Here is a 55,442-nt window from a genome sequence, read left to right on the forward strand (position 1 = left end):
GTTCTGGCGACCTGCGCGGCATCCAGATCGGCGGCAGGGGTCAGTGGCGCATCGAGAACGACCAGCTCGAGGACTACATCGCCCGGCAATATGCTCGCGCCGAGGTCCCGGACGACGCCCACGCGCCGGCCGACGACGTCACGTCCGACCGCTGACCACCGCGATCGCGTCGAACGGCAGCACCTGATCGCGTCCTGACCCGGCCCTCAGTCTTACGAAGTCGCGGCCGGCCACGACCACCGAGCCGTCGCGCACGGTCCCGTCCACCAGCCGCACGCGGATCTCCTCACCCGCCTCGCGCAGAGCCCGGAACACGTGGCCCCATCCCAGCGCCTCGCCCACCGCCGTCGAGGTGTCGGCGCGCCGCTCGGTCTCGTGCACGGCCACCACCGCCGCGACGTTCACGACGTGGTCCATCGCGTCGCCGCGCAGGTGCACCAGCCGCTGGTTGACCAACGTCACCTCACCTTCGACCCGGTCCGCTCCGCGCACGGCCAGCACGACCCGGCCGCCGAGCAGGTCCCGCCACGACGTCTCGGCCCAGTCGCCGTCGCGCAGCTCGTCGACCAGAGCGTCGCGCTCGTCGAGCTCGAGATCGCGCGCCTGTGCCTCGAGGTCCTCGAACAGCCGCTCCCACCGCATGCCGACGACGCTATCCCAGCCGCGCCTCGCCACGACAGCGTGCACACCCCTGTGCACAGGTGTTGACAGTCGACCTCAAACGGTCTTGTCTGTAGTCAAACGTCATCAAACGTTGTTCACGACATCGATCGGGGGGTCGGATGCTGTCTCGGGCTGGGTGGGTGCTCACGACGCTCGCTGCTTTGAGCGCGGCGCTGCTGACGCCGAGCGCCGGTGCCACCGCCACCGACCTGCGCGGAGAGAGCTTTCCCGACGCACTGCTCGCGCTCGGCTGCGTCGTGCAGCTGGCGCTGTCGACCTGGGTGCTGCTCGTCGCCGGGCTGTCACTCGTACGGGCGCCGGCGCCGCTCCTGCGGGCGATCACCCCTCGCCTGTTGCGCCGCGCGCTGTTCGCCGGGACCGCCGGCGCCCTGGCACTGGCTCCCGTGCCCGCCGATCGTGGCGGCGCACCCGGCCGGCCCCAGCACGACCTCACCGGCCTCCAGCTTCCTGACCGACCGATCGGCGCTGCCACCGTCGGCCGCGCAGCCCCGCGGGTGAGCGCCTCCCCCGTCGTCGTACGTCCCGGCGACACGCTCTGGGCGATCGCCGCCCGCTCACTGCCACGCCACGCCACCGCCGCCGAGGTCGCCCGCGCCTGCGCCCAGTGGCACGCCGCCAACCGGGACGTCATCGGTGACGACCCCGACCTGATCTTCCCCACGCAACGTCTCGTTCCGCCGCTCGGGAAGGACCCCACATGAAGACCGCGACCGCCCTGCTCGTCCCCTCACTGCAACCGTCGTTCGCCGGCCCGGTCGAACCGGCGGCGGGCCAGATCCCGCTGCCGTTCCCCGGCCTGAGCCCGGTGCTGCCGGTGCCTGTCGAGCGCGGCGACGCGGCACCCATGCGCCAGCGCGCCGCCCGGTTCATGCAGGCTTTGGTCGAGGTCCTGTCAGGTGAGCGGGCCGTGCGGCAGATGGCGGCATGGATGGCGCCCGACGTCTACGACCAGCTGACGAGCCGCCTGTCGGCGCACGCTCGCGTGCCCATGAGGGCGCGCTCGGGCCGCGGCGCCCGGATCGTCTCGGTCCACGTGGCGATGGTCCACGACGGCGCAGCCGAGATCGCCGGCCGCATGGTGCACCGCGGCCGCTCGAGGGCGCTCGCCGTACGCCTCGAGCTGCAGACCACCCATCGCGGCGACCAGGTCTGGAAGTGCACCGCCCTGACCTGGGCCTGAGCCACAACCCGCAACATCTCGCCGCAAGCCGAGAACGTCGCCGCGGCAGGGCGCGCGAACCGACCTACGAACTCGCTCTATCTGTTGTTCTTGCGCGACTTCCGCTGCTGCTTGGCCTTCTGGCGTGCCTTGTTCTTGGCGTTGGCCTGGCGGCGCGCCTCGGTCTCCGGCGTGTCCTCTTCCGCGGTCTCGCCACGGACCTCGACGAGGCCGTCCTCGCTCGGCGCGGAGTAGGACAGCGCCTGCGGCTTCTTGTCGGCCGTCAGCCCCTTGGCGGTCAGCTGCGGCTCGGCCCTCTCATCGGACTCAGCGGCGGCCTGCTCGACCTGGACGTCGAGGTTGAACAAGAATCCGACGGACTCCTCCGCGATGCCCTCCATCATGGCGTTGAACAGGTCGAAGCCCTCACGCTGGTACTCCACGAGCGGATCGCGCTGTGAGTACGCCCGCAGGCCGATGCCCTCACGCAGGTAGTCCATCTCGTAGAGGTGCTCGCGCCACTTGCGGTCGAGGACGCTCAGGACGACCCGGCGCTCGAGCTCTCGCATGACCTCCGCACCGAGCTCCTCCTCGCGCTTGCCGTAGGCCGCCAGGGCGTCCTCGGCGACGACTTCCTGGAGGTACTCGCGGGACAGTCCCTCACGGCCACCGACCTCGGACTCGACGCCCTCGACGGTCACCCCGATCGGGTAGAGCGTGCCGAGCGCGGTCCACAGCTGGTCGAGCTCCCACTCTTCGGGGAATCCCTCGGTCGCGCCGTGGACGTAGGCGCCGGTGACCTCGCTGATCATCGAGGTGACCCACTCGTGCATGTCCTCGCCCTCGAGCACGCGACGGCGCTCGGCGTAGATGACCTCACGCTGGCGGCTCATGACGTCGTCGTACTTGAGGATGTTCTTGCGGGTGTCGAAGTTCTGCGCCTCGACCTGGGCCTGCGCCGACGCGATGGCGCCCGTGACGCGCTTGTTCTCGATCGGCACGTCGTCAGGGATCTTCATGGTCTGCAGGACCCAGTTGACCCAGTCGGCCTTGAACAGGCGCATGAGGTCGTCCTCGAGCGAGAGGTAGAACCGGGTCTCGCCCGGGTCACCCTGACGGCCGGAGCGACCGCGCAGCTGGTTGTCGATGCGGCGCGACTCGTGGCGCTCGGTGCCGATGACGGCCAGACCGCCGACCGAGGCGACCTCGTCGTGCTCGGCTGCGACCTGCTCCTCCATCGCCTTGAGCGTCTGGGGCCACGCGGCCTCGTACGCCTCGGAGTCCTCGAGCGGGTCGAGGCCCTTCTTGCGCAGCGCCTGGTCGGCGAGGAACTCGACGCTGCCGCCGAGCATGATGTCGGTGCCGCGGCCCGCCATGTTGGTGGCGACCGTGACGGCGCCCTTGTGGCCGGCCATCGCGACGATCGCGGCCTCGCGGTCGTGCTGCTTGGCGTTGAGCACCTCGTGCGGGACGCCGCGCTTCTTGAGCTGCTTCGAGAGCCGCTCGCTCTTCTCGACACTGGTCGTGCCGACCAGGATCGGCTGGCCGGCGGAGTGCCGCTCGACGATGTCCTCGACGACGGCGTCGAACTTGGCCTGCTCGGTGCGATAGACGAGGTCGGGCTGGTCGACGCGGGCGACCTCACGGTTGGTGGGGATTGGAACGACGCCGAGCTTGTAGATCTTGTCGAACTCCGACGCCTCGGTCAGCGCCGTGCCGGTCATGCCGCTGAGCTTGTCGTAGAGACGGAAGTAGTTCTGCAGCGTGATCGTGGCGAGGGTCTGGTACTCCTCGCGGATGCGCACGCCCTCCTTGGCCTCGATCGCCTGGTGCAGGCCCTCGTTGTAGCGGCGTCCGTCGAGGATGCGGCCGGTGTGCTCGTCGACGATCAGGACCTCGCCCTCCATGACGACGTAGTCCTTGTCGTTCTTGAACAGCTCCTTGGCCTTGATGGCGTTGTTGAGGAAGCTGATCAGCGGGGTGTTGACCGCGTCGTAAAGGTTGTCGATACCGAGCTGGTCCTCGACCCGGTCGATGCCCTCCTCGGTGACGGCGATCGTGCGCTTCTTCTCGTCGACCTCGTAGTGCTCGTCGATCGTCATGGCGCCGACGATCTTGGCGAACTCGGCGTACCACTTGACCTCTTCCTCGGTGGGACCCGAGATGATCAGCGGCGTGCGGGCCTCGTCGATGAGGATCGAGTCGACCTCGTCGACGACGGCGAAGTTGTGACCGCGCTGGACGCAGTCGGCGATGTCGTCGGCCATGTTGTCGCGCAGGTAGTCGAAGCCGAACTCGTTGTTGGTGCCGTAGGTGATGTCGGCGGCGTAGGCCTCGCGACGCTCGTTGGGCGTCATGGACGGCAGGATCATGCCGACGCTCAGGCCGAGGAAGTGGTGCACGCGGCCCATCCACTCGGCGTGGTACTTGGCCAGGTAGTCGTTGACCGTGACGACGTGGACACCGTTGCCGCTGAGCGCGTTGAGGTAGGCCGGCAGGGTCGAGACCAGGGTCTTGCCCTCGCCGGTCTTCATCTCGGCGATGTTGCCGAGGTGCAGCGCGGCACCGCCCATGATCTGGACGTCGAAGTGCCGCTGGCCGAGCACACGCTGCGCCGCCTCACGGACGGTCGCGAATGCCTCGGGCATGAGGTCGTCGAGCGTCGAGCCCTCCTCGAGGCGGGTGCGGAACTCCTCGGTCATGCCGCGGAGCTCGTCATCGCTCATGGCGTGGAACTCGTCCTCGAGGGCGTTGACCTGCTTGGCGACCGCCTGGAGCTGCTTGAGGATCTTGCCTTCGCCCATGCGAAGGATCTTGTCGATGACCTTGGGCACGAATGTACTTCCTGCAGAAAGAATTGAGAGCCTGTTCAGTCTAGGTGACGAGCAAGCGACTGCGTGAGTTCCCCGGCCAGATCGCCCTTGGCCGGAGGCGTGACGGTCTCGAGGCCGAGCCAGCCTGCCATGAGCCGCAGCTCTGCGGCCAGCTCGTCGGCCGTCTCGTCGGGTGCGTGCGACTCGGCCCAGGCCCCGTGCACGACGAGCGCACCCGCCTGCCGGTCGGCCTTGAGGTCGACTCGAGCGACCAGCCGGTCGCCCAGGAGGAACGGCAGCACGTAGTAGCCGTGCACCCGCTTCTCGGCGGGAACGTAGATCTCGATGCGATAGCGGAAGTCGAAGAGCTGCTCGGTGCGGGTGCGCTCGAACACGAGCGGGTCGAACGGGCTCAGCAGTGCCCGGGCCGCGACCTTGCGGGGCCGTGTGGCGTCGCGGTGCAGGTAGGCCGGGCGCTTCCAGCCCGTGATCGTGGTCGGGACGAGCTCGCCGGTCGCGACCAGGTCGTCGATGGCCTCCTTGGCCGGCTCGGGCGCCATGCGGAAGTAGTCGCGCAGGCACTGCGCGGTGCCGACGCCCAGCGCCCGCGCCGCGTGGCTGACCAGCATCCGGTGCGCCGCGCGGCTGTCGAGCGGCTCGGCGCCGAGCTGCGCCTGCGGGATGACGCGCTCAGGCAGGTCGTAGACCCGTTCGAACGCCGAGTTGCGCCGCGCCGCGGTGACCTGCCCCTTGTAGAACAGATATTCCAGCGCCATCTTGACCTCGGACCAGTTCCAGCCCCAGTTGTCCTTGTCGCGCGGCGCATCGTGCTCCACCTCGCGGGCGGTCAACGGGCCCTTGGCGCGTACCTCCTCCAGCACCCACGCCACGAACTCCGGCTTGTCCTGCATGATCCGGCCCATGCTGCCCCACATGCGCGCACCGGACTCCATGCGGAACTGGAACGCCTGCCAGAGGTTGACGTCGACGAGCGCGGCCTCGTGCGCCCAGTACTCGAACAGGCGCCGCGGACGACGGGACGCGGCCCGGTGCAGGAGCTCACGGTCGTAGGGGCCGAGGCGGGAGAACAGCGGCATGTAGTGCGCACGGACCAGCACGTTGACCGAGTCGATCTGGAAGAAGCCGAGGCGCTCGGCGACGCGGTTGAGGTGCCGCGCGGCGACCTCGCCGTCGAGGCCGGGCCGGGGACGCGTGAAACCCTGCGCGCCCAAGGCGATCCGGCGGGCCTGCGTCGTCGTCAGGTTCATGCAGCCTGATGCTGGTCTAAGCGTGTGACATTAAGGGATGTCGTCGACGAGCTTGCTGCGCACGGCGTACATCGCCGCTTCCATGCGCGACTTCATCTGCAGCTTCTCGAGGATGTTGCGGATGTGGTTCTTGACCGTGTTCTCGCTGATGAACAGCTCTTCGGCGATCTCACGGTTGCTGCGGCCGCGGGCGACATGGCGCAGCACGCCGAGCTCGCGCGGCGTGAGATTGGTCGTCGGGGCGGGGCTCTTGGACATGTGGACGAACTCGTCGAGCAGCTTGGTCGCCATGCTGGGGCTGATCAGCGACTGGCCCGAGGCCACGAGGCGTACGGCCTCGGCAACCTGCTCGTAGGTCGATCCGTCCTTGAGCAGGTAGCCGGAGGCTCCACTGCGGATCGACTCGTAGAGATCGGACTCGTCATCGCTCGCGGTGAGCATGATGATGCCCGTCGTCGGCGAGATCTCCTTGATCGCGGCGCACACCTCGACACCGCTGCGACCCGGCATGCGGACATCGAGCAGGACGATGTCGTAGGGGTTCTCGGCGACCATCTCGAGCGCCTTGTCACCGTCGTCGACCTCTTCGAGCTCGAGCGCATCGTCGGCACTGAGCACCATCTTGACGCCACGTCGGAACAGCTCCTGGTCGTCAACCAGGAGCACCCGAATGCTGTCGCCCCGAGAGGTCACATTCTGATCATGCCACGTGTCGAGCCAACTGGCCCACTATGACTACTCGGACACGTCGAGGTGGATGACTCCGTAGTCGTATCCCTTGCGCAGGTAGACCACGCTCGGGCGCATCGAGTCCTTCTCGAGGAACAGGTAGAAGTCGTGTCCCACGAGCTCCATCTCGTACATCGCCTGGTCGAGCGTCATGGGCGACGCCTGATGGGTCTTCTCGCGCACGACGATCGGGCAGTCGCCCTCGGAGTCGATGGGCGAGGCCTGGCCGGTGGGGACATCGTCGGGCTCGTCGGCCCGCAGACCCTCGAGCGGGAGCTCGGCGGTGGCCGTCGACAACGACGTGGGGGCGTGCCGGCCGTGGTGGATGCGGCTGCGGTCGACGGAGCGACGCAGGCGCGACTCGAGCTTGTCGATCGCGGCGTCAAGGGCCGAGTGCTGGTCGGTGGAGGCGGCCTCGGCGCGCACGGCCGGGCCTCGGGACCGCAGGGTCATCTCGACCTTGGCGGCGGTGTCCTGCTGACGGGGGTTCTTCTCGTGCGTGACCTCGACCTCGACGCGACTGATCTTCTGGCGGGAGTCGTACTTCTCGAGCCGGTGAAGTTTTTCCTCGACATGCTCGCGGAAACGCTCGGAGATCTCGCTGTTGCGACCGTTGACGACAATTTCCATGGGAACTCCCTTGCCTCGGTGTCGCGCCCTAACCATCAGCGCTCTTCATGCCATACCTGTGACGTTAGACCGCCCTCCAAGGAATCACCAGAGCAGCCGAGAAGTTCATTCGTGATGCTCAGGGACGGGCGTTGGAATGCGAGGGGTTGCGGCGACGACGGCGATGCCGACCGGCCGGTGACCGGCTGCCGTCAACACCCTGACGGCCTCCGACACGGTGGCGCCGGTCGTCAAGATGTCGTCGACGACGATGACATCGCGACCCGGCAACGCCCGGTCGGTGCGCAGCCGATAGGCACCGCGCAGGTTGCGGGCCCGGGCGGCCGCATCGAGCCCGACCTGGTCGGCCGTCGCCCGTGCCGGGGTCAGTGCCTGGGACACCCGCGCGTCGATCCCGACCCGGCGCAGCAGCCGTGCAGCGGACCGGGCGAGCTCGTCGACGAGGTCACAGCCGCGCTCCCGCCTGCTGCGGCGCGACGTCGGGACGGGGACGAGGACGATCGGCCAGCGCGATCGGGCGTGCTCGACGACCGAGGCCGCCAGCAGGTGGTCGAGCACCGACGTCAGCCGGGTGTTGCCCGACTCCTTCCACGCCACGAGGACGCGCCGGAGGACGTCGGCGTTGGCGCCGGCGGCGACCGGCGTCACCCGCGTGGGGCGGCGCAGCGCAGGCGGGCACGGTTGTGGCCACGCGACGTCGGGCTCGGGTCTGATCGCGACGCCGCACGTACGACACAAGGTCAGGGCTGGCCGGCCACACCCGGCGCACCGGGCACCGAGCAGCAGGTCGGCGGCGGGGACCAGCAGCTCACGCATCCACCGAGCATCGCGCGTACGCCCGCCCGCCGGTGTCCGGTCGCGTGAGCGCTGTGGACGGTCAGCGACCGTACGTCAGGCCTGTGGCCCTGATGCCCGACAGGAGCCGCCACGATCCTCCGGGAGCGAGGAACCACAGCCGGTTGCGCGCGTCCGTCGCGTAACGGTTGGCTGCGTCGCCGGACCCGAGCGCGAGGGCTCCCGCACCGACGTCGGGGAGCAGCACGCCACCGCGTGACAGTCCCCCCGTGGTCGACGACCCGTCGATCGCCGTGGTGTAGACCTGACGACCGGACTGGCTCTCGGCGAGATAGCTCAGCTCCGTCCCGGATGACCAGGACACCGATCGCGGAGACGGTGCAGGCGTGTAGACCTCCGACGGGCCACCGAGGCCGAGGATCCGGTCCTTGGCGTCGCGTCTGACCGCGCCGACCTCGATCGAGGACCCCGCGGCACCGCGCGCCGTGACGGCGTAGCGCGAGCCGTCGGGCGACAGCGCGAACGTCGTCACGTCGAGTCCGGCCAGCCCGCCGATGGTGAGGGTGCGGATCCGGTTGCCGGTCACCAGCCGCACCCGGGTGCCGGAGCCCTGGTTGTCGACCACCCACACGTTGCCGTCGCCGTCCCACTGGGGCGTGAGGAGCCGGGAGCCGGCGAACGTACGCGCGTTGGTGCCCTTGCGGTTGGTGATCCGCACGAGGTTGCGTCCGGCCAGCACGCCGGCGACGCCGTCGTCGGACACTCCGATCGCCACGGCACCCCGCGCATCGCTGCCCCAGGCCCCACTGAGCCGCTGGACCGCGTCGTCATCGATCTGAACCACGTGGTCGTCGCTGATCGCGTACGCCCGGCCGCGGGAGATGCTCGGGCCGTAGCCACCCCACGAGCCGATGTCCTGGGTCGTGCCACCGTTGTTGGACAGCACCGTCGCGTCCCCGGCGAGCCGGACCGACGTGATGCCGCGAACCTGACGCAGCGTCCACACGATCTGCGCCGAGAGATGGTCCTGGACGGACTCGCTCAGCACCGAGAAGTCGGCGCTGAAGGACACGTCGGCGACCCCGTCGTCAGACACCGGCACCGACGGCCGCAGCACGTCGAGGGGCGGGACGTACGTCCGCGCGACATCGGCGATCGATACAGCAGGACCGCGGGCGAGGTTGGTGACCAGTCCGGTGGCGAGCTGGTCGCCGACCACGAGATGCACCGGGTCGGGCACCAGCCGGCGCCCGGGCCGGTCGAAGTTGTAGAGGTTGAACGGCCGGTAGTAGTCGTCGAAGTACTTCTGGCTGATGAGCAGACCCACCTGCGGGTTGGCGATGCGCCACTCGCTGTCGACCCGCTCCAGACGGTAGGACAGCACGAGGGGGCTCGCGCGTCGCGTGTAGTGCCCCTGCTGGTCGAGCCTGGCGTCCTCGAACAGGCGCGCACTGACGTCGACCGGGTTGCGGGTCTTGTCGGTCGTCTCCCCGTCCTCCCCCGCGACGAGCGTCGGACCGGAGATCGTGGCGGACGAGTAGACGCGCACGCTCGCCGACGGGCTCCACCGCTTGGCTCCGGCGGGCGTGAGGAACGCCGTCGCGGTGCCGGAGGAGGCCGGGTAGGCGAGCATCGCGTCGAGATAGCCGCGGACGATCTGCTGAGGTGAGGCACCCGCGGCGGGCCGCGCCGGGGAGTAGCGCACGGTGCTCTCGCCCAGCCCACCGTCATCGGCGACCTTGGTCACCGGGCCCGACGACGGGATGCCGGCACACGCGGAGACCGCCAGCAGCGCGCCCACCGCGACAGCGGCCCTCAGGCGTACGCGCGTCATGCGAACACCGAGGTGATCGCGGGGAACTTGGCGGTGCCCTCGGGCTTGGGGATCGTCAGGACGAACTCGCTGCCCTCGCCGGGCCGGCCCCACGCCTGCAGCGTGCCGCCGTGCAGCGCGGCGTCCTCGCGGGAGATCGCCAGGCCCAGGCCGGTGCCGCCCTGCGTACGTGCAGGATCGGCGCGCCAGAACCGGTCGAACACCCGGAGGTTCTCGTCGCCCGACAGGCCGACGCCGAAGTCGCGCACGGCCAGCGAGACACACCCGTCATTCTGAGCGACCTCGATCTCGATGCGCGGAGAGCCGCTGTACTTCGCGGCATTGGTCAGCAGGTTGCGGACGATGCGGTCGATGCGCCGGATGTCGGCCTCGACGATCGCCGGCTCGTCCACCCCGATCAGCGCGACGTCTATGCCCTTGCGGGCCAGCATCGGGTCGTCCGCCCCACTGCGAGCGACCTGGCTGAGGTCGATCGTGTCGAGCTCGAGCTTGGCCGCGCCGGCGTCGAACCGGCTCAGGTCGAGCAGGTCGGACAGCAGCGACTCGAAGCGATCGAGCTCGCCCTTGAGCAGCTCGGCCGACCGCGCGGTCTGGGGGTCGAACCGCTCGCGGGCGTCGTAGAGCACTTCGCTGGCCATCTGCACCGTCGTGAGCGGGGTGCGGAGCTCGTGCGACACGTCGGAGACGAAGCGTTGCTGCAGGCGCGAGAGGTTCTCGAGGCGGCGGATCTGGCTCTGCAGGCTCGCCGCCATCTGGTTGAACGAGGAGCTGAGTCGGGCGATGTCGTCCTCGCCGCTCACGTGCATGCGCTGCTCGAGATTGCCGCTGGCGTAGCGCTCGGCGATGCGGCGCGCGAGGCGTACGGGATCGAGCACCTGCCGGGACACCAGCCAAGCCACGCCACCCACCATCAGCACCATGGCCAGCCCACCGAGCAGGAGCGCCCGGCGCACGAGGTCGAGGGTCTCCTGCTGGTCCTCCATCGAGAACAGGTAGAACAGCGCGTACGTGTCGCCCGTCCCCGGCGCCCGTAGCTGGCTGCCCACCACGACCGAGGGATGGGTGTCCGACGAGCCGAGCAGTGCGAGGTCGGAGTAGCGCCAGTAGGTCCCGGGCTTGGATCGCACGGCCCTGTCGAGGTCGGCCGGCAGCGAACCTGCCTCGATCGCGGCCGACGAGCGTATGGGCACCTCACCCGTGCCGGTCAGCAGCGGACCCTCGAGCACCAGCTCGTACGTACGCTTGGCGCCCCGCGAGCTCGTGAGCGAGTCGACCATCTGGGTCAGCGCCTGCGACTGGGTCGCCGGCTCGGTCTCGACCGACGCGTCGAGCTGGGTCTGGGCATAGTCGAAGCCCGACTTGGCCTCGGAGATCGCCGCGACCCGGCGACTGTCGGCGAGCCCGCCGGCCACGTCGCGCAGGAGCGCCCAGCCGGTCAGAGCGATCACGAGCGCGCTGAGCACGATCGTGCTCGTGACGACCCGGGCTTGGATCGACCGGCGCCACAGGCGGGTCAAGCGCCGCATCAGGCACCGCCGGACGGGCGTCGCGGCGTCATGCGGGCGGCGTGATCGCCTGGTAGCCGACGCCGCGCACGGTGCGGATGATCTGCGGGTTCTCGGCGTCGTCCTCGATCTTGGACCGGAGGCGCGTCATGTGGACGTTGACGAGTTTGGTGTCGCCCGGGTGGTGGTAACCCCAGACCTTCTGCAGCAGCGTCTCGCGCGTGAAGACCTGTGCCGGATCGCTCAGCAGGCAGGCCAGCAGGTCGAACTCCAGCGGGGTCAGCTCGAGTGGCTCACCCTTGCGGGTCACGGTGTGGCCGGCCGGGTCGAGCACGATGTCGCCGAACACGAGCGGTTCGGCGAGCTGGTCGGAGCGGCGCAGGCGGGCCCGGACGCGGGCCACGAGCTCGGTGTTCTTGAACGGCTTGGTGATGTAGTCGTCCGCGCCCGCCTCGAGCCCGGCGACGACGTCGGGCGTGTCGGACTTGGCGGTCAGCATGATGATCGGGACCGCCGACTTCTCGCGGATCTGCCGGCACACGCTCATGCCGTCGAGGCCCGGCAGCATCAGGTCGAGCAGCACGACATCGGGCTTGAACTGGGTGAACGCCGCCATGACCCGGTCGCCCGAGCGGCACACCGCGGCGGTCAGGCCCTCGCCCTCGAGGACGATCGTGAGCATCTCGGCGAGCGAGGCGTCATCGTCGACGACGAGCACGCGATCACGCTTCGTACGTCGATAGCTCATGGATCAATACTACGGAGACCGGGACAGCGACGGGCGCCAGATGCGAACACCTGGCGCCCGGAGCTGTTGTGGTGCGGTGACTCAGTAGCGGTAGTGGTCCGACTTGTAGGGACCCGCGACGTCGACGCCGAGGTAGGCGGCCTGCTCCTTGGTGAGCTCGGTGAGCTCGACACCGAGGGCGTCGAGGTGCAGGCGGGCGACCTCTTCGTCGAGGTGCTTGGGCAGGACGTGGACGCCCAGCTCGTACTGGCTGGCCTTGCTGTAGAGCTCGATCTGGGCCAGGACCTGGTTGGTGAACGAGTTCGACATGACGAACGACGGGTGGCCCGTCGCGTTGCCGAGGTTGAGCAGACGACCCTCCGACAGCACGATGAGCTTCTTGCCGTCGGGGAAGATCCACTGGTGGACCTGCGGCTTGATCTCGTCCTTGACGATGCCGGGGATCTTGGCCAGGCCGGCCATGTTGATCTCGTTGTCGAAGTGGCCGATGTTGCCGACGATCGCCTGGTGCTTCATCTTCTCGAAGTGCTCGACCCGGATGATGTCGAAGTTGCCCGTCGTGGTGATGAAGATGTCAGCCGTCTCGACGACCGACTCGAGGCGCTTGACCTCGTAACCGTCCATCGCCGCCTGGAGGGCGCAGATCGGGTCGATCTCGGTGATGATGACGCGCGCACCCTGGCCGCGCAGCGACTCGGCGGAGCCCTTGCCGACATCGCCGTAGCCACAGACGACGGCGACCTTGCCGCCGATCATGACGTCGGTCGCGCGGTTGAGACCGTCGATCAGCGAGTGGCGGCAGCCGTACTTGTTGTCGAACTTGCTCTTGGTGACCGAGTCGTTGACGTTGATCGCCGGGAAGAGCAGCGTGCCCTCGCGGAAGCGGTCGTAGAGGCGCAGGACGCCGGTGGTGGTCTCCTCGGAGACGCCCTTGATGTCCTTGGAGATGTTGGTCCAGTGCTGCGGCTTCTCGGCGACGGAACGGGCCAGCACGCGCAGCACCTCCTTGAACTCCTCGTTGTCGGTGCTGTCCTGCGACGGCACGGAGCCGGTCTTCTCGTACTCGACACCGAGGTGCAGCAGCATCGTGATGTCACCACCGTCGTCGAGGAGCACGTTGGGGCCGCCCTCGGGGAAGTCGAAGACCTTCTCGGCCTCGTCCCAGTACTCGGCCAGCGTCTCGCCCTTCCACGCGAACACCGGGGTGCCCTGCGGGTTGTCGACGGTGCCGTCCCGGCCGACGACGACAGCCGCTGCGGCGTGGTCCTGGGTCGAGAAGATGTTGCACGTCGCCCAGCGGACGTCGGCGCCGAGGTCCACGAGGGTCTCGATCAGCACCGCGGTCTGGATCGTCATGTGCAGGGAGCCGGCGATGCGGGCTCCGGCGAGCGGCTTGTCCTTGCCATAGCGCTCGCGCATGGCCATGAGTCCCGGCATCTCGTGCTCGGCGAGGTCGATTTCCTTGCGACCGTACTCCGCGAGGGACAGGTCTGCGACGTTGTAATCCATGACCGACAGCGTACCGGCGGGTAGTCGTCCGCACCGAATCGGCGGGCACATGTGAGGCACCCGACAAACGCGGGGCCCCGACTTTCGCTCCCTCCAGGTCGGGCGTACGGTGTCGGAGGACTGTGACGGGGGTCACGGCCGGACTGACTGGGGGGTCATGTCAATGCCAGAGCACACACCGCCGGGCAAGGGTCCGCTGATCGGGGCGGGGGTGGCACTGACGGTTGCCATCGTCGTGCCGCTGCTCGTCTGGACGTACGCCAAGGCCGACCCTGAGCTGTGGGGCATCCCGTTCTTCTTCTGGTACCAGTTCCTGCTGGTCGTGGGCTCCGTCGTCCTGACGTCGATCGCCTACCGGCTCGTCATCGGGCATGAGCGGCAGCGCCGCCTCGCCGAAGGACGTACGAACGGGGAGGCACGATGAACGACGTCGACCCGGTCGCCCTCAGCATCTTCCTGTTCTTCTTCCTGCTCGTCACGATCCTCGGCTTCCTGGCCGCGCGGTGGCGCAAGGCCGAGACGCTCGACAACCTCGACGAGTGGGGACTGGGCGGACGCAGCTTCGGCACGTTCGTCGCCTGGTTCCTGATCGGCGGCGACATCTACACGGCCTACACGTTCATCGCCGTCCCCGCGCTGCTGTATGCCGGCAACGCCACGGGCTTCTTCGCGGTGCCCTACACGATCATCCTCTACCCGATCATCTTCATCTTCCTGCCGCGCCTGTGGTCGGTCTCGCACCGCCGCTCGTACGTCACGCCGGCCGACTTCGTGCAGGGTCGCTTCGACTCCCGCGGCCTGTCGCTGGCGATCGCGTTCACCGGCATCCTGGCGACACTGCCCTACATCGCGCTGCAGCTCGTCGGCATCCAGGCAGTGCTCGATGTCATGGGACTCGGCGGCGGCGAGGACGCCAGCTGGTTCCGCAAGGACGTCCCGCTGTTCGTCGCGTTCGCGCTGCTGGCGGCCTACACCTACTCCTCGGGGCTGCGGGCGCCGGCGCTGATCGCATTCGTCAAGGACACACTGATCTACCTCGTCATCATCGTCGCGGTGATCTATCTGCCGACCCAGCTCGGCGGCTGGAGCGGCATCTTCGACTCGGCAGGCAAGGCGTTCGACTCGTTCAACAAGGACAGCGCCGACGCGATAGCCAGCGGTGAGGCGCGACCCAAGGGCCTGATCCCGGGGCTGGGAGTCTCCCAGTGGGCGTACGCCACACTGTCGCTCGGCTCGGCGCTCGCGCTGTTCATGTATCCGCACTCCGTCACCGCGGTGCTGTCGACCAAGAACCGCAACATCATCCGGCGCAACGCGGCGCTGCTCCCGGCGTACTCGTTCCTGCTGGGCCTCCTGGCGCTGCTGGGCATCGCCGCAGTCGCCGCGGGCATCCAGGTCAAGAACCCGCAGCTGGCGATCCCCCAGCTTTTCGAGCAGGAGTTCTCGCCGTGGTTCGCGGGTGTCGCGTTCGCCGCGATCGTCATCGGTGCCTTCGTGCCGGCCGCGATCATGTCGATCGCCGCCGCCAACCTGTGGACCCGCAACATCTACAAGGCGTTCCTCAACCCAGGGGCGACCGACGCGCAGGAGGCCAAGCAGAGCAAGCTCGCGAGCCTGCTCGTGAAGTTCGGCGCGCTCCTGTTCGTGCTGGCGCTGCCCAAGGACTTCGCGATCAACCTGCAGCTGCTCGGCGGCATCTGGATCCTGCAGACGCTGCCGGCGATCGTCATCGGCCTCTACACGCGCTGGTTCCACCGCTACGCCCTGATCGCCGGCTGGGCGGTCGGCATGGCGTGGGGCACGATCGCGGCCTACAACACCGAGGTCGTCGGAGACCCGGGGTCGCACTTCGGCGGCTCGGTCGCTCCGCTCGAGGTGCTCGGCATCCACATCAGCGACAACCTCATCTACTTCGGGTTGACCGCGCTCGTGCTCAACCTGATCGTCGCGGCCGTCGGCACGGTGATCTGCCGGGTGCTCGACGTGGACGCCGGCACGGACGACACGCATCCGACCGACTACCTGGCCGACGCCGGGGACCCCGAGGTCGTCGACCGCCTCGACCCGCTGTCCACCCCGCCGGTGGACTAGGACCGCCTAGTGGCTCGGGGCTGCCGGGGCCTCGGGTCTGGCGTCGGGGACGTGGTCGGCGCGGTAGACATCGGGCTCGATGTAGACCTGCTGCGCCATCGGCTCCGCCGCGCGTACGTTGCGCTCGGCGGCGTCGATGACCTCGGCGATGCCGGCACCGGTCGCATCGGCCTCGATGCCGATCTTGACCGCGACGAGCAGCTCCTCGGGCGCGATGTGCAGCGTCTTCATGTGGATGATCTGCGTGACGCCGGGCGTGGACTCGATCGCCGAGCGGATCCGGCCGATCGCGTCCTTGCTGGCCGACTCGCCGATCAGCAGGCTCTTGACCTCGATCGCCAGGATGATCGCGACGACGATCAGCAGCACACCGATGAAGCCGGTGCCGATGACGTCGAAGTAGGCGTTGTCGGTGATCAGCGACAGGCTCACCGCCAGGAACGCGGCGATGAGGCCGACCAGCGCGGCGAAGTCCTCGAGCAGGATGACCGGGAGCTCGGGCGACTTGGCCTTGCGGATGAACGACCACCAGCTCTGCGCACCGCGCACCTTGTTGCTCTCGATGATCGCGGTGCGGAACGACAGCGACTCGAGCACGATCGCGACGCCGAGCACGACGAGCGGGACGAGGCGCCACGTGCTGTCGAGCCCGCCGTCGTGGCCGTCGTGGATCTCGTGCCACTTGTGATAGGCCTCGTAGAGCGCGAACAGGCCGCCGACGCTGAACAGCACGATCGACACGACGAACGCGTAGATGTAGCGCTCGCGGCCGAAGCCGAACGGATGCTCTTCGGTCGCCTCACGCTGGGACCGCTTGCCGCCGACCAGCAGCAGCACCTGGTTGCCCGCATCGGCCAGCGAGTGGATCGACTCGGCCAGCATCGACGAGAACCCCGTCAGCAGGAACGCGATGAACTTCGTGATGGCGATCCCGGTGTTGGCCAGGAGCGCAGCGATGACTGCCTTGTTGCCGCCTTCGGTGGCCATCCTCAGATCGCCCGGGCTTCGTCGACGAGCATCACGGGGATGTCGCGGCGGACCGGATAGGCCAGGGCGCAGGCGGTGCAGACGAGCTCACTCGCCTCGTCGTCGACCGCGAGGGTGGCCCGGCACTGCGGGCACACCAGGATCTCGAGCAGGGCGGGGTCAAGATTCATGTGGAGCAGCCTACCGACGGATCACCGCGAGGACCTCATCGCGCACACGTGCCATGGTCTCCTCGTCGTCGCCCTCGACGTTGAGCCGCAGCAGGGGCTCGGTGTTGGAGGCACGCACGTTGAACCACCAGCGGTCGCCCGTGATGGTCAGGCCGTCGAGGGTGTCCTGCGGCAGGTCGGCGTACGTCGTCGAGAGCTCCTCGAGGATCGCCGGACCGTCGTCGACGGTGCTGTTGATCTCGCCCGAGGCGACGTAGCGCTCGTATTGAGCCATGAGCTCCGACACCGTGCCGTCGGTCTCGGCGAGTGCCGCCATGACGTGCAGCGCCGCGATCATGCCGGAGTCGGCGAGGAAGAAGTCCTTGAAGTAGAAGTGCCCGGAGTGCTCGCCGCCGAACACCGCGCCGGTGCGCGCCATCTCGGCCTTGATCAGGGAGTGCCCGACCGGCGTGCGTACGGCGGTGCCGCCGTTCTCGGTGATGATCTCCGGCACGGCCTTGGACGTGATGACGTTGTGCAGGATCGTCGCGCCGGGCGTCGTCAGCAGCGCCCGCGAGGCGATGAGCGCCGTGATCGCCGACGGCGAGACGACGTCGCCGAGCTCGTCGACGACGAAGCACCGGTCCGCGTCGCCGTCGAACGCGAGGCCGACGTCGGCGCCGGTGTCGCGCACCGTGGCCTGCAGGTCGACCAGCGTGCTGTGGTCGAGCGGGTTGGCGTCGTGGTTGGGGAACGTGCCGTCGAGCTCGAAGTACATCGGCGTCAGCTCGACGTTGAGCGTCGCGAACACCGAGGGCACGGTGTGTCCGGCCATGCCGTTGCCGGCGTCGGCGACGACCTTGAGGCGGCGCCGGCCGGGGATCGGCACGATCTCGTGGAGGTAGGCGGCATAACGGCTGAGCGCGTCGAGCTCCTCGTACGTCCCCGTCGGCTCGGGCAGCTCGGTGCGGGCCAGGAACGCCGTGGCCTGCTCGGCGATCGCCGAGAGCCCGGTGTCGTAGCCGATCGGCTTGGCCCCGGCGCGGCACAGCTTGATGCCGTTGTACTCCGCGGGGTTGTGGCTCGCGGTGATCATGGCACCGGGCAGGTCGAGGTCGCCTGAGGCGAAGTAGAGCAGGTCGGTCGATGCCAGGCCGATGCCGATGACGTTGCCACCCTGGGCGCGTACGCCGTCGGAGAACGCCTCGACGAGCAGCGGCGACGTGTCGCGCATGTCGTGGCCGATCACGGCGGTGCCGCCCCCGGCCACGCCGGTCTCGAGGGCGAACGCCTCGCCGAGGGCACGGGTCAGGGCAGGGTCGAGCTGTTCGGGCGAGCGGCCGCGTACGTCGTACGCCTTGACCACCTCCGCCAGACGGGGGTCGATCAAGAGTCGGGCCTCACGAGTCGAAGGGCGGGTGGTCCATCAGGTTGTGGAGCGGGCGGGCGGCCGGCCTCACGTACGGCATCGGCCAGGGCCAGCAGGTCGTCGCGCGTGGGCTCGGCAGCAGCGGGGTCGGGCGCGAGGCGCAGGACGTTCCAGCCCTGCGGCGCCGACATGCGCTGCGAGTGCTCGGCGCACAGGTCGTAGGTGTGCGGTTCGGCGTAGGTCGCGAGAGGACCCAGCACCGCTGTCTGGTCCGCATAGACATAGGTCAGCGTCGCCACTGCCGTCTGGGAGCACGCAGAACGCGTGCATCGTCTCACCGCACCCACGAGGTGAGGTTATCCCTGACTCCGAAGCGCGCGCGTTAGGCTCACCGCATGGATCACTTCGGCGGCGCCGTCAGCGGCCCCCGACCCGGCCGGATGCGCGATCGACGTGGCCGTGGGCCGCGCGGACCGATGGCCCTGCCGGGGCCGCTCTCGCCACGCAGCGTGCCGGTGCACCGTCCTGCCAGGGCGTCGTTCGACCTGCTGGTCGGTGACGTGCTGGCCGCCCTCGAGCCCCACTTCGCGGTCGAGCCGGACCACGTCGACGTCGTCGTCGAGGAAGCTCCGATGCTGCCACCGGAATGGACCGACGACGTGCCGTTGAGCATCGTCGCGCCCGGACCCGCGGGTGCGCGCGTCGTGCTGTTCCGCATCCCGATCGCCCAGCGGTGCTCGGGCAACGAGGATCTCGAGGACCTCGTCTGGACGGTCGTCCTCGACCGGCTCGCCGAGGTCTGGCACATGTCGCCCGACGACCTCGACCCGCGACCGCGCTAGCTGACTGGACGGACCTGCGGGCTCAGCACCGTGACGGGTGCCGGGGTCAGGGCCAGCGAGCTGATGCCGTCGCCCTTGACGTACGTCGCAGCCGCGACGACCTTGCCGTGCGGCGTCACCACGAAGTAGGCCGCCTCCGGTGTCTCGAGCCTGGTCCAGGTCGTGGTGCCGGCCTTGATCTTGACGGTCGTCGCGGCCAGACGCCGCATCGACGAGTCGTAGGCCTGCACGTCGACTGTCGCCGCGGCACCCGGTGCGGTCAGCAGCAGGCGCGGCGCACCGATCTTGGGACCTACCTCGACGGGCACGACGGACGGACCCGTCAGCGCCGGGACCGCCTCGGCGTACGCGTAGTCCTTGGCACTCGGCGCCATGCGGACCGTCGCGGAGACCGGCTGGTCCGACGTGAGCTGAAGCGCCTGGGCGCCGGAGCCCGCGGACTTGGGCACCGTGATCGAACGCGTGGCACCTGCCCGCACCTTGATCTGGTCCAAGCCGGACGGCGCGAACGTGTTCTTCGCGCCGATGACCTTGACCGAGACCCGCGCGGTGTCGGCGCCGGGGTTGAGCACCATCAGCGTCCGGCCCTGAGCACCCTGGACGAGTCCACCGATGACCTGTTTGCGTCGCGGCGACAGCGTCGCGGACACCGGCTCGGTGCCGCTGAAGACGGTCGTCGCGCTGTCGTTGACGACCGCTGAGAGCGAGCCGCGCCGACGGTGCACGTGCATCGCCAGCTCGGACTCCCCCGCTGCCAGCTCGTCGAGCCGGATGCGGCGCACCGACGACGGGCCGACCACGATGCCTTCGGACCCCACGGCGTCGATCTTGCCCTTGGGGCCCCACAGCGACAGGTCGACGGCGGCCGGGGTGTCGGCGAGGTTCGTCAGGATCAGCGTCGAGAAGTGCTTGCCACCCGAGCCGAGGCCCAGCAGCCAGGCGTCGTCGACGACACCCGGGCACGAGCCGACCACGAGTCCGCCGCCACCCTTCTTGGGCGCGGTGCCGGCAAAGAATCCCACAGGGCCCGATGCCCGGCCGGCCTGCTGGACCATCACGCCGGAGCCGTCGACCACGGACGTACGCCATGAGGACGGCTTCTCGAGCTCGGCGTCACGCGCGCGGCCCGGGAAGATGTTGGCCTTCGCGCCCGTGCCCGCGCGCACCTGGCCGGACGCCACCGTGATGACCGAGCCGGCCGGGCAGGCGTACGACGCCTCGCCGACGATCACGCGCGACGGGGGACGCCCCGACTCCGAGCTCGACGGGGCGACGAGGGCGAGCAGGACGAGGGCCACAGCGGCAAACGGCAGCACCAGAATGCGCAGATCCTTCATGTTCGCTCGCTGGCGCTGGCTCATGCCGTCACCTCCGCGTCTTCCTGGTCGTCGAGCGGCTCGGGGGCGGCGCGACGGCGTACGGGCGCGGTCAGGACGATCGCCACGAACCAGGCCAGAGCCTGCAGCACGCCGATCCCGCGGTGCCACCACGGCACGTCGGCGGCGTCGTTCGTGGGCTGTGGCGCGAGGGTCCAGACCCGTGAACCGGGCTGGTCGCTGCCGGCCGGCGAGAGCCGGGGCGCGGCGTCGATCCTGCGGCTGACCTCCGGGTCGGCGCTCGGCGCGTAGATCGAGTCGATGCCCAGCTCCCCGAGCGAGTCGATGTCAGCGGTCGTCGCCTGCGCGAGGACGCGCCGCACGATGGCAGTGAGCCGGCTCGCCTCCGCGGACGACGCCGTCACGGCCTCCTGCCCGAGGAACGGCCCGTCACCGGCGACGACGCGATAGTCGACTCCGCCGCGGATGCTGCCCGTCAGGATCAGGGTGTCGCCGGGACGTTCGGCGAGGAAGACCGGCACGACGTTGTCGCGGCCGTCGTCGAGCGGATCGGCGTCACCGCGGACGACCCACCAGCCCAGCGTGCCGACCGGGAGCACCAGCGCGACGACCACGGCAGCCGTGAGCGCAGGACGTGGCCAGGACAGTGCCGCGGGCACCGCCAGCAGGACCGCGGTCAGCAGGCCGCCGATCCACACGACGGTCGGGATGCCGACCCACGGCGTGATGTCCGCGGGTCCGGCATGGGTCGAGTACGTCACGAGTGTCCCGGCCAGCGCCGCACCCTGGCCGAGCAGGGCGACGAGCCACGAGAGCAGCACACCGGTGCGCGTACGCCGGGGCACCAGAGCCACCAACGCCAGCACGAGCACGCCGACCGTCAGCCATTCCGGTGCCGCGCCGGGTCCTCCCGCTCGGCCGAGGACGACCTCACGGACGGTGGCCGAACCGGGCAGCGGAGAGCCGGCCTCCCACCACGTGCGCCAGGGACGCAGGGCGCGCTGGGCGAGCCACGGCCCGAGCAGCACGAGCGGCACGACGGCCGCGACCACGAGCTGGCCACGGACCCAGCGCCCTTCGGCGTACCAGAGGATCAGCAGGCCACCGAGACTCATGGGCAGGACGATCGGGGCGAACGCTGACGCGAAGGCGATCCAGATGCCGAGCCGCAGCGCGAGCTGCCAACCCGGCTTCTCGGCGAGCTGCCACGCCGTGTTGGCGATGATCGGCAGCACCACGAGCGCGACGACCGTGCCGAGCCGGCCCTGGCTGACGGCGCCGGTCGCGACGACGCACAAGGCGTACGAGACCGCCCAGACCATGCGGGGCACCCGGTGCGAGCTGATCTGCCGGCCGAAGCGATGCGCCGTCAGGGCGGCGAGCGGGACGGCGAACACCATGGCGACCGTGATGACGAGCCCGGGGTGGAACCACACCGGCGTCGCGAGCACGGCGAGCGGAAGGGCGAAGACCGGGGCCAACGTCTCGCTCGGCAGGCCGACGTCGTGGCGGGCACCGAGGAGCAGGTCCCACCAGCCTCCGGCCGAGCCGGGTGCCGGCAGCAGGGCTCCGCCGTGCAGGCCGCCCCCGAACAGCCCGCGACCCGCGATCACCGAGAGCACGATGAGCACCAGGACCGTGGCGAGCCACGGCCGGCGCTGCAGGAGCGACGGTCCGTCATCGAGGTCTTCGGTCTCGTCAGGCGCCTGGTCGAGCGTCGTGGAACGCCGACCGACCGACTCGACGGCCTCGGGCTTGATGAGCGCGGTGGCGGTGTCCCGCACCATGTCGAAGCCGTGCTGGTAGGGCAGCCAGAACGGGGCGAGCAGATGCCGGATCGCCCGGTGTGAACGCTTGGCAGTGGCGCGCCGGCGACGCCGCGCCTTGATGAGCTTGAACGGGTGCGTGTAGGCCGAGCGCAGCGCCAGCAGCTCGTCGCTCGCTGCCTCGGGATCCTTGCCGATCAGCAGGCCGACGACCCGCAGCAGCGATCCGAAGAACAGCCGGACGTACTGCCACAGGAATCGCGGCATCGGGGAGTTGGCCAGCAACGTGTAGATCGCCGCGCGGCGCTCCTCCCAGTGCGGCAGGTCCCCGGCGGTGCGCGTGCGGGTGCCTCGACGGCTCGACTCGGCGTGGAACAGCACGGCGGCCGGTGCCGTCATCGTGCGGTAGCCAGCACGGGCGACGCGCCAGCCGAAGTCGATGTCGTCGAAGTACAGGCGCAGGTTGGGGTCGAGGCCGTTGAGCTCGTCCCACACGTCGCGGCGGATCAGCATGCCCGCGGTGTTGACCGCCAGGACGTCGCGGGGCCGGTCGTGCTGTCCCGCATCGGGCTCGCCGGTCTCGAGGCCGGTCTCGCGTGACCCCGTCGCCGTGATCGTCAGGCCGACCTCGAGCAGGCGGCGCAGGGAGGGCCACTCGCGGATCTTGGGGCCGACGGCCGCGATGTCGGGTGCCGACGTCGCGGTGTCGAGCAGGCCCGAGAGCGTCCCCGGCAGCACCGACGAGTCATCGTGCAGGAGCCAGATCCAGTCCGTATGGGGCATGGACTCCAGCCCCAGACGTACGGCCTCGCCGAAGCCCGTGCCGGACGCGGCGTACGTGATGCGCTCGGCCCCGAACGAGTCGCGGAGCAGATCAGCGCTGCCGTCGGTCGAGCTGACGTCGACGACGCGCCACGTCGTGGGTGCGTAGAACATGTGCGCGAACGAGGCGAGGACCTTGGGGAGCCAGGTGGCGCCGTTGTGGGACACGAGAATGGCACCCACGGTGGGCGGATCATCGAGCCAATGGCGCGTCGTGCTGGTCTCGTCCACGTAGAGCGACTCTAGTGGACGAGGAAAGCGTGCTCTTCTAAGCCCGCTTCTTCAGCTTGCGACGTTCACGCTCGGACAGACCGCCCCAGATGCCGAACCGCTCATCATGTGCCAGGGCGTACTCGAGGCACTCTCCACGGACGTCGCACGTCAGGCACACTCGCTTGGCCTCACGTGTGGATCCGCCCTTCTCAGGGAAGAATGCCTCGGGGTCCGTCTGAGCGCACAGCGCGCGCTCTTGCCACATGAGTTCCTCATCGAGCTCTTGCGGCAGACCCAGATCGAATGACATACATGGAATTACAGTCCTGTCACCTGTCACAAGTCAAGCCGAATGGCAAGATTCACGAAATCCCCGGCGTGTCGCCCCCGTGCCGGACGCCTGAACAGGCAAGACAGAATGGCCGGCATGCGCATCCTGCTGGTCGTCGGCGCCGACGGCGCCCCCTTCGCCCACGAGCTCGGAGAGCTCCTCGGACCTGACGACGAGCTCACGGTCGTCGCCCCTACGGTTCGCGGGCACGTCTCCGCAGGGCTGCAGGCGAGCCCCGACCTCGACGGACTCCTGACTCCCCCACTCACGACGTACGCCGTCGCCGATGCGCTCGAGGCAGTCGGCTACACGCCACCGTGGCAACGAGCCAGCGACCAGGCCGTGGCGGCGCGGCTCGTCCGCACCGAGCTCGTCATGACCGGGACGTCCCTCACGGATGCGACGATCGCCGCCGGCATCCGTGCCGCGCTGCCCTACCGCCTGCTGCCCACGTGCGAGGAGCGCGCCGAGTTCAGGGTCGTGGTCGGCTCGGACGAGCCCCGTGCGATCCCGGTCGACGAATACCTCGCCGATCCGTCCGCCCACGAACCGTCCCAGCTGCTCCTCATCGCCGACCAGATCTCGGTCTCCTCCGCCGTCTCGTCGGCACTGCTCGACTGCGACGTGCTCGTGCTCGGCCCGTCGAGCCGGACGCTGGCGCTCGATCCGGTGCTGCGTACGCCGGGCTTCCGCGACCTGGTCAGTGACGAGCTGCCCGTCCTGGTCGTCGACCACGACGACACCGCGCCGGCCGAGCTCGTGCGTGTTGCCGGTCTGCGCGAGGCCGATCCAGGCCGGCCGGAGCCCGTGCCGGCAGACGCGGGTGCCGTGCTCGCGGCGGTCCGCAAGGTGGTGGCGGCGTGAACACCCTCGACCAGCTGCTTCGAACCTCGGCAGATCCGTCGCAGCCCCTCGTGACCTACTACGACATGGCGACCGGCGAACGCGTCGAGCTCAGCACGACAACGACGGCCAACTGGGTCGCCAAGACCAGCAACTTCCTCGTCGACGACCTGGACGCCGGTCCCGGCACCCGCATCCGCATCGGCCTGCCGAGCCACTGGCTCACGACGGTCTGGATCCTCTCGGCCTGGAACGTCGGCGCATCGGTCGTCGACCACGCTGCCGACATCGGGCTGAGCGGCCCCGATCTCGTAGCCGACGAACCCCATCGGGTCGCCGCCTCGCTGCGCCCCCTCGGCGGCCGCTTCCCGCAGCCCCCCGAGGGCTTCCTCGACCTCGGCGCAGAGGTGCCGGGCCACGGCGACCACTTCATGGCTCTCGATCTCCCCGAGCCGTCCACGGCCGCGCTCGACCTCGACGGGACGACGAGCACGCACGCCGAGCTGCTCGCCTCGGTCGTCCCGGATGCCGCTCGGCGGCTGGTCGTGCCGGGCAGCATCCGGCGAGACGCCGAGCTCATCACAGCCGCCTGCCTCGGTGGCGGCTCCCTCGTGATCGTGGCGTCCGCCACACCCGAACAGATCTCACGCGTGGCCGCGCAGGAGGGCGCCGAGGACCAGTAGGTCGATCCATTACACTCGACGATGCCTCGACGGCAGGTCGTCAGGCACCTCCGAATGCCTGAACAGTAGGGACATCACACGGATGACAACCGCCGAGGACGCGGCGCGCCTGGGCCTCCACAAGGTCGGCGGTCGCCCACCACTGCGCGACTACGTCGCGGATGTCTGGAGGCGACGGACCTTCATCTACTCGATGGCCCGGTTCAAGATCGAGTCGGAGAACCAGCAGAACTCGCTCGGCATGCTGTGGGTCATCCTCAAGCCTCTGCTCAACGCCTTGGTCTACGGCCTGATCTTCGGCCTGCTGCTCCCCAGCAACACCCGGCCCCCGCACTTCGTCGAGTTCCTGCTCATCGGCGTCTTCGTGTTCGAGTTCTTCGCGCAGTCGTGGACCGCGGGCGGCAAGTCGATCACCAACAACGCCTCGTTGGTGCAGAGCCTGGCGTTCCCGCGCATGGTGCTGCCGCTGGCGGCCGTGACGCAGCGCTTCCTGCAGTTCCTGCCGACCGTGGGCATCATGCTGGTGTTCCTGCTCGCCAGCGGCAACCGGCCGCAGCTGCACTGGCTGCTGATCATCCCGATCTTCGCGCTCTACTTCGTGTTCAGCTGCGGGCTCGCACTTGTCACCGCCCGGCTCGCCGCGCACTGGCGCGACCTCAACAACTTCCTGCCGTTCCTGACCCGGTTCTTCTTCTACACGACGGGGATCTTCTTCAGCGTCGAGGAGCGCTTCGGCGCTCGTGACGGGCACAAGGGTCACCCGACGATCATCAAGATCAGCGACTTCCAGCCGATTCACGAGTTCCTCAGCCTGGCGCGCTCGGCGCTCCTCGCCGGCGACTCCTACACGATCGACGAGCGCTACTGGCTGTTCGCCGGCACCTGGTCGATCGGCCTGTTCGTGTTCGGCGTCTGGTTCTTCTGGCGCGCTGAGGAGAGGTACGGCCGTGTCGACTGACCAGACCCCGGTCCAGGCTCCCCAGCCGCCCAAGGACCGCAAGCCCGTCGTGATCGTCGACGACGTGCACGTCGAGTACAAGGTGTTCGCCACCGGCAAGCGCCCCACCGCCGCCGACCGCCGCTCCAAGGTGCTGCGCGGCCGCGGCAAGCAGATGCGCACGGTCCACGCGCTCAAGGGCGTGTCGTTCACGGCGTACGAGCAGGACAGCATCGGCGTCATCGGCACCAACGGTTCGGGCAAGTCGACGCTCATGCGGGCGATCGTCGGGCTCACGCCGGCCAGCCGCGGCGCGATCTATGCCTCGTCGCGACCCAGCCTGCTCGGCGTCGGCGCGGCGCTGATGAAGGACCTGTCCGGCGAGCGCAACATCATCCTCGGCGGTCTGGCCATGGGCTTCTCGATGGACGAGATCGAGGCCAGCTTCGACGACATCGTCGCGTTTTCGGGCCTCGAGAAGTTCATCGACCTGCCGATGCGGGCCTACTCCTCGGGCATGACGGCGCGCCTCAAGTTCGCCCTCGCCAGCGTCCAGACCCACGACATCCTGATCGTCGACGAGGCGCTCGCGGTCGGCGACCGCAAGTTCCGGGCCCGCAGCGAGGCGCGCATCCGCGAGATCCGCGACAACGCCGGCACGGTGTTCCTCGTCAGCCACTCGATGCAGTCGATCCTCGACACCTGCAGCCGGGTCATCTGGCTCGACCAGGGCACGCTCGTGATGGACGGCGACCCCGAAGAGGTCATCGACGCCTACAACGAGGCACAGGACAAGTAGCGCGCACGCCTCTCCCAGCCATGGGCCGGGCGAGCGAAGGCAGGCGCCCGGGCGAAGCCCGGCAGCGGTGAGGAACGAACCGCTGGTGCGGCGAGGTACGCCCTAGCAGACGGCTTGGAGGTCGTCGGTCTGGTTGGCCGCGTTGCCCGAGTCGTCCTTGGGCTTCTTGGTCGGCGCGACGGTCGACTCCGACTTGTCGATCGCCTTCTGGATCGCGGCCTGGATCGCCGGGAAGTCAGGCGTCACGGTGCTGAAGGCCGGCGGGACGACCGACACCGTGCGAATCTTCTGTCCGCGTGCCTTGAGCGCGAGGTCCGCGAACTGACCGAGCTCCTTGGCCGGGATGTTGGTGCTGAGCAGCTGCTTGCCGGACTTGGCGATCTTGGTGGCGTTGAGCAGCACCGTCTGGGGGCTGAGCTGGCTGACCATCGCGGCCATCAGGCACTTCTGCCGGCCCATGCGGGTGTAGTCGTCGGACTGCACGCGACTGCGGGCGTACCAGAGGGCCTGCTGGCCGTCGAGCTTCTGCTTGCCGGGCTCGATGTAGGTGTTCTTCCAGGCGTCGTCGTGGCCGAACATCGCGATGCGGGACTTGACGTCGATCGTGACGCCGCCGACGGCGTTGACCAGGCCCTTGAAGCCGTTGAGGTTGATCATGACGTAGTAGTTGATCTTGAGGTTCGTGACGCCCTGGATCGCGTCGATCGTCGCGTCGAGCCCCGGGTCCTTGGCGTGCGGATAGAGGTCCGTGCGGTTCTGGGCGGCGGTGTGCACGGCGTTGAGCAGGCACGTCGGTCCGCAGTTGTAGCCGTTGGGATAGACCTTGAGCATCGGCGAGCCCTTGGAGAACGGCACGTTCTGCAGGTTGCGGGGCAGCGAGACGAGCACGACCTTGCCGGTGTTGGCGTCGATGCTGGCGACGGTCATCGAGTCGGGCCGGATGCCGGTGCGGTCGGCGCGGGCGTCCGAGCCCAGCAGCAGGATGTTGTAGCGGCCCTTGAGCGGTTCGGACGTCTTGGTCGCCTTGAACACGACCTTGACGGTGTCGCGCGAGACCTTGATGAGCTGTGAGGCGTACGCCGTGGAGCCCGCGACGCCGCCGATGATCGCGAGGTTGAGGACCGTGATGAGAGCGGCCCGCATGAAGTTGAGCCGGAACGGCGAGGCGAGACGCCAGGCATCGATGAACAGGATGACCCACAGCACCGCGACGGCGACGATGCCCGCTCGGGCCAGCAGCAGGACGTCGGTGTCGGTGAACCAGCTGAGCACCGTCGCGCGATCGGTGCGGTACTTCCAGAGCAGGTAGCCACCGCCGCCGAGAGCGCCGAGCCACATCGTCACGGCGAACCAGCCGACCGCGCGCTTGCCGACCGCGATGTGTCCGGAGCCGGGGACGAGGACCGTCATGAAGCACAGCAACAGGGCGCGGCGGAAGCGGACGCGCGGCGAGTCCAGGTGATTGTCCTGGTAGCCGCGGCCCAAGAGACTCGCGCGATGCGACATGAGATCCCTTACGGTGTGGCCGACGAAGCATCCATTATCACTGACACCCCGTCCTTCCGTGACATCGCGTCGGTGATCTCAGCGACAACTCAGGTGGTCTCGAGGCTCGGTCAGCAGGCTGCGCCGAGGTCCGAGCTCTGGTTGGCCTCGCGCGGATCCTTGGTGCCGTCGCTGACCTTGGGGATCGAGAGCTTCGCCTTGGTGATGCCGCTCGGCACCGTCGAGCGGCCCTCGGCCTTGTCGATCGCCCGGTCGATCAGGCGGCGCACCTTCGCGAAGTCGGGGTTGCCGGTGTAGATCACCGGCGGCACCAGCGAGACGGTCGAGACCTTCTGGGTCTTGGCCTTGAGCGCCAGGTCGACGAACACGTCGAGGTCGGACTTCGGGATGTTGGTCGTGAGCAGCGCCTTGCTGGAGCTGGCGATCTTCTCGACGTTGAACAGCACCTTCTGCGGGCTGAGCTGGTGCAGCATCGCGTTCATGACGCACTTCTGCCGGCCCATGCGCGAGAAGTCGTCGTTCTGCACGCGACTGCGGGAGTACCAGAGCGCCTGGTCGCCGGTCAGCTTCTGCTCGCCGGCCTCGATCCAGCCGCGAATCGGTGAGCCGATCCCGCCGATCGCGGTGCGCTGCTGGACGTTGACGCGTACGCCGCCGACGGCGTTGACGAGCTTGGAGAACCCGTGCATGTTGACCATCGCGTAGTAGTTGAGCTTCAGCCCCGTGATCTCCTCGACGGCGCCCATCGTGGCCTTGAGCCCGGGGTTCTTCTCCTTGAACAGCGACGCGTGGTCGTTGGCCCAGGTGTTGATCGCGTTGAGGTACTGACCCTCGCCGTTGAAGCCGTGCGGGAACGCCTTGGCCATGACCGACCCCTTGGGGAACGGCACGTTCTGCAGGTTGCGGGGCAGGCCGATCAGGACCGTGCGTCCGGTGTTCTTGTCGATGCTCGCAACGGTCAAGGAGTCAGGGCGCAGGCCGCTGCGCTCGGGACCGGAGTCGCCGCCGAGGAGCAGCACGTTGTAGCGTCCGTCCTTCGGCTTGGAGACGGTGTCCGCGACGAAGACACTGTTGACGAACGACGTCTGCACCGCGACGAGGTGGGCCGCGAAGAACAGGGCGCCCGCGGTCACGAAGCAGAGGACGCCGTTGATGCCGGTCATCCAGAGCCGGTGCTTGCGGCGCAGCTCGAGGGGACGCCCCAGGCGCCACGCGTCGACGATCAAGGCGACCCAGGCGATCGCGCCGGCAATCAGGATCCAGCGGCCGACCGGCAGCAGTGGCGACTCGATCGCCAGGGAGAACAGCTGCTTGCGGGAGTTCATCGCCAGGAACAGGATCACCGCCCCGACGGCGAGGAAGCCGAGCCACACGCGTACGGCGATGCGGCCGATCCGCTTGTTGCCCATCACGAGCTGGGCGGAGCCGGGCATGACGAGGGTCATCGCCGTGAGCGTCAGGGCGCGGCGGAACTGGATGCGAGCAGAGGTGTCGGCCGGGCGGGCGTACGAGCCACCCATCACGCTCGAGCGAACGTCAGACATGGTGTCCTCACGTTGGGGAAGAGGCTGAGGCGATTCTCAGTATCCACACAAACTCTCGAGTGGAGGTTGAGGGCGCGCCGGAGACGGCCGGGAATTTCGGTGGCGGCGCTCGAGCGGCTGCCGGGCGCATGAGCCGAGGTCAGGTACGGTCGTGCTCATGTCAGATCAGCGCCCCGACGGCGAGTACGGGTGGTTGTACGGCGAGGACAAGCCGACCCGCCCGGTGCCCCGCGAGGCCGCCTCCGACCTTCCCCCACCCAACCTGCCGCCGCCCGGACGCCGCGTCGGCGACGAGCCACCCAGCGGGCCGCGGAAGCCCAAGAAGCACCACAACGGACGCCGGATCTTCGGCATCATCGTGCTCGCATGGGTCGTGTTCCTGGTCGCCGTGCCGTGGTGGGCCTGGGGCCAGATCGAGAAGGTCGACGCCTCCCCCGCTTCCGGCCGTCCCGCCGAGCAGCCCGGCACGACCTACCTGCTGGTCGGCTCCGACAGCCGCCGAGGGCTGACCAAGGCGGAGCAGAAGGAGCTCGCGACCGGTGGCGACACCGGTGGTCGCGGCCGCACCGACACGATCATGTTGCTCCACACCGGCAGCGGGCCGAGCATCCTGATGTCGCTCCCCCGCGACTCGCTCGTCGACATCCCGGGCTACGGCCGCACCAAGATCAATGCCGCGTACGCCTACGGCGGTCCCAAGCTGCTCGTGCGCACGATCGAGAAGAACACCGGGATCCGCGTCGACGACTACATCGAGGTCGGCTTCGGCGGCCTCGTCAAGGTCGTCGACTCCCTCGGCGGGATCACGATCTGCCCCAAGGAACGCATCAAGGACAAGGACTCCGGCCTCGACGTCCAGAAGGGCTGCCAGACCGCCAACGGCCGGGTCGCCCTCGCCTACTCGCGCAACCGGCACTCGTACGCGACGCAGGACATCCAGCGGGTGCAGAGTCAGCGCGAGGTGCTCGGCTCGATCGCTGACAAGGCCAAGTCGCCGTGGACCGTGCTCAACCCGTTCCGTTATGTCAGCGTCGCCAAGGGCGCCTCGGGCTCCCTGCGCATCGGCGACGACGTCAGTCCCCTGGCGCTCTTCAAGTTCGCACTCGCCCTGTCGGCCTCGATGGGCGGCGGCGGGCTCAACTGCACCGTGCCGCTGAAGGACTTCGCGGTCACCTGGGATCCCGAGCGGGCGCCCAAGATGTTCGACTACATCAAGCGGGATCGCACCGACCAGATCGGCAGCCTGTGCACCAAGGACGGCCTGCCCAAGTCCTAGTGCGGCCCCGATAGGTTTGTCGGCATGACTTCTGCGGATCATCCCGGCGCGTACGCCTATGGCGTCGCCACGTTGACCTTGGACGGCACGGTCCTCGACGTCTGGTATCCCGAGCCCCGGCTCGGCACGGCACCTGACGCCGATCCCGAGCCGAGCGAGCTGACCGCGCTGACCGGGGAAGACGCGATCCGCGCCGTGCACAAGGTCGTCGTGCACACCACGATCGACGACCTGCAGGCGCCACCCACCGACGCGTACGACGTCTACCTGCGTCTGCACCTGCTGTCGCACCGGCTCGTCGCGCCCCACGGCCAGAACCTCGACGGCATCTTCGGGCTGCTGACCAACGTCGTCTGGACGTCGCTCGGCCCCTGCCCCGTCGACGGCTTCGAGGCGATCCGCGCCCGGGCCCGCGGCGCCGGCCTGCACGTCCAGGTGACGAGCATCGACAAGTTCCCTCGCATGACCGACTACGTCATCCCGTCCGGAGTCCGCATCGGCGACGCCGACCGCGTACGCCTCGGTGCCCACCTGGCCGAGGGCACGACGGTGATGCACGAGGGCTTCGTCAACTACAACGCCGGGACGCTCGGCACCGCGATGGTCGAGGGCCGCATCTCGGCCGGCGTCACGGTCGGCAACGGCTCGGACGTCGGCGGCGGCGCGTCGATCATGGGCACCCTGTCCGGTGGCGGCAAGGCCGTCATCACGGTCGGCGAGAACAGCCTGATCGGCGCCAACGCCGGCATCGGCATCTCGCTCGGCAACGACTGCGTCGTCGCCGCCGGCACCTATGTCACGGCGGGCTCCAAGGTGACGATGCCCGACGGGTCCGTCATCAAGGCGTCGGAGCTGTCCGGGCAGGACGGCATCTTGTTCCTGACCAACAGCCAGAGCGGCGCGATCGAGGCGCGGCCGCGCGGCGAGCGTACGGGCATCGAGCTCAACGCCGATCTGCACGCGAACTGAAAGTGCGGTTTCGCTGGTTCGTCGTTCTCGGGCTCGTCGTCGCGACGATCCTGGTGGCCACGGTGCTGCGCGACCGCAAGCCGCTGCGGACCGAGTTCTGCGTCGCCGAGGTCGGCAAGGTCAGGGCCGAGATCGACCTCGAGCAGGCCCGGTGGGCGTCGTTGATGGCGGCGATCTCACAGCACCGCGGCCTGCCTCCGCGCGCCACCTCGATCGCGATCGCCACGGCGTTCCAGGAGTCCAAGATCCACAACATCGACTACGGCGACCGCGACTCCGTGGGACTGTTCCAGCAGCGGACCTCGCAGGGCTGGGGCACGGTCAAGCAGATCAGCGACCCGCACTACTCGATCGGCCGGTTCTACGACGCCCTCGTCAAGGTCAGGGGCTATCAGTCGATGCCGATCACCGAGGCCGCACAGAAGGTGCAGCGCTCTGCGTTCCCCGGTGCGTACGCCAAGCACGAGGACTACGCTCGCGCGCTCGCCTCGGCGCTCCGCGGCTACAGCCCGGCGCGGTTCACCTGCCAGATCAACCCCAGGGGCAGCGGGACGATCACCCGGGTCACGGCGGACGTCAAGACGGCCTTCGGCGCCATCCCGTTCAGCACGAACGGTGACGACGCGTCCTACCCGCTCACCGGCAAGGCCTCGGACGTCAAAGCCCGGGGCTGGGCGCTCGCGCACTACCTCGTCGGCAACGCGTCGCGCCTGCGGATCACCGACATCTCGTTCGGCAACCGCGAGTGGAGCGCCGAGGACTCCGACCGGGGCTGGACCGCCCGCTCCGGCACCGACTCCGACACCGTGCGCGTCTCGACGAACTGAGCGTCAGGCGGTCAGGCGGGAGACGGCCTGGGCGACGCGCTCGTCGGTCGCGGTGAACGCCGCGCGTACGTGCTGGGAGCCCGCGGCGCCGTAGAAGTCGCCCGGTGCCGCCAGGATGCCGCGCTCGGCGAGCCAGTCGATCGTGTCGCGGCACGGCTCACCGCGGGTCATCCAGAGGTAGAGCGCACCTTCGGAGTGCTCGACGCTGAACCCGACCGACTCGAACGCCTGGCGCAGGTCGTGGCGCCGTGCGGCGTAGGTCTTGCGTTGCACGTTGACGTGCTCGTCGTCGGCGAGGGCCGCCGCCATCGCCGCCTGGACAGGCGTGGGCACCATGAAGCCGAGGTGCTTGCGGACCTCGAGCAGCTCGCTGACGACGGCCTGGTCACCAGTGACGAACGCGTCGCGGTAGCCAGCAAGGTTGGACCGCTTGGACAACGAGTGCACCGCGAGGATGCCGTCAGTCGAGCCGCCACTGATGTCCGGGTGGAGGACCGAGTAGGGCGTGCCCTCCCAGGCGAACTCCAGGTAGCACTCGTCGGAGACCACGAGCGTGCCACGCTCGCGGGCCCAGTCGACGACCTTGCGGAGGTGGTCGGGCGGCAGGATGCGGCCGGACGGGTTGGCCGGCGAGTTGAGGTAGATGATCGCCGGCACGCGCGGGCCGAGCGACAGCGTCGAGTCGGTCGCCACGACCTCGCAACCGGCATAGCGGGCGCCCACCTCGTACGTCGGATAGGCCAGCTCCGGGACGACGATCAGGTCGTCGGCGCCGAGGCCGAGCTGCATCGGCAAGTTGGCGATGAGCTCCTTGGAGCCGACCGTCGGGAGCACCTGGGAAGCGCTGAGCCCACTCACCTCGAAGCGGCGTTCGATCCAGTCGACCGCAGCCTGGCGCAACGACTCAGGCCCGAACACCGTCGGATAGCCCGGAGCGTCGGCCCACGCGATGAGCGCCTCACGGGCGACGTCGGGCGTGGGGTCGACCGGCGTGCCGATCGAGAGGTCGACCAGGCCACCGGGATGTGCGGTGCCGCGGGCCTTGGCGGCCGCCAGGGTGTCCCACGGGAAGTCCGGGAACTTCGCCGAGACGTTGCCTCGCTGTCCCATCAGGTGGCGTCTAGTCCTGGGGCTGCGGGGGCAGTGCCGCGATCAGCGGGTGGTCCTTGTCGATCACGCCGAGCTTGGCCGCACCACCGGGCGAACCGATGTCGTCGAAGAAGTCGACGTTGGCGGTGTAGTAGTCCTTCCACTCCGGCGGCGTGTCGTCCTCGTAGAAGATCGCCTCGACGGGGCACACCGGCTCGCACGCACCGCAGTCGACGCACTCGTCGGGGTGGATGTAGAGCATCCGCTTGCCCTCGTAGATGCAGTCCACGGGACATTCGTCCACACAAGCGCGGTCCTTGAGGTCCACACACGGCTGGGCGATCACGTACGTCACGAGCATTTCTCCTTCAAGGGACTGGGCTCTAGTATCACGCCTCCACCCCGGCTCCCGCACATGAGGTCCACCTCATGACATGGAAGGCTTGGGACATGACTCTGGACGCCGCCTCGATCGGGCAACGTATCGTCGTCCGCCACGTCGTGGGCGGCACCGGACCGTCGGGCGGACCCGCCATGAGCGACGTCATCGGGCGGGTGCGCGCCGTCGACGAGAACAGCGTGACGTTGGAGCGCAGGGACGGGCGTACGCAGGTCGTCGTGCTCTCGGACGTCGTGACGTGGAAGCCGGTCCCCGATCGCCCGCTGAGGCGCCGTCGCGCCGCGGACGTCAGCGCCGACGAGCTGACCCGCATCACGTCGCTGGGCTGGCCCGCGATCGAGTCGGTCCAGCTCGGCGAGTGGGAGCTGCGCACGTCACGGCGGTTCACCGGCCGGGCCAACTCGGTCGCGGTGCACGGCGACCCCGGTGTCGGTCTCGACGTCGCGCTCGACCGGGTGCTGGAGTTCTATGGCTCGCACGACGTCCCGGCGCTCGCCCAGGTCGTCGTCGGTTCGGCGGCCGAGCGCGACTTCCTCGACGCCCGCTGGACGCCGATGGCGGGCTATCACGGTGGTGCCGTCGTGCAGGTCGCCGACCTCGACCCCGCGTACGACACCGATGGTGCCGCCCGCATCGCCCCGACCGCCGACGACGACTGGCTGGCCAACTACGGCCGCGTCAACGATCCGGCGGCCGCTCGTGCCGTGCTGGAGGGCCCGGCCACGGTCGGCTTCGTCTCGATCGGCTCCCCCGCCGTCGCGATCGGTCGGGTCGTCGTCACCGGCGAGTGGGCGGGGATCGCGTGCGTCGAGGTCGCTCCGGACCAGCGCCGGCGGGGCCTGGCCCGACGGGTCGTCGAGACGTCGCTCGCCTGGGCCGTCGAGCGCGGTGCCGACAAGGCGTATCTGCAGACGATGCGCACCAACCACGCGGCGCTCGCGCTCTACGAGCCGTACGGATTCGTCGACCACCACGACTACCGCTACCTCGAGCCCGGGACCACAGCGCCCGCACAGTGAAGGCACGGCGGGCGCCCAGCCGCCGCCCGTACGGTGAAGGCATGACCCACGATCACGACGGCCCTCACGAGCACGACCTCGGCCTGTCCCACGACCTGCCGACCCTGCTGAACCGCCGGCGCGCCCTCGGCCTGCTGACCGGTGCGGGCCTGGCGGCCGCGCTGGCGGCGTGCAGCGGCAGCGACTCGTCGGGATCCCCGGCCACGACGTCGACCCCCTCCACGTCCGCCTCGACGTCCGCGGGAAGCACCTCGACCGTCACGGACGAGGTGCCCGAGGAGACCGGTGGACCGTTCCCCGGCGACGGGTCGAACGGGGTCAACGTGCTGACCGAGAGCGGGGTCGTGCGCAGCGACATCCGGTCGAGCTTCGGCGGCACCAGCACGACCGCCGAAGGAGTCACCGCGAAGCTCGAGATGACAATCTTCGACCTGAGCGGCAGCGCCGTCACACCGTACGAGGGTGCGGCCGTCTACGTCTGGCACTGCGACCGTGAAGGCCGCTACTCGATGTACGACTCGGAGATCGCCGACGAGAACTACCTGCGCGGTGTGCAGGCCGCCGACACCGACGGCAAGCTGGTGTTCACGACGACCTTTCCCGGTGCCTACAGCGGGCGTTGGCCGCACATCCACTTCGAGGTCTACAAGACCGCCGCCGACGCCCAGAAGACGACCGGCAAGCTCCGCACCTCGCAGATCGCCCTGCCGGAGGATGTCTGCAAGCAGGTCTACGCGACCTCGGGCTACGAGCAGAGCGTCACGAACCTGTCGCAGACGTCCCTGGACAGCGACATGGTCTTCAGCGACGGCTACTCGTTGCAGATGGCGACCGTGACCGGTACACCCGACGACGGCCTGACGATCCAGCTCAACGTCGCGGTCTGAGTTGCGGTGATCAGTTACTCGTCCTTGGGCTTCTTGCCGCAGATGACGTGATCGGCGGCCTGGTAGGTCGCCGTGTCGGTCTCGGTCTTGACCTTCTTGCCGCCCTTGTAGAAGTAGCGGTAGATGTCGATGTCGAAGCCCGGGATCGGGTCCTGCGGCACGCACCGGTCGGTGTCGTCGTACTGCTTGCCCGGCGTGCGGCCGTTGCGGCGGGCCGACTCGCCGGCCTTGATGTCCCACACCTTGGTGCTCCACAGCTCGACGTGCATCGTGCCGGGCGTCGACGGCGTGCTCTTGATGACGTACGCCCGGACCAGGACGCCGTACTTGGTCGGGTTCCTGAAGCGCAGGTCGAGGCTGCCGAAGTAGACCGTCGCCTCGCGGCCCACCGGGTAGCGGTTGATGTAGAACGCGTGCGGGTGGTGCTCCACGTCGTCCATGCCGCCGAAGAAGCCGGCGTTGTAGGTCGTGGTGGCGACCTGCGAGACCCCACCGCCGAGCTCCTCGCGGAACACGCCGCCGTTGATGACGGTGCCGGTCACGAAGCCGTTGGCGGCGGTGCGCTCGCCGACGATGTTGTTGAAGCTGAACGTCTCACCGGGCTTGAGGATCGTGCCGTTGATCAGCTCGGCGGCACGGCTCTGGTTGGTGTTGCGGTACTCGGCGTAGGGGAAGTGCGTCTCGAAGCTGCTGATCTTCTGCTTGATCTTGAGCGCCTTGGCGTCGGCGGTCGTGAACAGGGGCTCGACGACCTTGGCCTCCACCTCGACGGCGCGCTTCGAGCCCGACTGGGTCAGCGCCGGGAGCAGCTTGACCGCCATCTCCTTGGGCTGCAGGCCGACGCCCTCCTTGCCCGGCATGACAACGGGCTTGCCGTCCTCGATCTTCACGGTCGCGTCGACGGCCTTCTTGCCGATCCCCGTCGTGGAGTCGGTCAGCGGGCCCGCGAGCTTCTTGGGATCGAGGTAAGGCCGCAACGTGTTGTCCTTGACCCGCACCACGAGCGCCGGGGCGTAGGCCGTCACGGGCAACGAGACCTTCTTGTCGCCGACCCGGATCGTGACCGGTCCGCTCACAGCCGGCTTCGCGATGGTCTTCATCGCGTCGGCCAGCCCCGCTGAGTCGACGGCCGGCTCGACCACCGCCGTCGGGACCGTCACAGGCTTGTCGCTGACGAGGTACGCCTTGCGGATGGCCTCGGCCGCGTCGGAGCGGGCGATGACGCGCCCGGCCCGTGGCTCGCGGGCCTTGGGCTTGCCGTCAGGGAAGGTGATCTGCGCCTCGACGACCTCGCGGTTGACGGCCTCGCCGATCGTGCCGACCGAGCTCTGCAGCTTGGCGTCGTCGACGTCGAGCGCCGGATCGGTCTGGTGCTCGCCGAAGAACAGGCCGGCGATGTCGGCCGGCTTCCAGCTGCGTTCACCTCCGGCCTCGCTGATCGTGCGGTCGAGGTCGAACGCGAGTCCGGCGGCCTTGGGCTTGACGCGGAACTCGGTCTTGCCGTGGGTCAGCACGATCTCGCGGTCGACGTTGGGCGTCAACGCCTTGTCGACCGCTGCGCGCGCATCTGCGGGCGACATCCCGCTGACGTCGACGCCACCGATCGTCGCGTTGGCGGGCATGCGGCTGCCGGTCAGGAAGTAGCCGGCGACGTAGAGGACGCCGGCCACGAGCACCAGGCCGAGGAGGATGCGCCGGCCCCAGTGGGCGGAGCCGCCGTCGCCGGCATCGGTCGCGGGCGGCTGGAGATCGCGGCTGTCGTCGCCGGCATCGTCGGCCGCCGGCTCGTCCTCCATCGGTGGCGCCACGATGTCGTCGAAGTCGTCGTCGGGCGCGTCCTCGTGGTCGTACGTCGTGGCCGCCTCAGCGAGCACCGTGTCCTCGCCGGGCTGCAGCTCGTAGGCGGGCTCGACGTCGGGCACCTCGTCGAGCTCGATCTCCTCGTCGTGCTCGACGACCAGGCCCGGCTCGACGGCGCCATCGCCCTCGTCGGCGAGGCTCGGCTCGGCCGGCTCGTCGTGGACCGAGGCGGTGTCCGGTGCCGAATCCGCCGCGGTCGGCTCGTCAACGGACGGCTCGTCCGGTGTGAGGTCCTCGTCAGGCTTGTCGGTCATGTGGTGCTCCCGTAGACGGTCTTCTCCGAGTCAGGCAGACGCACGATCGTGCCGTAGTGCGAGCGGTAGTAGAGCAACGGATCGTCGATGACGTCGTTGATCGCCGCTCCGGTGACTGCGCCGACCAAGATCGTATGGTCACCACCGTCCGTGACGGAAACCGTGTCGCATTCCAGCCAGGCCAGCGACTCGTCGAGGAGTGCGGCCCCGGACTCGCCGCGGTGGAAGGCGATTCCCTGCATCTGGTCGTCCAGCGGCCGGCCCCGATGCGCGAACCACGCGGAGGCCGCGATGCCCTCCTCGGCGAGGATCGACACGCCCCAGAACCCCGTCTCGAGCACCGCTTCGTGGAACCGGCTCGACTTGTGCGAGCACACCAGCACGAGCGGAGGATCGAGCGAGACCGACGTGAACGCGCTCGCGGTCATGGCGTGATCGACGCCGTCCTGCACGGTCGAGACGACTGTGACCCCGCTGGCGAACCGCCCCAACGCACCGCGAAAGGCCTGCTGGTCCACCGTCGCGGTCATTGGCCCAGCCTAGGAGTGCGGACCACCCCGACGACGATGGCCCCTAGGCTGCCGAGGGTGAAGGACCAGCCGAGCCAGTCGGAGCTGACGAGATTGCTGCCGCCGGGCGAGAACTGCTGCGCCAGCAGCACGATTCCCCAGCCGAGGCCGAACCAGGCCCCGCCGACGGGCATGACGCGCTCGGCCGCGAGCACCACGGCGTACGTCGCCACGACGACAAGCACGAGACCCCACGGCCAGTCGACGCCGTGGAGCCGCCACACGTGTCGGTGGACAAAGGCGCCCAGCACGCCGACGTAGGCGCCGAGGACGGCGAGAGCTGCTCGCTTCACTGGATGCCGGTCACTAGAGGCCGGCGAACAGGTCTTCCTCGAGACCGTCGGGTCCGACCGGCCCACGCTGCCCCTTGGCGAGGCGGTAGAACTCGGTGCCCCACACCTGAGAGCCGGCGTTGTTGGACAGCGCGAAGAACGGGCCGTCGACCGCGATCTGCGAGGCGTGGGCCTTCATGGCGTCCATCTTGGCGTCGGCGAACTCGTCGGCCACGACCTTGGCGTCGAGCTCGTCGTCGGTCGCGCCCCACGGCAGGTTGTCGGGGTCCCAGCCCTCGAACGTCGTCTCGTCGCCGGCCTCGCGGAGCTTGCGGATGCCCTCGGCCATCTGCGACTTGGACATCGCGCTCCAATAGACCTTGGGGATGTCCCACGCCTCACCGAGCTCGGGGCGGTAGGAGCGTACGGCCGCCAACGACGTCGCATAGGTCGCGACGCGGTGCGCCTGCACGTGGTCGGGGTGGCCGTAGCCGCCGAACTGGTCGTAGGTCACCAGGACCTGCGGCCGGGTCTCGCGAATGATCTCGACGAGCAGGTCGGCCGCGACCGTGAGATCGGCGTGCCAGAACGTGTCGGGGCGGGTCTCGTCGGCGGCCGTCGCGCTGCCGTCGTCAGCCCACTTCATGCCCGAGTCACGGAAGTGTCCCGGTCCGCCCAGGAAGCGGTGGTCGGTGACGCCGAGCGCCTTCATCGCGGCCGCGAGCTCCTCGACGCGGTGCGGACCGAGACTGTCCTCGCGGTCCGCGGCGAGGTGCTCGATCTCGGGCAGCAGGATCTCGCCCTCCTCGCCGGCCGTGCACGTGACGAGCGTGACCCGGTCGCCTCGAGCGACATACTTGGCCATCGTCGCGCCGTTGCCGATCGCCTCGTCGTCCGGATGGGCGTGCACCAGCAGAAGGCGTCGGTCGGTCGAGGTCATGAGGACAGGTTACTGACCAGCACCGACAGCACACCGACGTGATTGGATCGAGACCATGACCGTCTCGTATCCCCGTCTGGCTGCCCGTACGCTTCGCTTCACGCTCGGCATCCCGCGCACCATCACGGTGTCGCCCGACGGCCGCACGGTGCGCTTCATCCGTACGCCCGACGGCGTCACCCGCACCGGCCAGCTGTGGGAGTACGACGTCGAGACGAGCACGGAGTCGGTCCTCGTCGATCCCGTCGAGCTGCTGGGCGAGGCCGGCGAGCAGCTGTCCGCCGAGGAGCGGTCACGCCGCGAGCGCAGTCGCGAGTCGGCCGCCGGACTCGTCGGCTACGACGTCGACGAGACCGGTCGCTGGGCCTGCTTCACCCTGTCGGGGCAGCTCTGGGCGGTGCACCTCGGCGCCAAGGCGGTCCATTCCCTGCCGAGCGTCGGCGCCGTGATCGACCCGCACCTCGACCCGACGGGACGACTCATCGCGTACGCCTCCGGTGGTGCGCTGCGTGTCATCGGCGTCAACGGCCAGGACGAACACGCACTGGTCGAGCCGGAGTCCGCGACCGAGGTCTGGGGCCAGGCCGAGTTCATCGCGGCCGAGGAGATGGACCGCTTCCGCGGGTTCTGGTGGGCGCCCGACGGCCAGTCGCTGCTGGTCGAGCGATATGACGAGGCGCCGGTCCAGACCTGGCACATCGCCGACCCGGAGCACCCCGAGCGCGAGCCGGTCGCCCAGCGCTATCCCGCCGCCGGTACGCCCAACGCCGACGTCACGCTGTGGCACGTCGCTCTCGACGGCACCCGCACCGAGATCCAGTGGGACCGTGCGACGTACGAGTACCTCGGCCGCGTGTCGTGGAACCCGCACGGCGGTCCCGTCATCCAGGTGCTCAGCAGGGACCAGAAGTCCTCGCAGATCCTCACGGTCGACGTCACCACCGGGCGCACGAACGTACGTCGTGAGCTCGCCGACACGGCATGGGTCGAGCTGTCGTCGGCGCCGCGGTTCGCGCCCGACGGCTCGCTGGTCAGCGTCGAGGACGCCGACGGCTGGCGCCGGGTCCTGCGCGACGGCGTGGCGATCTCCCCCGACGGTTGGCAGGTCCGCAGCCTCGTCGACGTGTTCGAGGACTGTGTCGTCGCTGCGGCGTCGCAGGAGCCGACCGAGGTGCACGTCGTGCGCTTCGGCTTCGACGGTGTCGTCACCGAGATCACCGAGGGCGCCGCGGTCCACGGCGCTGTGATCGGCGGGCCCACCACCGTCGTCGTCCGTTCTGGCCTCGAAGCCGTCGGCACGACCGTCATGGTGCACCGGGAGGACGCCGAGCCGGCGCCTATTGCGGTGCTCGCTGAGCCTGCCCCGCACGAGCCGGTCGTCACGATCCTCGCCGCCGGCGAGCACCAGCTGCGCACGGCGATCCTGTTCCCCTCCGGACACGAGCCGGGCTCACGCCGCCTGCCGGTCCTGATGGATCCGTACGGTGGACCGCACGGCCAGCGCGTGATCGCCTCGGCACGAGCATTCCTCGAGCCGCAGTGGCTCGCCGACCAAGGGTTCTGCGTCATCGTCTCGGACCCCCGTGGCACGCCCGGGCGCGGGCACGCGTGGGAGCGGGCTGTGCTGCACGAGTTCGCCACGGTCACGCTCGACGACCAGGTGGCAGCGCTCGAGGCGGTCGCCAAGGCGCACCCCGACGACGTCGACACGACTCGCGTCGGCATCACCGGCTGGTCGTACGGCGGCTATCTCGCGGCGCTCGCGGTGCTCAAGCGGCCCGACGTGTTCCACGCCGCCGTCGCCGGTGCGCCCGTGACCGAGTGGCGGCTCTACGACACGTGCTACACCGAGCGCTACATGGGCGATCCCCGGACGCGGCCCGAGGTCTACGACCGCAACTCGCTGCTGCCGTTGGCGCCGGGGCTCGAGCGGCCGCTCATGATCATCCACGGTCTCGCCGACGACAACGTCGTCGCCGCCCACACGCTGCAGCTGTCGTCGGCGCTGCTGGCCGCGGGCCGGCCGCACACGGTCCTGCCCCTGTCCGGCGTGACCCACATGACGCCGCAGGAGGTCGTGGCCGAGAACCTCAAGCTGCTGCAGGTCCAGTTCCTGAAGGAGCACCTGGGGGCGTAGCGGCCCTTGAGCTGGTCTCAGTCCTTGAGGCGCTTCGGCCCGCCGGGGAGCTCGGGCGGGTCGTCGGGCAGGCGGTCGTCGCCGGGCAGCCAGCCGCCGTACACGTCGACCATCTCGACGACGCGGTCGTCGAACGGCTCGACCACGAGGACCCACGCGCGGTCCTCCCAGTCCTCCTCGCCGGCGAACGCCTCACGCGTCAGCGTCGTCGAGTAGCCCTCGCTCTCGAGGGCCTTGACCAGCTCGACGGCATCCTCGTCGGAGTCGAAGTAGATTCCTGTCACGTTCCGATCGTATGATGATCCGGTACGCATCCCCGAGGACAGGTAGCCGGAACGTTGAAGCTCTGAGGTCAGATCCCGCGCAGCAGCCCACAGTGGCCTGCGCACCCATCGACCTCATGGAGCGCACATGCGTGCATCACTTTCTGTCACCGACCTCTCTTTCGCCTGGCCTGACGGCTCGCCCGTGTTCTCCGGCCTCGACCTGGGCATCGGTCCAGGGCGCCACGGCCTCGTCGGGCTCAACGGCTCCGGCAAGTCGACACTGCTGCGGCTGATCGCCGGCGAGCTGACACCACAGGGCGGCACGATCGGCGTCGACGGCGCCGTTGCCCACCTGCCCCAGGACCCCGGCGCCGAGCCGAGCCAGACCGTGGCGGAGGTGCTCGGCATCGCCGGGACCCTCGCCGCGCTCGCTCGCGTCGAGGGCGGTTCGACCACCGTCGAGGACTTCGACGCGATCGGCGACCGCTGGGACATCGCCGAGCGTACGGAGGCAGGGCTCTCCCGGCTGGGCCTCGGCCACCTCGGCCTCGACCGCACTGTCGCGTCCGTCTCCGGCGGCGAGCTCGTGCTGCTGTCTCTGGTCGCGCGGCTGCTGACCCGCCCGTCGGTGCTCCTGCTCGACGAGCCGACCAACAACCTCGACGCCGCTGCCCGCGACCGGCTGATCGACATCGTCGCCTCGTGGAAGGGCACGTTGCTCGTGGTGAGCCACGATCGCCAGCTGCTCAATGCGATGGACGACATCGGATCGCTGCGCGGCGGCTCGGTGCGCTGGTACGGCGGCGGCTACGACGACTACGAGGCCGCCGTCGCGGTCGAGCAGGAGGCCGCCGAGCGGGCCGTACGCGCCGCCGAGTCCGACCTGCGAGCTCAGAAGCGTGACCGGATCGAGGCCGAGTCGGTCCTCGCGACGCGGCGCAAGCAGGGCGAGAAGGCCTGGGCCGAGAAGCGGATGCCCAAGATCGCGATGGGCAACTACAAGCGACGCGCCCAGGTGTCGGCCGGCAAGCTGCGCGGCGTGCACGACGACCGGATCGAGGACGCCACAGCACGGCTGGCCGAGGCCGAGGAGCTCGTGCACGACGACCGCGAGATCCGCGTCGACCTGCCGGACACCGTGGTGCCTGGTGGCCGCGACGTCCTGACCCTCGACGGGGTCCGTCCGGCGTACGGCGAGCTGACGATCGACCTCGCCGTACGCGGGCCGGAACGCATCGGGCTGACCGGCGCCAACGGCACCGGCAAGACCTCGCTGCTGCGGACGATCACCGGCGAGCTCGAGCCGGCGGACGGCGCGGTGCGCGCGTACGTGCCATTGCGCTACCTGCCCCAGCGGATGGACCTCCTCGACGGGACGCTCACGGTCGCTGAGAACGTCGCCCGCATCGCGCCCAGCACGACCGAGAACGAGCGGCGGGCCCAGCTCGCCCGGTTCCTGTTCCGGGGACGTGCCGCGGACCAGCCGGCGTCGACGCTGTCCGGCGGGGAGAGGTTGCGGGCGACCCTCGCCTGCCTCCTGCTGGCCGAGCCCGCACCGCAGCTCCTGTTGCTCGACGAGCCGACCAACAACCTCGACCTGCCGAGCATCCGGCACCTGGTCGAGGCGCTGGAGTCCTACCGCGGCGCGTTCATCGTCGTGAGCCACGACGAGAGGTTCCTCGACGACCTCGAGCTCACCCGGAGGATCGACGTGTGAGGCGCCCAGCACACTGGTGACATGACCGGGACCAACTGGGCGGGCAACCTGACGTACGGCGCCTCGGCGCTCCTCGAGCCGACCTCGGTCGGCGAGCTGTGCGAGATCGTGGCCGCGGCGCCACGCGTCCGCGCCCTGGGCACCCGGCACTCGTTCAACCGGATCGCCGACACCGACGGCGTGCAGGTGTCCGTGGCGGCGCTGCCGGCCCTCCTCGAGGTCGACGCGGCGGCCCGGACCGTGACGGTCTCGGCCGGCCTGCGCTACGGCGAGCTCGTCGAAGAGCTCGACCGCGCGGGCTGGGCACTGCACAACCTGGCGTCGCTCCCCCACATCTCGGTCGCCGGCGCGATCGCCACCGGCACCCACGGATCGGGTGACCACAACGGCAGCCTCGCGAGCTCCGTGGCCGGGCTCGAGCTCGTCGCCGCCGACGGCACGGTGCTGACCGCACGCCGCGGCGATCCGGACTTCGCCGGCATGGTGGTCTCGCTCGGCCGACTCGGTGTCGTCACCACAGTGACGCTCGACATCGTGACGACGTTCCAGGTCCGCCAGGACGTGTACGAAGGCGTGTCGTGGGACGCGATCGCGGCGAACCTCGACGCGATCACCTCCAGCGCCTACAGCGTCAGCATGTTCACCGACTGGGGCGAGGCGGGAGCGGGCCAGGCCTGGCTCAAGTCGCGCGCCGACGTCACCCCGCCGGCCGACTTCTTCGGTGCCGCCCCGGCGACGCGCGAGCTGCACCCGCTGCCCGACGAGTCGGCCGAGTTCACGACCCGCCAGCTCGGCGTGCCCGGTGCGTGGTGGGACCGGCTCCCCCACTTCCGCCTCGGCTTCACTCCGAGCAACGGCGAGGAGCTGCAGACCGAGTACCTCGTGCCGAGGCACCACGCCCTCGCCGCGATCGATGCCGTACGCGCGCTCGCTCCGGCGATCCGGCCGCACCTGTTCGTCAGCGAGCTGCGCACCATCGCCGCCGACGACCTGTGGCTCAGCCCGAGCCACGACGTCGACTGCCTCGCGATCCACTTCACCTGGCGGATGCACGTGCCCGAGGTGACGGCGCTGCTGCCGACCCTCGACGACGCGCTGGCATCCTTCACCGCGCGGCCGCACTGGGGCAAGGTGTTCCAGAGCGACCGCGAGCGGCTGGACGCGGCCTATCCCCGCATCGCCGACTTCCGGGCCCTGGCCGACGGCCTCGACCCGAACGGGAAGTTCTCGAACGACCAGACAGCTGAGTGGCTCGGCCCCTGACGATGTGACGCAGTCGTTGCACTGATGGGCCCCGACCGGGCAACTGCGGTGGCACACTTGGAATATGAACACGTTCAATTCCGTCCCGGACGAGCTCAGCGGTCCGCGACTGATGCGTCAGGACTGGACCCGCCTGACGTTCATCCACTGGGCCGTCGACCCGGACGTGGTGGCGCCCCTCCTGCCCGCGGGCACGCGACCCGACGTGCTCGACGGCGTGACGTACGTGGGGCTGATCCCGTTCGAGATGCGCCGGGCCGGTTTCGGCCGCGGCCCGGCGGTGCCGTTCTTCGGCGACTTCGCCGAGACCAATGTGAGGTTGTACTCGGTCGACGACGAGGGCCATCACGGCATCGTCTTCCGGTCGCTCGAGACGAGTCGCCTGCTCGTCGCCCTGGGCGCCCGGATCGCCTTCGGCACGCCATACATGTGGTCCCGCATGCGCATCCACCAGGGCGGCGACCGCATCGACTACACGACTCGTCGTCGCTGGCCACGTCCACGCGGCGCCGGGGCCCGCATCTCGGTCCGCATCGGTGAGCCGATCGCCGAGCCGTCCGCGATCGAGCAGTTCGTCACCGCGCGGTTCGGCCTGCACACGCGCTACCTCGGCCGTACGCTCTGGATCCCCAACCACCACGCCCCGTGGCCGCTGCGCACTGCGGCGATCGAGTCGCTCGACGACGAGCTGGTCGCCGCGGCGGGATTGCCAGGCATCGCCGGCCGGGCTCCCGACTCGGTGATGTACGCCGACACCGTCCGCACCGAGTTCGGCGCGCCCGTCGTCATACGCGACTCAGTCGGCCAGCTCGAAGTCGTCGTAGTCGAAGCCGGGTGACACCAGGCAGCTGACCAGCGCGTCATCCTCGGACGCCTTGGTCCGCTGCCACACGCCCGCCGGGACCAGGACCTGGGGCAGCTCGCCGGCCTCGAGGTCGCAGCCCACCACATGGGCCTCATAGATGCCTGGCTCGTCGCCGAACCCACCGAACTCGACCACGACCGCACCCTGATGGGCGAGCCACACCTCGTCGGACGCGACCCGGTGCCAAGCCGAGGCCTCACCTGCGGCGAGCAGGAAGTAGATCAGCGTCGCTGTCGGGCGTACGCGACCGTCCGGGAGCGTCACCGAGACCGGCGAGGCCCAGGTCTGCCGGAACCAGCCGCCCTCGGGGTGCGGCTCGAGGTCGAGCGCCTGGGCCAGCATCGGCCGGCTCACAGCGCCGCCTCGATCGACGGGATGCGCTCGCGGAACGCCGCCACGCGGTCGCGCGTGCGCTGTGGCTCGCCGACCTTGCCGAGGTTGACGAAGCCCTGATCGCCGCGGGCCTGCCCGGCCTCGATGCGATCACTCGCGGTCGTCATGCGCTCGACGACGGCGTCGAGGACGGTCATCGGGCCCCACTCGCCGTAGGCGTCGACGAGCAGGTCGAGCCGGCGGGCCACGTCGTCGACCGGGATCTCGCGATAGAGCGGGATGGCGGTCCACGCCAGGAACGCGAGGTCGTCGATCGGACGGCCCGGACCGGCCATGTCCCAGTCGATCATCGCGACGAAGTGGCCGCTCTGGATGATCCAGTTGTAGGTCCCGGGGTCGTGGTGGCAGATGATCTGTCCGTCGCCGAGCTCTGCCTCGCCGCCGCGCCACTGGCGTACGCCTTCGGGGCGATAGCCGTCGACCAGGTCGTGGAAGTCACGCAGCCAGGTCACCGCCTCGGCGAGCACGTTGTCGAGGACGATCTCCCGGTCGACCGGCACACCGCGGCCCTCGACGTACTCCAGGATCTCGCGGCCATCGTCATCGATGCCGTGCAGCTCGGGGATGCCACGCAGGCCGTTGTCGTGCAGGTAGGTCAGCAGCTCGTGGACCGCCGGCGTCCACGGACCGGTGGGGCGCCGGACGGTGCGCCCGACACGCGTGGCACCGCCCACCGCGCCGGGCAGGTGCTCAGGCTCTGTGTCGTCACGTGGCACTCTTTCATCGTGGCACATTCTCACTCGCACGACGCGGTCGACCACGGCCCTCCCCGACGCGGCCTCGCCGCCACCCTCGCCGTCGCCGTCCTCGCGATCGCAACCCTCGCGATCGCCGCGATGGTGGTGCTCTGGCCCGAGGCCGACAAGGTGCCGCACGACAAGAACCCCTACGGCGGGCAGGGCGTCAGCACGATCAGCGCCAAGGTGACCGGCGTCGACCCGTTCAACTGCAACAGCGGCGGCGAGGGCCCCGACGGTCTGCCGCAGGTCAAGGGCGACTGCGCGCACATCACGGCGACGACCGACGACGGCACGGCGACGTTCGACCTCGACGCAGCGCGCTACAAGGCCGGCATCAAGGCCGGTGACGAGGTCAGGATCCTCCGCATCGCGCCCAAGGGTCAGGCGGTGTCGTACGAGTTCTTCGACTTCCAGCGGGGGGTACCGCTCACGGCCCTCGCGGTGATCTTCGCGGTGCTGGTGGTGGCGGTCGCCCGATGGCGGGGCCTGTTCGCCCTGGTGGGCATTGCGGTCACGGTGCTGGCGCTCACCAAGTTCGTCCTGCCCGCGTTCCTCGCCGGCGAGTCACCCGTGCCGGTGGCGATCGTGGGCTCCACGGTGATCATGATCGTGGTGCTCTACCTCGCTCACGGGGTGTCGATACGTACGACATCGGCGTTGTTCGGCACGCTCGTCGGGATCGGGCTGACCGGCCTTCTGGGCCTCGGCGCGACGGCGTGGACCAACCTGTCGGGCGTCGGCTCCGAGAACGACCAGGTCCTGCTCGCCACGGTGCCCGGCATCCAGATCTCCGGCGTCGTCGCGGCCACGATGGTCATCGCGGGGCTCGGCGTGCTCAATGACGTCACCGTGACACAGGCCAGTGCGGTCTGGGAGCTTCGTGCGATCCAGCCCAGCATCAAGCCCACCACGCTGTTCGCGTCCGCGATGCGCATCGGCCGTGACCACATCGCGTCGAGCGTCTACACCCTCGTCTTCGCGTATGCCGGCTCGGCCATGACGATCCTGCTGCTCATCACCGCCTACCAGCAGAGCCTGGGGACCATGGCGACGACCGAGGAGATCGGCACCGAGATCGTCCGCACGATCGTCGGAGCGATCGGGCTCGTCCTCGCGGTCCCGGTCACCACGGCGTTCGCCGTGCTGCTCGCGCCCGGGGGCCACGACGACCACGAGGACACCCACGTGCCGGCTGCGCCGCGTCGCCGCGGCAGCCACGCCGGTCCTGCGGGGGCGTGACCGTCAGCTCGTGGTCGTCGAGACGCTGAGGCGCGGCGTCGTCTTGATCGTCTGCAGCACGACGCAGTAGCGCTCGGTCAGCCGCTCGAGGGTGGCCAGCTGGTCAGCATCCGCGTCGGTGTCGAGTTCGAACGAGAGCCGGATGTCGGTGAAGCCGACTGGCACCTCCTTGTCGACCGCCAGGGTGCCACGGAAGTCGAGATCGCCCTCGGCCTTGATCGTGCCGCCGCGCACCTCGATCCCGAGGGACGTCGCGACGGCGCTGAGCGTGACGCCGGCGCACGCGACCAGTGCCTCGAGCAGCATGTCGCCGGAGCACAGCTGGGTGCCGTCGCCCCCGGCGGCCGGATGCAGACCGGCGGCAGCCATCGCACGTCCGGTGTCCAGCGAGCAGCTGACTCCGTCCCCGAGGTGCCCGGAGGACGTCAGCGTGACGACTGCTGAGTCCGGGTCGTCGCGGTACTGCTGCTTGAGCGGTCCCTGCACGGCACTCAGCGTGGAGTCGGTCATGGTCGACAGTAACCAGACCACAGGCTGTCCCGTTCACGGAATCGGCATCGAAAGTTCACGTGCCGCACCCAAGAATCACACATGTCAGGACATTCCCGCTTCTAGGCTTCAGTCATGACGTCCACGCCGCCGCACGCGCCGTGGACGTCGACGTACCGGCTGTCCTCGGAGACTCGCCAGCAGCGCATCCTGCGCGCGATCCATCGCCTCGGCCACCCGGGCATCAAGGCGCTCGGCACGACCGGCGACGCCGACCCCACGATCGTCATCGAGTGCGCCTCGGCCGCGGCAGAAGTACGGTCCCGTCAGGTCGTGATGGCCGTCGACGCGCTGGCGGTGCGCACCGAGACGACTCGGGCCGCCGGAGCTCCCGAAGCTGTGGCGCCGAGCCACCCGCAGAGGTTCAGGGCGTCGGACCTCATCCGAAGATTGCTCTGAGATTCATGTCGCACTCGCGCCTGTCGACTTGAGTCTCCGCACCTACAGGCGTACATGTGGGTGAGTACGTTTTCGCCTCAAGCAGATGGGTCGATCGTCACCGCGATCGTCACCTGCTTCCCCCTGCCGAGGAATGGTTCCATGATCGACCTTGTCATCCGCCCATTGGCCGGACTGCTGCTGTGCGCATTGTTCGCAGCACTCGTCCTGTCGCTCCCGACCATCATTCGTCACGTACGCGCATGGGTCGCCCAGATCCGCGAGGGCAACCTGCCCGCGCCCGTGCTCAGCCTGATCCGCCAGCGCGAGGAACCCGCCGAGCCGACCTCCGAGCGCAAGGCCTCCTGAACCACCGGCTCAACGGCGGACGGCCGCGCCCGAGTGGACGTAGGTCCATGGCCGGCTGAGCTTCGGGCCCAGGAGGTAACGCTGCTCCAGCTCGGTGATCTCGAAACCGGCGGAGCGGACCAGCTCGGGGATGTCGCGCGTGAGGTGGCAGCCGCCCGCGAGGGACTTCTGGACCGGCTCCATGCGCCGCTGCCACCGCACGACCTCAGGCTGTGGCGCCAGCCCGTGCTCGAGGAAGTGGAACGTGCCGCCGGGCCGCAACACGCGATGGACCTCGCGCAGCGCCTGCTCCACGTCGGGGATCGTGCAGAGCGTGAACGTCGACAGTGCCGCGTCGAATGCTCCGTCGGGCTCGTCGAGGGACTGGCCGTCGAGTCCCGACCGTGTGATCGGCGTACGGGATACGGCCCGGCGATCGGCCGACATGCCCCAGGCGACGTCCGAGGGCTCGACCGCCGCGAGGGACTCGACGGCGTCGGGATACTTCTCGATGTTGAGCCCCGAGCCGAAGCCGAGTTCGATGACCCGGCCGGTCAGGCCCGCACACACGCGTTCGCGGGCCTTCATCACGTCGCCCGTCGACAGCGACTTGTCGACGAGGTGGGGCAGGATCCGATCCGTCCAGAGGGCCATGCTCGATCGTACGTCTCAGGTTCTGGGACGCCGACGGTCTCGATCTGAGCGCTCGTGAGGCGGGTCAGCCGTTCGCGCAACGTCGGGAGCCCCGAACCGCGCAGCTCGTCGAGTGCCACGCCCCGCCCGCCGGACACGAGGAGCAACGCCAGCGCCGACTCCTCGACGAGCGGTCCGTCGCCGTGCGACAGGTCGACGTCGTACGACATCAGAGTCAAACCGGCCAGTGTCTTCTTGCTGCCACCCCTCGACTCTGAGGTGCGGGCCTGGAGCCAGAACGCGTCGATCGGACGTCTGGCTGGTGTCCAGGTTGCAGCGCACGTGAGTCTGAGCGATGCGGGCTCAGCCGCGCTTCGGGTACTCGCCCTCGATCGCGATGCAGAACCTGAGCATGAGGAACGACATCATGTTGTTGTGGGGCGCGCTGTTGCCGGCGTACTGGACCACACAGAGCCACAGCGTCGTCTGCGGTGGCCCGGCAGAGCCGAACACCGCGACGCCGTCACCCTGGGCCTACAGCTGACCGGGAGGCTGCCGCTCGTTCCCCTGGGTGTTGGAGATGTTGAACGAGTGGGTGTGCTGCGGCATCTCCATGCCGAGCAGCGACACGGCAGGGGTGCCGCCCGTCTGCCCCCCACATCTAATCGGCCGACAGGCCGTGTGCACAACAGGTTTCACAGCAGGTCTTAGTCGAGACGGATAACCGCCTTGCCGGTGTTGTCCCCGGCGAGCATCCCGGCGAAGGCCGAGGGCATCTGCTCGAGACCGTCGGTGACGTGCTCACGGTAGACCAGCTCACCAGAGTCGAGCCAGGCGCCAACCCGGGTTTCGAACTCGGGGATGAGGTGGTTGTGGTCGAACACGATGAATCCCTGTAGGCGCAGGCGTTTTCCGATCGCGCGGAACAGGCGGCCTGGGATCATCGGCACCTCGGTCGCGGTGTAGACCGACACCGCGCCGCACAGCGCCATGCGGCCGTACCAGTTGATGACCTCCAGCGCGGCGGCGAGATGGTCCCCGCCGACGTTGTCGAAGTAGACATCGAACCCGCCGGGGAACGCCTGCGCCAGCTGTTTGGTCAGCTTGCCGTCCTTATAGTTGAAGGCGTGGTCGAAGCCCAGCGTCTCGACGGCATAGCGGACCTTGTCCTGGGTCCCAGCGCTGCCCACGACACGAGAGGCTCCGGCGAGCCGGGCGAACTGGCCCGCGAGCCCGCCGACGGCACCGCCGGCCGCCGACACGAACACAGCCTCACCCGCTGTGAATGACGCGACGTCGAACAGTCCTGCGTACGCCGTCAGGCCCGGCATCCCGAGCACACCGAGATAGTACGTCCACGGGTGGCCGCCGGGCTCGATGACCCGCACCTCGTCGGCACGGGCGATGGCGTGCTCGCGCCAGCCGTGGTCGTGCACGACCATGCTCCCCTCGGGGACGCGGGGGTCATGACTGGCGATGACCTCGCCGACCGCCCCGCCCGGCATGGGCTCGTCGATCTGGAACGGCGGGATGTAGGACGGGACGTCGTTCATCCGCGGGCGCATGTAGGGGTCGATCGACAGCGCCACGTTGCGGATGAGCACGTCGCCCTCGGCAGGATCGGGCAGCTCGCGCTCGACGAGCCGGTAGTCGTCGGCCACCGGCACGCCGTGCGGACGGCGGGCCAAGTGGAACTCACGGGTCTTCTGGGTCATCTGCTCTCCACTCAGACGATCGAGGCGACGACGCCACTGGTGGCGCCACCGTCGACTTGGTACTCGGCACCCGTCACGAAGCTCGCGTCCTCCGAGGCCAGGAACAGCACGACCGCGCTGATCTCCTCCGGCTCGGCGAAGCGGGGCACGGGGTAGTCGCGGGTGTTGTCCTCACTGATGCCATCGTTCATCGGCGTGCGTACGTAGCCGGGATGCACCGAGTTGACCCGGATGCCGTCGCGCGCCAGCTCCAGCGCCGCGGTCTGCGTCAGGCCGCGGAGCGCCCACTTGCTCGCGACGTAGCCCGACAGCAGCGGGCTGCCGATCATGCCGAGCGCCGACGAGGTGACGATGATCGACCCGCCGCCGGCCGCGGCCATCGCCGGCGCGGCGTGCTTGATCCCGAGGAACGCACCGTTGAGGTTGACGTCGAGCACGCGCTGCCAGTCGGCGAGCGGCAGGTCGGTGATCTGCCGCGGCTCGGGCAGCATCGCGGCGTTGTTGACCAGCACGGTGGCTGGGCCGTGGGCGGCCTCGGCCGCCCCGACGAACTCCACCCAGCTGGACTCGCTCGAGACGTCGAGGGGGTGGAACTGTGCCGCGTCGCCCAGCTCGTCGGCCAGGGCGGCGCCGTCGTTGATATCGCCGAAGAACACGCGTGCTCCCTCGTCGACGAATCGGCGTACGTGCGAGGCGCCGATGCCTCGCGCGCCCCCGGTGACCAGGACGGATCGTTGCTCGAAGCGGTTCATGATGCGGTTCCTTCCACGGTGGTGATCGATGCGGTCTCGTGCGGGGCCGGAGGCTGGATCGCCCGTTTGACGATCTTGCCCGACGGTCCCTTGGGCAGCTCGTCGACGAACCAGATGGCTCGCGGGTACTTGTAGGGCGCGACGGACTCGCGGACGAACGCCCGCAGCTCGTCGGCCGTGACCGTGTGCCCGTCGCGCAGCGCGACCGCCATGCCGATCTCCTCGCCCAGCCGGGCGTCCGGCAGGCCGACGACAGCGACCTCACGAACGGCCGGGTGCTGGTGGGCGACCTCCTCGACCTCGCGCGGATAGACGTTGTAGCCGCCGCGGATGATCAGGTCCTTGATGCGGTCGACGATGAAGAGGTAGCCGTCCTCGTCGAGCCGGCCGAGGTCGCCGGTGTGGAACCAGCCGTCACGGGTGATGGCCGCCGCGGTCTCGGCGGGCCGGCGCCAGTAGCCCTTCATGACGTTGTGACCGCGGATGACGACCTCGCCGACCGCTCCCGCCGGGAGGCTCTCGCCGTCCTGGTCGACCACGGCGACCTCGACCCCCTCTATGGGTGTCCCCACGGACCCGACCTTGCGCACGTGGTCCGGGTGGTTCGTGGTCGCGGTGGGCGACGTTTCCGACAGGCCGTAGCCCTCCAGGACGGCACAACCGAACGTCGCCTCGAACTCGCGGAGCACCTCGACCGGCAGCGCCGCTCCCCCGGAGACGCACGTGCGCAGCCGTGACAGGTCGCGGCTCGCGGCGGTCCGCGCGTGTGCCAGGGCGGTGTACATCGTCGGCACACCGAGGAACACCTCGATCTGGTGGTCCTCCAACAGGTCGAGGGCCCGCTCGGCGTCGAACCGCGGCAGCAAGGTCAAGGTCGCGCCTGCGGAGATCGTGGCGTTGAGCGCACACGTCTGACCGAACGAGTGGAACAACGGCAGGCACCCGAGGACGGTGGAGCCGTGCCCGATCCCCAGCAGGTCGCGGTTGAGTTCGGCGTTGACCCGCAGGTTGTCGTGCGTGAGCTCGGCACCCTTGGGCTGGCCCGTCGTGCCCGACGTGTAGAGGATCACGGCGGTGTCGTCGCCCGCCCGCAGTGCCACCTCGGCGCTGGGCTCGGCGCCGGCCAGCAGGCTTCCGAACGTCTCAGGGCTGACCTGCATCGCGTGGTCGGGCGCCGCCCCCGCGACCTCGTGCCAGACGAAGACTTCACGCGCCCCGGAGTCGTCGAGGTAGTAGTCGACCTCTCGCCTCACCAGCAGCGGGTTCATCGGGACGACCACGGCGCCTGCGCGCAGGATCCCGAAGTAGATCGCTGCGAAGTGCGTCACGTTCGGCAGCATCAGGCCAACCCGGTCGCCCGGCTCGACCCCCCGCGAGCGCAGGAGCCCGGCCACCTCCGACGAGACGCGGTCGACGGTCCGGTAGGAGAAGCTCTCCTCGTCCAGGCGCACCGCTGTCGAGGTGCCGTGGTGCGCGGCGCTGTCGGGCAGGAGGGTCGCAAGATTGGCGTTCATGCCGCGGTGCTGACGCGATGGGTGAGCAGCACCGACTCCGGCGCCACACGTCGGGCCTCCGGGTTGAAGTCCGGGGCCGCAGTGACCAGCAGCGTCCGGCCATCGGGCCCGCCGAGGGCGCACGCGAACGCCGACAGTCCTCCGGGCAGGTCGAGCTGCTCCAGGATCGTGCCGGTGTCGTCGATGCGTACGCACCGCTGGTGCAGGGAGTCGGCCACCCACAGGTGCCCGGCCGCGTCGATCGCGCAGCCGTCCGGGGCGTAGTCCACCTGGGCGACCATCTCGGCGACCGGGGCCACCGCCGTCGTCGGCGCGACCTGCGCCCACGTGCGACGGTCGGTGAGGCTGCCGTCCGGCTCGATCGTGAAGGCGCTGTGGCGGCTCGCGAAGGTCTCTCCCACGATCAGCGTCCTGCCGCCGTCGGTGATGACGCTGCCGTTGGGAAACCACAGTTCCGACGCGGCGACGTGGACGGACCCGTCGGGACGTACACGCAGAAGGTCTGCCGGGACGAACTCTTCCCCGCCGTTCAGGTCGAAGCCGAAGTTGCCGACGTACGCGGTCCCGTCAGCCGCGACCACCATGTCGTTGGCCGGTCCCCCGCAGTACGCCGCGAGGTCGGCGTGCAGCGTGCTGATCCCGTCCGGCGCGACCCGTCGGATGCGCTGGGCCAACATC

57 protein-coding genes (2 of these 57 only partly in view) are annotated in these 55,442 nt (G+C 69.3%); 22 read left to right on the forward strand and 35 right to left on the reverse strand.

Annotated features, from left to right (window positions below; all coding sequences use genetic code 11):
- Positions 1–155, forward strand: the 3' portion of a protein-coding gene (locus tag ESP70_RS05615; RefSeq protein ID WP_149688299.1) for a helix-turn-helix domain-containing protein. Its footprint begins 88 nt before the window's first position; the window shows 155 of its 243 coding nt (coding positions 89–243); its start codon lies beyond the left edge, outside the window; it ends in the stop codon at positions 153–155.
- Here the strand turns inward: ESP70_RS05615 and ESP70_RS05620 are convergent.
- Positions 139–642 (reverse strand): hypothetical protein, encoded by a 504-nt coding sequence (locus ESP70_RS05620; protein WP_149688300.1) that lies wholly within the window; start codon positions 640–642, stop codon positions 139–141. The two genes, ESP70_RS05615 and ESP70_RS05620, sit on opposite strands and share 17 nt — an antisense overlap.
- 161 nt (positions 643–803) lie before the next feature.
- Here ESP70_RS05620 and ESP70_RS05625 point away from each other — a divergent pair, with 161 nt between their 5' ends.
- On the forward strand, positions 804–1,385 hold the full coding sequence (locus tag ESP70_RS05625) for a LysM peptidoglycan-binding domain-containing protein (protein WP_149688301.1): 582 nt from the start codon (positions 804–806) through the stop codon (positions 1,383–1,385).
- Positions 1,382–1,864, forward strand: a complete 483-nt coding sequence (locus ESP70_RS05630; RefSeq protein ID WP_149688302.1) for an Rv3235 family protein — start codon at positions 1,382–1,384, stop codon at positions 1,862–1,864. Before ESP70_RS05625 ends, ESP70_RS05630 begins: the two co-directional genes overlap by 4 nt.
- A gap of 77 nt (positions 1,865–1,941) precedes the next feature.
- Here the strand turns inward: ESP70_RS05630 and secA are convergent, their stop codons facing one another.
- From secA to ahcY, 9 genes are all read right to left on the reverse strand, one after another.
- Positions 1,942–4,647, reverse strand: a complete 2,706-nt coding sequence (secA, locus tag ESP70_RS05635) for a preprotein translocase subunit SecA (protein ID WP_483923592.1) — start codon at positions 4,645–4,647, stop codon at positions 1,942–1,944.
- A gap of 65 nt (positions 4,648–4,712) precedes the next feature.
- A complete protein-coding gene (locus tag ESP70_RS05640) occupies positions 4,713–5,924 on the reverse strand; it encodes a winged helix-turn-helix domain-containing protein (protein WP_149688304.1) in 1,212 nt (403 codons plus the stop codon).
- Between the two features lie 30 nt (positions 5,925–5,954).
- A complete protein-coding gene (locus ESP70_RS05645; protein WP_246161825.1) occupies positions 5,955–6,617 on the reverse strand; it encodes a response regulator in 663 nt (220 codons plus the stop codon).
- A 42-nt stretch (positions 6,618–6,659) separates the two neighbouring features.
- Positions 6,660–7,283 (reverse strand): ribosome hibernation-promoting factor, HPF/YfiA family, encoded by a 624-nt coding sequence (hpf, locus tag ESP70_RS05650; protein ID WP_149688305.1) that lies wholly within the window; start codon positions 7,281–7,283, stop codon positions 6,660–6,662.
- A gap of 105 nt (positions 7,284–7,388) precedes the next feature.
- Complete coding sequence (locus ESP70_RS05655; RefSeq protein ID WP_149688306.1) at positions 7,389–8,099, reverse strand: ComF family protein; 711 nt, start codon at positions 8,097–8,099, stop codon at positions 7,389–7,391.
- A 61-nt stretch (positions 8,100–8,160) separates the two neighbouring features.
- Complete coding sequence (locus tag ESP70_RS05660; RefSeq protein WP_149688307.1) at positions 8,161–9,912, reverse strand: LpqB family beta-propeller domain-containing protein; 1,752 nt, start codon at positions 9,910–9,912, stop codon at positions 8,161–8,163.
- Complete coding sequence (gene mtrB / locus ESP70_RS05665; protein WP_149688308.1) at positions 9,909–11,438, reverse strand: MtrAB system histidine kinase MtrB; 1,530 nt, start codon at positions 11,436–11,438, stop codon at positions 9,909–9,911. Before mtrB ends, ESP70_RS05660 begins: the two co-directional genes overlap by 4 nt.
- 28 nt (positions 11,439–11,466) lie before the next feature.
- Positions 11,467–12,165 (reverse strand): MtrAB system response regulator MtrA, encoded by a 699-nt coding sequence (gene mtrA, locus ESP70_RS05670; protein ID WP_149688309.1) that lies wholly within the window; start codon positions 12,163–12,165, stop codon positions 11,467–11,469.
- An 81-nt stretch (positions 12,166–12,246) separates the two neighbouring features.
- The gene (ahcY, locus tag ESP70_RS05675; RefSeq protein WP_149688310.1) at positions 12,247–13,674 is read right to left on the reverse strand and encodes an adenosylhomocysteinase; all 1,428 of its coding nucleotides are present in this window, start codon (positions 13,672–13,674) and stop codon (positions 12,247–12,249) included.
- A 163-nt stretch (positions 13,675–13,837) separates the two neighbouring features.
- Between ahcY and ESP70_RS05680 the strand changes: the two genes are divergently transcribed.
- Complete coding sequence (locus ESP70_RS05680) at positions 13,838–14,098, forward strand: DUF3311 domain-containing protein (protein ID WP_149688311.1); 261 nt, start codon at positions 13,838–13,840, stop codon at positions 14,096–14,098.
- Positions 14,095–15,765: a monocarboxylate uptake permease MctP gene (gene mctP, locus ESP70_RS05685; RefSeq protein WP_149688312.1), complete on the forward strand. Its 1,671-nt coding sequence runs from the start codon at positions 14,095–14,097 to the stop codon at positions 15,763–15,765. Before ESP70_RS05680 ends, mctP begins: the two co-directional genes overlap by 4 nt.
- Positions 15,766–15,771: 6 nt before the next feature.
- Here mctP and ESP70_RS05690 read toward each other — a convergent pair whose 3' ends face one another.
- The 4 genes from ESP70_RS05690 to ESP70_RS05705 are packed head-to-tail and all read right to left on the reverse strand — an operon-like array spanning position 15,772 to position 18,617.
- On the reverse strand, positions 15,772–16,752 hold the full coding sequence (locus tag ESP70_RS05690; protein WP_149688313.1) for a cation diffusion facilitator family transporter: 981 nt from the start codon (positions 16,750–16,752) through the stop codon (positions 15,772–15,774).
- Between the two features lie 2 nt (positions 16,753–16,754).
- The gene (locus ESP70_RS05695; RefSeq protein ID WP_149688314.1) at positions 16,755–16,922 is read right to left on the reverse strand and encodes a Trm112 family protein; all 168 of its coding nucleotides are present in this window, start codon (positions 16,920–16,922) and stop codon (positions 16,755–16,757) included.
- 10 nt (positions 16,923–16,932) lie between these two features.
- Entirely contained in the window at positions 16,933–18,291 is a 1,359-nt protein-coding gene (locus ESP70_RS05700) for a phosphomannomutase/phosphoglucomutase (protein WP_188110508.1), read from the reverse strand.
- Positions 18,288–18,617, reverse strand: coding sequence for a DUF3499 domain-containing protein (locus tag ESP70_RS05705; RefSeq protein ID WP_056212475.1), 330 nt, complete (start codon positions 18,615–18,617; stop codon positions 18,288–18,290). Before ESP70_RS05705 ends, ESP70_RS05700 begins: the two co-directional genes overlap by 4 nt.
- A 48-nt stretch (positions 18,618–18,665) precedes the next feature.
- Between ESP70_RS05705 and ESP70_RS05710 the strand changes: the two genes are divergently transcribed.
- Positions 18,666–19,112: a metallopeptidase family protein gene (locus ESP70_RS05710; RefSeq protein WP_149688315.1), complete on the forward strand. Its 447-nt coding sequence runs from the start codon at positions 18,666–18,668 to the stop codon at positions 19,110–19,112.
- Here ESP70_RS05710 and ESP70_RS05715 read toward each other — a convergent pair.
- The 3 genes from ESP70_RS05715 to ESP70_RS05725 are packed head-to-tail and all read right to left on the reverse strand — an operon-like array spanning position 19,109 to position 23,560.
- On the reverse strand, positions 19,109–20,473 hold the full coding sequence (locus ESP70_RS05715; protein WP_149688316.1) for a DUF5719 family protein: 1,365 nt from the start codon (positions 20,471–20,473) through the stop codon (positions 19,109–19,111). The two genes, ESP70_RS05710 and ESP70_RS05715, sit on opposite strands and share 4 nt — an antisense overlap.
- Positions 20,470–23,268, reverse strand: coding sequence for a glycosyltransferase (locus tag ESP70_RS05720; RefSeq protein WP_149688317.1), 2,799 nt, complete (start codon positions 23,266–23,268; stop codon positions 20,470–20,472). The genes ESP70_RS05715 and ESP70_RS05720 overlap by 4 nt, the downstream gene beginning before the upstream one ends.
- A gap of 37 nt (positions 23,269–23,305) precedes the next feature.
- Positions 23,306–23,560, reverse strand: a complete 255-nt coding sequence (locus tag ESP70_RS05725) for a WhiB family transcriptional regulator (protein ID WP_056212467.1) — start codon at positions 23,558–23,560, stop codon at positions 23,306–23,308.
- A 117-nt stretch (positions 23,561–23,677) separates the two neighbouring features.
- Here ESP70_RS05725 and ESP70_RS05730 point away from each other — a divergent pair, with 117 nt between their 5' ends.
- The 4 genes from ESP70_RS05730 to ESP70_RS05745 all read left to right on the forward strand — a co-directional run bounded on the left by ESP70_RS05730 (position 23,678) and on the right by ESP70_RS05745 (position 26,843).
- Entirely contained in the window at positions 23,678–24,445 is a 768-nt protein-coding gene (locus tag ESP70_RS05730; protein ID WP_149688318.1) for a 2-phospho-L-lactate transferase CofD family protein, read from the forward strand.
- Positions 24,442–25,107, forward strand: coding sequence for a TIGR03089 family protein (locus ESP70_RS05735; RefSeq protein ID WP_223148613.1), 666 nt, complete (start codon positions 24,442–24,444; stop codon positions 25,105–25,107). Before ESP70_RS05730 ends, ESP70_RS05735 begins: the two co-directional genes overlap by 4 nt.
- 82 nt (positions 25,108–25,189) lie before the next feature.
- A complete protein-coding gene (locus ESP70_RS05740; RefSeq protein WP_149688319.1) occupies positions 25,190–26,065 on the forward strand; it encodes an ABC transporter permease in 876 nt (291 codons plus the stop codon).
- The gene (locus ESP70_RS05745) at positions 26,055–26,843 is read left to right on the forward strand and encodes an ABC transporter ATP-binding protein (RefSeq protein ID WP_149688320.1); all 789 of its coding nucleotides are present in this window, start codon (positions 26,055–26,057) and stop codon (positions 26,841–26,843) included. The genes ESP70_RS05740 and ESP70_RS05745 overlap by 11 nt, the downstream gene beginning before the upstream one ends.
- Positions 26,844–26,945: 102 nt before the next feature.
- On the opposite strand, the gene ESP70_RS05750 is transcribed toward ESP70_RS05745, so the two are convergent.
- Together ESP70_RS05750 and ESP70_RS05755 are read right to left on the reverse strand one after the other, a co-directional pair.
- A complete protein-coding gene (locus ESP70_RS05750) occupies positions 26,946–28,349 on the reverse strand; it encodes an LCP family protein (protein ID WP_149688321.1) in 1,404 nt (467 codons plus the stop codon).
- Between the two features lie 110 nt (positions 28,350–28,459).
- Positions 28,460–29,893: an LCP family protein gene (locus tag ESP70_RS05755; protein WP_149688322.1), complete on the reverse strand. Its 1,434-nt coding sequence runs from the start codon at positions 29,891–29,893 to the stop codon at positions 28,460–28,462.
- 157 nt (positions 29,894–30,050) lie between these two features.
- On the opposite strand from ESP70_RS05755, the gene ESP70_RS05760 reads away from it, so the two are divergent.
- The 3 genes from ESP70_RS05760 to ESP70_RS05770 are packed head-to-tail and all read left to right on the forward strand — an operon-like array spanning position 30,051 to position 32,965.
- Positions 30,051–31,169 carry an LCP family protein gene (locus ESP70_RS05760; protein WP_149688323.1) on the forward strand — a complete coding sequence of 373 codons (1,119 nt, stop codon included), beginning with the start codon at positions 30,051–30,053 and terminating at the stop codon, positions 31,167–31,169.
- Between the two features lie 24 nt (positions 31,170–31,193).
- Positions 31,194–32,138 carry a 2,3,4,5-tetrahydropyridine-2,6-dicarboxylate N-succinyltransferase gene (gene dapD, locus ESP70_RS05765; protein WP_149688324.1) on the forward strand — a complete coding sequence of 315 codons (945 nt, stop codon included), beginning with the start codon at positions 31,194–31,196 and terminating at the stop codon, positions 32,136–32,138.
- Positions 32,139–32,140: 2 nt separating this feature from the next.
- Positions 32,141–32,965: a VldE C-terminal domain-containing protein gene (locus ESP70_RS05770; RefSeq protein WP_149688325.1), complete on the forward strand. Its 825-nt coding sequence runs from the start codon at positions 32,141–32,143 to the stop codon at positions 32,963–32,965.
- A gap of 3 nt (positions 32,966–32,968) precedes the next feature.
- Here ESP70_RS05770 and dapC read toward each other — a convergent pair whose 3' ends face one another.
- Both dapC and fdxA read right to left on the reverse strand, forming a co-directional pair.
- Positions 32,969–34,075 carry a succinyldiaminopimelate transaminase gene (gene dapC, locus ESP70_RS05775; protein WP_149688326.1) on the reverse strand — a complete coding sequence of 369 codons (1,107 nt, stop codon included), beginning with the start codon at positions 34,073–34,075 and terminating at the stop codon, positions 32,969–32,971.
- 10 nt (positions 34,076–34,085) lie between these two features.
- Complete coding sequence (gene fdxA / locus ESP70_RS05780) at positions 34,086–34,409, reverse strand: ferredoxin (protein ID WP_056215639.1); 324 nt, start codon at positions 34,407–34,409, stop codon at positions 34,086–34,088.
- A gap of 95 nt (positions 34,410–34,504) precedes the next feature.
- Between fdxA and ESP70_RS05785 the strand changes: the two genes are divergently transcribed.
- Entirely contained in the window at positions 34,505–35,473 is a 969-nt protein-coding gene (locus ESP70_RS05785; protein WP_149688327.1) for a GNAT family N-acetyltransferase, read from the forward strand.
- 41 nt (positions 35,474–35,514) lie between these two features.
- Positions 35,515–36,360, forward strand: coding sequence for a dioxygenase family protein (locus ESP70_RS05790; protein WP_149688328.1), 846 nt, complete (start codon positions 35,515–35,517; stop codon positions 36,358–36,360).
- A 14-nt stretch (positions 36,361–36,374) separates the two neighbouring features.
- Here ESP70_RS05790 and ESP70_RS05795 read toward each other — a convergent pair whose 3' ends face one another.
- The 4 genes from ESP70_RS05795 to mshB are packed head-to-tail and all read right to left on the reverse strand — an operon-like array spanning position 36,375 to position 40,255.
- Positions 36,375–38,474 carry a VanW family protein gene (locus tag ESP70_RS05795; RefSeq protein ID WP_149688329.1) on the reverse strand — a complete coding sequence of 700 codons (2,100 nt, stop codon included), beginning with the start codon at positions 38,472–38,474 and terminating at the stop codon, positions 36,375–36,377.
- Complete coding sequence (locus tag ESP70_RS05800) at positions 38,471–39,004, reverse strand: flavin reductase family protein (RefSeq protein WP_149688330.1); 534 nt, start codon at positions 39,002–39,004, stop codon at positions 38,471–38,473. The genes ESP70_RS05795 and ESP70_RS05800 overlap by 4 nt, the downstream gene beginning before the upstream one ends.
- Complete coding sequence (locus ESP70_RS05805) at positions 39,001–39,336, reverse strand: hypothetical protein (protein ID WP_149688331.1); 336 nt, start codon at positions 39,334–39,336, stop codon at positions 39,001–39,003. Before ESP70_RS05805 ends, ESP70_RS05800 begins: the two co-directional genes overlap by 4 nt.
- A 13-nt stretch (positions 39,337–39,349) precedes the next feature.
- Positions 39,350–40,255, reverse strand: a complete 906-nt coding sequence (gene mshB, locus ESP70_RS05810) for an N-acetyl-1-D-myo-inositol-2-amino-2-deoxy-alpha-D-glucopyranoside deacetylase (RefSeq protein WP_149688332.1) — start codon at positions 40,253–40,255, stop codon at positions 39,350–39,352.
- A gap of 55 nt (positions 40,256–40,310) precedes the next feature.
- Here mshB and ESP70_RS05815 point away from each other — a divergent pair, with 55 nt between their 5' ends.
- The gene (locus ESP70_RS05815; protein ID WP_149688333.1) at positions 40,311–42,392 is read left to right on the forward strand and encodes a S9 family peptidase; all 2,082 of its coding nucleotides are present in this window, start codon (positions 40,311–40,313) and stop codon (positions 42,390–42,392) included.
- Between the two features lie 17 nt (positions 42,393–42,409).
- Here the strand turns inward: ESP70_RS05815 and ESP70_RS05820 are convergent, their stop codons facing one another.
- The gene (locus tag ESP70_RS05820; protein WP_149688334.1) at positions 42,410–42,676 is read right to left on the reverse strand and encodes a hypothetical protein; all 267 of its coding nucleotides are present in this window, start codon (positions 42,674–42,676) and stop codon (positions 42,410–42,412) included.
- A 127-nt stretch (positions 42,677–42,803) separates the two neighbouring features.
- Here ESP70_RS05820 and ESP70_RS05825 point away from each other — a divergent pair, with 127 nt between their 5' ends.
- The 3 genes from ESP70_RS05825 to ESP70_RS05835 all read left to right on the forward strand — a co-directional run bounded on the left by ESP70_RS05825 (position 42,804) and on the right by ESP70_RS05835 (position 46,476).
- The gene (locus ESP70_RS05825) at positions 42,804–44,375 is read left to right on the forward strand and encodes an ABC-F family ATP-binding cassette domain-containing protein (RefSeq protein WP_149688335.1); all 1,572 of its coding nucleotides are present in this window, start codon (positions 42,804–42,806) and stop codon (positions 44,373–44,375) included.
- A gap of 21 nt (positions 44,376–44,396) precedes the next feature.
- On the forward strand, positions 44,397–45,638 hold the full coding sequence (locus ESP70_RS05830) for an FAD-binding protein (RefSeq protein WP_149688336.1): 1,242 nt from the start codon (positions 44,397–44,399) through the stop codon (positions 45,636–45,638).
- Positions 45,639–45,702: 64 nt separating this feature from the next.
- Positions 45,703–46,476 carry a YqjF family protein gene (locus tag ESP70_RS05835; protein ID WP_149688337.1) on the forward strand — a complete coding sequence of 258 codons (774 nt, stop codon included), beginning with the start codon at positions 45,703–45,705 and terminating at the stop codon, positions 46,474–46,476.
- Here the strand turns inward: ESP70_RS05835 and ESP70_RS05840 are convergent.
- Together ESP70_RS05840 and ESP70_RS05845 are read right to left on the reverse strand one after the other, a co-directional pair.
- Positions 46,435–46,857 carry a cupin domain-containing protein gene (locus ESP70_RS05840; protein WP_246161826.1) on the reverse strand — a complete coding sequence of 141 codons (423 nt, stop codon included), beginning with the start codon at positions 46,855–46,857 and terminating at the stop codon, positions 46,435–46,437. The two genes, ESP70_RS05835 and ESP70_RS05840, sit on opposite strands and share 42 nt — an antisense overlap.
- Entirely contained in the window at positions 46,854–47,612 is a 759-nt protein-coding gene (locus ESP70_RS05845) for a phosphotransferase (RefSeq protein ID WP_246161828.1), read from the reverse strand. Before ESP70_RS05845 ends, ESP70_RS05840 begins: the two co-directional genes overlap by 4 nt.
- 9 nt (positions 47,613–47,621) lie before the next feature.
- Here ESP70_RS05845 and ESP70_RS05850 point away from each other — a divergent pair, with 9 nt between their 5' ends.
- The gene (locus ESP70_RS05850) at positions 47,622–48,875 is read left to right on the forward strand and encodes a YibE/F family protein (RefSeq protein ID WP_149688339.1); all 1,254 of its coding nucleotides are present in this window, start codon (positions 47,622–47,624) and stop codon (positions 48,873–48,875) included.
- Positions 48,876–48,878: 3 nt separating this feature from the next.
- Here ESP70_RS05850 and ESP70_RS05855 read toward each other — a convergent pair whose 3' ends face one another.
- Positions 48,879–49,385, reverse strand: coding sequence for an OsmC family protein (locus ESP70_RS05855; RefSeq protein WP_149688340.1), 507 nt, complete (start codon positions 49,383–49,385; stop codon positions 48,879–48,881).
- Positions 49,386–49,499: 114 nt separating this feature from the next.
- Between ESP70_RS05855 and ESP70_RS05860 the strand changes: the two genes are divergently transcribed.
- Positions 49,500–49,823 carry a hypothetical protein gene (locus ESP70_RS05860; RefSeq protein ID WP_149688341.1) on the forward strand — a complete coding sequence of 108 codons (324 nt, stop codon included), beginning with the start codon at positions 49,500–49,502 and terminating at the stop codon, positions 49,821–49,823.
- Positions 49,824–49,964: 141 nt separating this feature from the next.
- The gene (locus ESP70_RS05865; RefSeq protein WP_149688342.1) at positions 49,965–50,171 is read left to right on the forward strand and encodes a hypothetical protein; all 207 of its coding nucleotides are present in this window, start codon (positions 49,965–49,967) and stop codon (positions 50,169–50,171) included.
- 9 nt (positions 50,172–50,180) lie between these two features.
- Here ESP70_RS05865 and ESP70_RS05870 read toward each other — a convergent pair whose 3' ends face one another.
- From ESP70_RS05870 to ESP70_RS05890, 6 genes are all read right to left on the reverse strand, one after another.
- Positions 50,181–50,804: a class I SAM-dependent methyltransferase gene (locus ESP70_RS05870; RefSeq protein WP_149688343.1), complete on the reverse strand. Its 624-nt coding sequence runs from the start codon at positions 50,802–50,804 to the stop codon at positions 50,181–50,183.
- Positions 50,805–51,146: 342 nt separating this feature from the next.
- The gene (locus tag ESP70_RS20045; RefSeq protein ID WP_188110509.1) at positions 51,147–51,296 is read right to left on the reverse strand and encodes a hypothetical protein; all 150 of its coding nucleotides are present in this window, start codon (positions 51,294–51,296) and stop codon (positions 51,147–51,149) included.
- Positions 51,297–51,490: 194 nt separating this feature from the next.
- Entirely contained in the window at positions 51,491–52,513 is a 1,023-nt protein-coding gene (locus ESP70_RS05875; RefSeq protein ID WP_223148649.1) for an NADP-dependent oxidoreductase, read from the reverse strand.
- Positions 52,510–53,250 carry an SDR family NAD(P)-dependent oxidoreductase gene (locus tag ESP70_RS05880; protein ID WP_149688345.1) on the reverse strand — a complete coding sequence of 247 codons (741 nt, stop codon included), beginning with the start codon at positions 53,248–53,250 and terminating at the stop codon, positions 52,510–52,512. The genes ESP70_RS05875 and ESP70_RS05880 overlap by 4 nt, the downstream gene beginning before the upstream one ends.
- Positions 53,247–54,764 (reverse strand): long-chain-fatty-acid--CoA ligase, encoded by a 1,518-nt coding sequence (locus tag ESP70_RS05885; protein ID WP_149688346.1) that lies wholly within the window; start codon positions 54,762–54,764, stop codon positions 53,247–53,249. Before ESP70_RS05885 ends, ESP70_RS05880 begins: the two co-directional genes overlap by 4 nt.
- A protein-coding gene (locus ESP70_RS05890; RefSeq protein ID WP_149688347.1) for an SMP-30/gluconolactonase/LRE family protein crosses the window boundary here: on the reverse strand, positions 54,761–55,442 show its 3' portion. Its footprint extends 212 nt past the window's final position; 682 of the gene's 894 nt are visible here — the last part of the coding sequence; the start codon falls outside the window, past its right edge; the stop codon is at positions 54,761–54,763. The genes ESP70_RS05885 and ESP70_RS05890 overlap by 4 nt, the downstream gene beginning before the upstream one ends.

This window comes from Aeromicrobium ginsengisoli, assembly GCF_004134905.2.
Lineage (GTDB): Bacteria > Actinomycetota > Actinomycetes > Propionibacteriales > Nocardioidaceae > Aeromicrobium > Aeromicrobium ginsengisoli.

Excerpts from the sequence above, each read along its gene's own strand:
- ESP70_RS05830 (WP_149688336.1), top strand. The coding sequence starts at position 44,397 with ATGACCGGGACCAACTGGGCGGGCAACCTGACGTACGGCGCCTCGGCG.
- hpf (WP_149688305.1), bottom strand. The coding sequence starts at position 7,283 with ATGGAAATTGTCGTCAACGGTCGCAACAGCGAGATCTCCGAGCGTTTC.
- ESP70_RS05870 (WP_149688343.1), bottom strand. The coding sequence starts at position 50,804 with ATGGCCCTCTGGACGGATCGGATCCTGCCCCACCTCGTCGACAAGTCG.
- mtrB (WP_149688308.1), bottom strand. The coding sequence starts at position 11,438 with ATGCGGCGCTTGACCCGCCTGTGGCGCCGGTCGATCCAAGCCCGGGTC.
- ESP70_RS05640 (WP_149688304.1), bottom strand. The coding sequence starts at position 5,924 with ATGAACCTGACGACGACGCAGGCCCGCCGGATCGCCTTGGGCGCGCAG.
- ESP70_RS05795 (WP_149688329.1), bottom strand. The coding sequence starts at position 38,474 with ATGACCGACAAGCCTGACGAGGACCTCACACCGGACGAGCCGTCCGTT.
- ESP70_RS05715 (WP_149688316.1), bottom strand. The coding sequence starts at position 20,473 with ATGAGCCAGCGCCAGCGAGCGAACATGAAGGATCTGCGCATTCTGGTG.
- dapC (WP_149688326.1), bottom strand. The coding sequence starts at position 34,075 with ATGGGACAGCGAGGCAACGTCTCGGCGAAGTTCCCGGACTTCCCGTGG.
- ESP70_RS05730 (WP_149688318.1), top strand. The coding sequence starts at position 23,678 with ATGCGCATCCTGCTGGTCGTCGGCGCCGACGGCGCCCCCTTCGCCCAC.
- ESP70_RS05800 (WP_149688330.1), bottom strand. The coding sequence starts at position 39,004 with ATGACCGCGACGGTGGACCAGCAGGCCTTTCGCGGTGCGTTGGGGCGG.
- mtrA (WP_149688309.1), bottom strand. The coding sequence starts at position 12,165 with ATGAGCTATCGACGTACGAAGCGTGATCGCGTGCTCGTCGTCGACGAT.
- mshB (WP_149688332.1), bottom strand. The coding sequence starts at position 40,255 with ATGACCTCGACCGACCGACGCCTTCTGCTGGTGCACGCCCATCCGGAC.
- ESP70_RS05710 (WP_149688315.1), top strand. The coding sequence starts at position 18,666 with ATGGATCACTTCGGCGGCGCCGTCAGCGGCCCCCGACCCGGCCGGATG.
- ESP70_RS05815 (WP_149688333.1), top strand. The coding sequence starts at position 40,311 with ATGACCGTCTCGTATCCCCGTCTGGCTGCCCGTACGCTTCGCTTCACG.
- ESP70_RS05855 (WP_149688340.1), bottom strand. The coding sequence starts at position 49,385 with ATGACCGACTCCACGCTGAGTGCCGTGCAGGGACCGCTCAAGCAGCAG.
- ahcY (WP_149688310.1), bottom strand. The coding sequence starts at position 13,674 with ATGGATTACAACGTCGCAGACCTGTCCCTCGCGGAGTACGGTCGCAAG.
- mctP (WP_149688312.1), top strand. The coding sequence starts at position 14,095 with ATGAACGACGTCGACCCGGTCGCCCTCAGCATCTTCCTGTTCTTCTTC.
- ESP70_RS05740 (WP_149688319.1), top strand. The coding sequence starts at position 25,190 with ATGACAACCGCCGAGGACGCGGCGCGCCTGGGCCTCCACAAGGTCGGC.
- ESP70_RS05750 (WP_149688321.1), bottom strand. The coding sequence starts at position 28,349 with ATGTCGCATCGCGCGAGTCTCTTGGGCCGCGGCTACCAGGACAATCAC.
- dapD (WP_149688324.1), top strand. The coding sequence starts at position 31,194 with ATGACTTCTGCGGATCATCCCGGCGCGTACGCCTATGGCGTCGCCACG.
- ESP70_RS05865 (WP_149688342.1), top strand. The coding sequence starts at position 49,965 with ATGATCGACCTTGTCATCCGCCCATTGGCCGGACTGCTGCTGTGCGCA.
- ESP70_RS05755 (WP_149688322.1), bottom strand. The coding sequence starts at position 29,893 with ATGTCTGACGTTCGCTCGAGCGTGATGGGTGGCTCGTACGCCCGCCCG.
- ESP70_RS05825 (WP_149688335.1), top strand. The coding sequence starts at position 42,804 with ATGCGTGCATCACTTTCTGTCACCGACCTCTCTTTCGCCTGGCCTGAC.
- ESP70_RS05760 (WP_149688323.1), top strand. The coding sequence starts at position 30,051 with ATGTCAGATCAGCGCCCCGACGGCGAGTACGGGTGGTTGTACGGCGAG.
- ESP70_RS05690 (WP_149688313.1), bottom strand. The coding sequence starts at position 16,752 with ATGGCCACCGAAGGCGGCAACAAGGCAGTCATCGCTGCGCTCCTGGCC.
- secA (WP_483923592.1), bottom strand. The coding sequence starts at position 4,647 with ATGGGCGAAGGCAAGATCCTCAAGCAGCTCCAGGCGGTCGCCAAGCAG.
- ESP70_RS05880 (WP_149688345.1), bottom strand. The coding sequence starts at position 53,250 with ATGAACCGCTTCGAGCAACGATCCGTCCTGGTCACCGGGGGCGCGCGA.
- ESP70_RS05630 (WP_149688302.1), top strand. The coding sequence starts at position 1,382 with ATGAAGACCGCGACCGCCCTGCTCGTCCCCTCACTGCAACCGTCGTTC.
- ESP70_RS05620 (WP_149688300.1), bottom strand. The coding sequence starts at position 642 with ATGCGGTGGGAGCGGCTGTTCGAGGACCTCGAGGCACAGGCGCGCGAT.
- ESP70_RS05695 (WP_149688314.1), bottom strand. The coding sequence starts at position 16,922 with ATGAATCTTGACCCCGCCCTGCTCGAGATCCTGGTGTGCCCGCAGTGC.
- ESP70_RS05835 (WP_149688337.1), top strand. The coding sequence starts at position 45,703 with ATGAACACGTTCAATTCCGTCCCGGACGAGCTCAGCGGTCCGCGACTG.
- ESP70_RS05680 (WP_149688311.1), top strand. The coding sequence starts at position 13,838 with ATGCCAGAGCACACACCGCCGGGCAAGGGTCCGCTGATCGGGGCGGGG.
- ESP70_RS05785 (WP_149688327.1), top strand. The coding sequence starts at position 34,505 with ATGACTCTGGACGCCGCCTCGATCGGGCAACGTATCGTCGTCCGCCAC.
- ESP70_RS05655 (WP_149688306.1), bottom strand. The coding sequence starts at position 8,099 with ATGCGTGAGCTGCTGGTCCCCGCCGCCGACCTGCTGCTCGGTGCCCGG.
- ESP70_RS05860 (WP_149688341.1), top strand. The coding sequence starts at position 49,500 with ATGACGTCCACGCCGCCGCACGCGCCGTGGACGTCGACGTACCGGCTG.
- ESP70_RS05885 (WP_149688346.1), bottom strand. The coding sequence starts at position 54,764 with ATGAACGCCAATCTTGCGACCCTCCTGCCCGACAGCGCCGCGCACCAC.
- ESP70_RS05725 (WP_056212467.1), bottom strand. The coding sequence starts at position 23,560 with ATGTCATTCGATCTGGGTCTGCCGCAAGAGCTCGATGAGGAACTCATG.
- ESP70_RS05660 (WP_149688307.1), bottom strand. The coding sequence starts at position 9,912 with ATGACGCGCGTACGCCTGAGGGCCGCTGTCGCGGTGGGCGCGCTGCTG.
- ESP70_RS05790 (WP_149688328.1), top strand. The coding sequence starts at position 35,515 with ATGACCCACGATCACGACGGCCCTCACGAGCACGACCTCGGCCTGTCC.